This window comes from bacterium, from assembly GCA_018812485.1.
Lineage (GTDB): Bacteria > JAHJDO01 > JAHJDO01 > JAHJDO01 > JAHJDO01 > JAHJDO01.
In genome coordinates this window covers 1-40676 of sequence record JAHJDO010000135.1, presented here as the reverse complement: position 1 = coordinate 40676, position 40676 = coordinate 1, and the positions used below count along the sequence as shown (strand labels likewise).

The 40676-nt window shown below is 36.5% G+C and carries 40 protein-coding genes and 1 tRNA gene; 13 read left to right on the top strand and 28 right to left on the bottom strand.

Going from position 1 to position 40676, the window contains the following annotated elements:
* Positions 1 to 200 precede the first annotated feature (200 nt).
* Genes KKC91_11715 through KKC91_11625 form a run of 19 tightly spaced genes read right to left on the bottom strand, consistent with a single transcriptional unit; the run spans position 201 to position 22612 of the window.
* On the bottom strand, positions 201 to 1319 hold the full coding sequence (locus KKC91_11715; GenBank protein ID MBU0479219.1) for an undecaprenyl/decaprenyl-phosphate alpha-N-acetylglucosaminyl 1-phosphate transferase: 1119 nt from the start codon (positions 1317 to 1319) through the stop codon (positions 201 to 203).
* Positions 1316 to 2356 (bottom strand): DegT/DnrJ/EryC1/StrS aminotransferase family protein, encoded by a 1041-nt coding sequence (locus KKC91_11710; GenBank protein ID MBU0479218.1) that lies wholly within the window; start codon positions 2354 to 2356, stop codon positions 1316 to 1318. Before KKC91_11710 ends, KKC91_11715 begins: the two co-directional genes overlap by 4 nt.
* Positions 2353 to 2967 carry a PIG-L family deacetylase gene (locus KKC91_11705; GenBank protein MBU0479217.1) on the bottom strand — a complete coding sequence of 205 codons (615 nt, stop codon included), beginning with the start codon at positions 2965 to 2967 and terminating at the stop codon, positions 2353 to 2355. The genes KKC91_11710 and KKC91_11705 overlap by 4 nt, the downstream gene beginning before the upstream one ends.
* Positions 2964 to 3650, bottom strand: a complete 687-nt coding sequence (locus tag KKC91_11700) for a WbqC family protein (protein ID MBU0479216.1) — start codon at positions 3648 to 3650, stop codon at positions 2964 to 2966. The genes KKC91_11705 and KKC91_11700 overlap by 4 nt, the downstream gene beginning before the upstream one ends.
* Positions 3647 to 5149 carry a hypothetical protein gene (locus KKC91_11695; GenBank protein ID MBU0479215.1) on the bottom strand — a complete coding sequence of 501 codons (1503 nt, stop codon included), beginning with the start codon at positions 5147 to 5149 and terminating at the stop codon, positions 3647 to 3649. Before KKC91_11695 ends, KKC91_11700 begins: the two co-directional genes overlap by 4 nt.
* Positions 5121 to 6233 carry a glycosyltransferase family 4 protein gene (locus tag KKC91_11690; GenBank protein MBU0479214.1) on the bottom strand — a complete coding sequence of 371 codons (1113 nt, stop codon included), beginning with the start codon at positions 6231 to 6233 and terminating at the stop codon, positions 5121 to 5123. Before KKC91_11690 ends, KKC91_11695 begins: the two co-directional genes overlap by 29 nt.
* A 16-nt stretch (positions 6234 to 6249) precedes the next feature.
* Positions 6250 to 7401, bottom strand: a complete 1152-nt coding sequence (locus KKC91_11685) for a glycosyltransferase family 4 protein (protein ID MBU0479213.1) — start codon at positions 7399 to 7401, stop codon at positions 6250 to 6252.
* A complete protein-coding gene (locus tag KKC91_11680) occupies positions 7394 to 8503 on the bottom strand; it encodes a glycosyltransferase family 4 protein (protein MBU0479212.1) in 1110 nt (369 codons plus the stop codon). Before KKC91_11680 ends, KKC91_11685 begins: the two co-directional genes overlap by 8 nt.
* Entirely contained in the window at positions 8487 to 9593 is a 1107-nt protein-coding gene (locus tag KKC91_11675; GenBank protein MBU0479211.1) for a glycosyltransferase, read from the bottom strand. The genes KKC91_11680 and KKC91_11675 overlap by 17 nt, the downstream gene beginning before the upstream one ends.
* A gap of 15 nt (positions 9594 to 9608) precedes the next feature.
* Positions 9609 to 11927, bottom strand: coding sequence for a glycosyltransferase (locus KKC91_11670; protein MBU0479210.1), 2319 nt, complete (start codon positions 11925 to 11927; stop codon positions 9609 to 9611).
* Positions 11924 to 13105, bottom strand: coding sequence for a glycosyltransferase family 4 protein (locus KKC91_11665; GenBank protein ID MBU0479209.1), 1182 nt, complete (start codon positions 13103 to 13105; stop codon positions 11924 to 11926). Before KKC91_11665 ends, KKC91_11670 begins: the two co-directional genes overlap by 4 nt.
* A 6-nt stretch (positions 13106 to 13111) precedes the next feature.
* A complete protein-coding gene (locus tag KKC91_11660) occupies positions 13112 to 13912 on the bottom strand; it encodes a methyltransferase domain-containing protein (GenBank protein MBU0479208.1) in 801 nt (266 codons plus the stop codon).
* Positions 13905 to 14705, bottom strand: coding sequence for a hypothetical protein (locus KKC91_11655; protein ID MBU0479207.1), 801 nt, complete (start codon positions 14703 to 14705; stop codon positions 13905 to 13907). Before KKC91_11655 ends, KKC91_11660 begins: the two co-directional genes overlap by 8 nt.
* An 18-nt stretch (positions 14706 to 14723) precedes the next feature.
* On the bottom strand, positions 14724 to 15533 hold the full coding sequence (locus KKC91_11650; protein MBU0479206.1) for a class I SAM-dependent methyltransferase: 810 nt from the start codon (positions 15531 to 15533) through the stop codon (positions 14724 to 14726).
* Between the two features lie 38 nt (positions 15534 to 15571).
* Positions 15572 to 16870 (bottom strand): glycosyltransferase, encoded by a 1299-nt coding sequence (locus tag KKC91_11645; GenBank protein MBU0479205.1) that lies wholly within the window; start codon positions 16868 to 16870, stop codon positions 15572 to 15574.
* Positions 16857 to 18329 (bottom strand): lipopolysaccharide biosynthesis protein, encoded by a 1473-nt coding sequence (locus KKC91_11640; GenBank protein MBU0479204.1) that lies wholly within the window; start codon positions 18327 to 18329, stop codon positions 16857 to 16859. Before KKC91_11640 ends, KKC91_11645 begins: the two co-directional genes overlap by 14 nt.
* A complete protein-coding gene (locus KKC91_11635; protein MBU0479203.1) occupies positions 18319 to 19674 on the bottom strand; it encodes an O-antigen ligase family protein in 1356 nt (451 codons plus the stop codon). The genes KKC91_11640 and KKC91_11635 overlap by 11 nt, the downstream gene beginning before the upstream one ends.
* Positions 19674 to 21641, bottom strand: a complete 1968-nt coding sequence (locus KKC91_11630) for a polysaccharide biosynthesis tyrosine autokinase (GenBank protein ID MBU0479202.1) — start codon at positions 21639 to 21641, stop codon at positions 19674 to 19676. The genes KKC91_11635 and KKC91_11630 overlap by 1 nt, the downstream gene beginning before the upstream one ends.
* Before the next feature lie 8 nt (positions 21642 to 21649).
* Positions 21650 to 22612, bottom strand: a complete 963-nt coding sequence (locus tag KKC91_11625) for a polysaccharide biosynthesis/export family protein (GenBank protein MBU0479201.1) — start codon at positions 22610 to 22612, stop codon at positions 21650 to 21652.
* Positions 22613 to 22699: 87 nt separating this feature from the next.
* Here KKC91_11625 and KKC91_11620 point away from each other — a divergent pair, with 87 nt between their 5' ends.
* Together KKC91_11620 and KKC91_11615 are read left to right on the top strand one after the other, a co-directional pair.
* Positions 22700 to 23353: an ABC transporter ATP-binding protein gene (locus KKC91_11620; GenBank protein ID MBU0479200.1), complete on the top strand. Its 654-nt coding sequence runs from the start codon at positions 22700 to 22702 to the stop codon at positions 23351 to 23353.
* Positions 23346 to 24158, top strand: a complete 813-nt coding sequence (locus KKC91_11615) for an ABC transporter permease (protein MBU0479199.1) — start codon at positions 23346 to 23348, stop codon at positions 24156 to 24158. The genes KKC91_11620 and KKC91_11615 overlap by 8 nt, the downstream gene beginning before the upstream one ends.
* Here KKC91_11615 and KKC91_11610 read toward each other — a convergent pair.
* The 7 genes from KKC91_11610 to KKC91_11580 form a co-directional block, all read right to left on the bottom strand.
* Positions 24132 to 25130 (bottom strand): hypothetical protein, encoded by a 999-nt coding sequence (locus KKC91_11610; GenBank protein ID MBU0479198.1) that lies wholly within the window; start codon positions 25128 to 25130, stop codon positions 24132 to 24134. The two genes, KKC91_11615 and KKC91_11610, sit on opposite strands and share 27 nt — an antisense overlap.
* A 77-nt stretch (positions 25131 to 25207) precedes the next feature.
* Positions 25208 to 26281 (bottom strand): radical SAM protein, encoded by a 1074-nt coding sequence (locus tag KKC91_11605; GenBank protein ID MBU0479197.1) that lies wholly within the window; start codon positions 26279 to 26281, stop codon positions 25208 to 25210.
* Between the two features lie 2 nt (positions 26282 to 26283).
* Positions 26284 to 26559, bottom strand: coding sequence for a PqqD family protein (locus KKC91_11600; GenBank protein MBU0479196.1), 276 nt, complete (start codon positions 26557 to 26559; stop codon positions 26284 to 26286).
* A gap of 9 nt (positions 26560 to 26568) precedes the next feature.
* Complete coding sequence (locus tag KKC91_11595) at positions 26569 to 27423, bottom strand: nucleotidyltransferase family protein (protein MBU0479195.1); 855 nt, start codon at positions 27421 to 27423, stop codon at positions 26569 to 26571.
* Positions 27383 to 27853: a lasso peptide biosynthesis B2 protein gene (locus tag KKC91_11590; protein MBU0479194.1), complete on the bottom strand. Its 471-nt coding sequence runs from the start codon at positions 27851 to 27853 to the stop codon at positions 27383 to 27385. The genes KKC91_11595 and KKC91_11590 overlap by 41 nt, the downstream gene beginning before the upstream one ends.
* On the bottom strand, positions 27840 to 28820 hold the full coding sequence (locus tag KKC91_11585; protein ID MBU0479193.1) for an HD-GYP domain-containing protein: 981 nt from the start codon (positions 28818 to 28820) through the stop codon (positions 27840 to 27842). The genes KKC91_11590 and KKC91_11585 overlap by 14 nt, the downstream gene beginning before the upstream one ends.
* A gap of 6 nt (positions 28821 to 28826) precedes the next feature.
* Positions 28827 to 29630, bottom strand: a complete 804-nt coding sequence (locus tag KKC91_11580; protein MBU0479192.1) for an AAA family ATPase — start codon at positions 29628 to 29630, stop codon at positions 28827 to 28829.
* 153 nt (positions 29631 to 29783) lie between these two features.
* Between KKC91_11580 and KKC91_11575 the strand changes: the two genes are divergently transcribed.
* The 11 genes from KKC91_11575 to KKC91_11525 all read left to right on the top strand — a co-directional run bounded on the left by KKC91_11575 (position 29784) and on the right by KKC91_11525 (position 38771).
* Positions 29784 to 30719: a zinc-ribbon domain-containing protein gene (locus KKC91_11575; protein MBU0479191.1), complete on the top strand. Its 936-nt coding sequence runs from the start codon at positions 29784 to 29786 to the stop codon at positions 30717 to 30719.
* Positions 30720 to 30761: 42 nt separating this feature from the next.
* Positions 30762 to 31298 carry a CDP-alcohol phosphatidyltransferase family protein gene (locus KKC91_11570; protein ID MBU0479190.1) on the top strand — a complete coding sequence of 179 codons (537 nt, stop codon included), beginning with the start codon at positions 30762 to 30764 and terminating at the stop codon, positions 31296 to 31298.
* Positions 31279 to 32601: a ribosome biogenesis GTPase Der gene (gene der / locus KKC91_11565; GenBank protein MBU0479189.1), complete on the top strand. Its 1323-nt coding sequence runs from the start codon at positions 31279 to 31281 to the stop codon at positions 32599 to 32601. Before KKC91_11570 ends, der begins: the two co-directional genes overlap by 20 nt.
* Complete coding sequence (plsY, locus tag KKC91_11560) at positions 32598 to 33233, top strand: glycerol-3-phosphate 1-O-acyltransferase PlsY (protein ID MBU0479188.1); 636 nt, start codon at positions 32598 to 32600, stop codon at positions 33231 to 33233. Before der ends, plsY begins: the two co-directional genes overlap by 4 nt.
* Positions 33234 to 33378: 145 nt before the next feature.
* Positions 33379 to 33618 carry a CopG family transcriptional regulator gene (locus KKC91_11555; protein MBU0479187.1) on the top strand — a complete coding sequence of 80 codons (240 nt, stop codon included), beginning with the start codon at positions 33379 to 33381 and terminating at the stop codon, positions 33616 to 33618.
* The gene (locus KKC91_11550; protein ID MBU0479186.1) at positions 33611 to 33895 is read left to right on the top strand and encodes a type II toxin-antitoxin system RelE/ParE family toxin; all 285 of its coding nucleotides are present in this window, start codon (positions 33611 to 33613) and stop codon (positions 33893 to 33895) included. The genes KKC91_11555 and KKC91_11550 overlap by 8 nt, the downstream gene beginning before the upstream one ends.
* Positions 33896 to 33989: 94 nt before the next feature.
* Positions 33990 to 34985, top strand: coding sequence for an NAD(P)H-dependent glycerol-3-phosphate dehydrogenase (locus tag KKC91_11545; protein ID MBU0479185.1), 996 nt, complete (start codon positions 33990 to 33992; stop codon positions 34983 to 34985).
* Between the two features lie 5 nt (positions 34986 to 34990).
* Positions 34991 to 35332: a MerR family transcriptional regulator gene (locus KKC91_11540; GenBank protein MBU0479184.1), complete on the top strand. Its 342-nt coding sequence runs from the start codon at positions 34991 to 34993 to the stop codon at positions 35330 to 35332.
* A 5-nt stretch (positions 35333 to 35337) separates the two neighbouring features.
* Positions 35338 to 35414, top strand: a tRNA-Pro gene (locus KKC91_11535).
* A gap of 18 nt (positions 35415 to 35432) precedes the next feature.
* Positions 35433 to 38102 carry a preprotein translocase subunit SecA gene (gene secA / locus KKC91_11530; GenBank protein ID MBU0479183.1) on the top strand — a complete coding sequence of 890 codons (2670 nt, stop codon included), beginning with the start codon at positions 35433 to 35435 and terminating at the stop codon, positions 38100 to 38102.
* Positions 38103 to 38105: 3 nt separating this feature from the next.
* A complete protein-coding gene (locus KKC91_11525; protein MBU0479182.1) occupies positions 38106 to 38771 on the top strand; it encodes a uracil-DNA glycosylase in 666 nt (221 codons plus the stop codon).
* Here the strand turns inward: KKC91_11525 and KKC91_11520 are convergent, their stop codons facing one another.
* Both KKC91_11520 and proS read right to left on the bottom strand, forming a co-directional pair.
* Positions 38772 to 39167, bottom strand: a complete 396-nt coding sequence (locus KKC91_11520) for a PilZ domain-containing protein (GenBank protein ID MBU0479181.1) — start codon at positions 39165 to 39167, stop codon at positions 38772 to 38774.
* 31 nt (positions 39168 to 39198) lie between these two features.
* On the bottom strand, positions 39199 to 40452 hold the full coding sequence (gene proS, locus KKC91_11515; GenBank protein ID MBU0479180.1) for a proline--tRNA ligase: 1254 nt from the start codon (positions 40450 to 40452) through the stop codon (positions 39199 to 39201).
* Positions 40453 to 40676: the final 224 nt, after the last annotated feature.

Sequence of the window (40676 nt, the reverse complement as noted above, 5' to 3'; positions counted from 1 at the left end):
TGATGAGAAAACTGGCATATCTGAAATCAGGTGCTGGTATGACAATAGGCTTATTGGTGTTCAAACAGCTAAAAATGAAGACCTAAATATTGTGCACTTTTAAACTTTAAACTGTGCACTTTTAAATTTTAGCTAACATTAGGTAATTTGCGTTAAATTTATCAAATAGGGCGCTATCATTTCGATGTTACAGCAGAATGTTATGAAGCTTTCTTCTTGCCTAACTTCATAAGTATTGCTATTAGCGCAAATATTAATACAGCTTGCAGAAGTAGCAGGCAGGCATTGAGCTTATCAGCATTTCTTAAAACTAGCGTAGCTATTCCAAGAATGAAGCTTATTAAATATATCATCAAAACTGTCTGCTTTTCAGAAAGACCCAGATTTAACAATCTATGGTGCAGGTGATCCTGACCTGTATATTCAATCCATTCTCTAAAATTTTTTACTTTACCTGATGCTATCCTGGATACTGTAATATAAATCATGTCAAAGATTAAAACGCTTAATATAAGTACTGGAATTCCAAGTGCAACCAGTATATTTTTTTCAGCCCACCAACCCATTACCGCAAAACTTGCCAGTAAAAACCCAAGTAACGTACTACCTGAATCTCCCAAAAAAATACTAGCGGGTTTAAAATTATAAAATAAGAAACCTATGCATGCGCCAATTAAAGCAATAGCCATATAGCTTAAATAATGCTGGCCTGTGCCTAATGCGATTATAAAGAACATAAAAGAGCTTATCACTGTAATTCCTGCCGCAAGCCCGTCCATACCGTCAAGAAAATTCAGTGCATTTATTATTCCAATAATCCAGAATATTGTAAGCAATATATTTCCTATATGACCCATATTTGTATGTGAAAATGTGTTTAAAATGACTCCATATTTTATTAGAATCATGACTGCTATAAGCTGTCCTATCAGCCTTATTGAAGCTTTGAGCCCTTTAATATCATCTATCACTCCCATTATAAAAATGATGCTGCCCCCAATAACAACTCCCTTGAGTGCTAGTGAGAAATGGAAATTAAGTATTATTGATATTATCAGTGCTGTATATATCGCAAGTCCACCAAGCCGCGGAACAGGTTTTTTATGAATCTTCCTTTCATCTGGAATATCCATAGCACCTATTTTAGTTGCTATAATCCCTACAAGTGGGGTAACAATGTAGGAGATCAATAAAGCAACAGCCAAAATAAAAAACCATGATAGCTTTAGTGCTGTCAGGTAGTTTTTAGAATATAGAATTAAAACAAGGAAGATGCCGTTAATTAAAAGTAGATATCTTTTGTTTCTGAGGAATTTCACTTTGTATACTTTAATATATTATTTAAGATAACTTTAACGTTTTCGTTAGAAAGAGATGGGTATATCGGGATTGAAACAGCTTGTCTCCATGCCTTCTCAGAATTCGGGAATCCACCTAATTTCAGATACCTGTGAATAGGTCTATAAACAGGTTTGCAGCAGACAACATTGTTTTTTAACATGTTTTTTATGAATTTTCTGCTTCCCTGTCTTATTCTAATAACATATCTGTAAAAAACATGTGTACAGTTCTTTTTTACTGCGGGAAGGATTATATCCTTTCCTGAAAGGTTTCCAGTGTATTGTTTTTCTATTTGCTGTCTTCTTTTTATAAAATTTGTCAGGTTGGATAGCTGTTTTATTCCTATCCCTGCATGTAAATCGGTCATTTTGTAGTTATATCTTGTAGCATAATTGGATTTTTCGTCATAATCTCTCAGATCTCTTACCTTTTTGGCAAGTATGGAGGAATTGGTTAAAACCATGCCTCCTTCACCTGTGGTCATCATTTTTGTTGCATAAAAAGAAAAAATCGACAATAGTCCAAAACTCCCGGTTTTTTTGTTATTATATATTGCTCCAATGCTATGTGCACAATCTTCAATTACAGGTGGCCCTAAATTCAAGATAGGAGCTAAATCTACGGGATGACCAAACATATGAGGAACAATTATAGCTTTGGTTTTTCTGGTTAGTTTTTTCTTAATCTCACTTACGGATATATTGTAATCTTCAATGTCTATGTCAGCAAGAACTGCCTTTGCACCCGTATAATGTATCGCATTCAAAAGTGCAGTACATGTAAAGGAAGGAATTATGACTTCATTATTATTCTTTATATCAAGAGATAGTAAAGCCAGATGCAGAGCAGAAGTTCCGCAATTTAGGGCAACTGCGTATTTAGTACCGATAAATGAAGCTGTTTTTTTCTCAAACTGCTGAACTAAGGTTCCCTGAGCAATGTCACCGGAGGCAATAGTTTCTGCCATGATTTTAACTTCTTCTACACCTAACGTGGGTTTTGAATGAGCTATCATATATCTTTTAAATATCTGAATGCTTTAAATCCTTCAGCGTATTTAACCTTACCTTGAAATCCCCTGTAATTTGCCATGGCCTTTACGCTTTCCAGCATATCAAGCCCAGTAGAATATACCTTTGTTACTTGAGATTTGTGTATATTGAGCAGTTCCACCTTTTTTGATAGAACGTTTCCAATGTCAACAAATATATCCGGTTCAAAATCATAGGATGTATAATCTTCATAAAAGAGAACTCTTTTTATGTATCTTGTTGATGCTAGTGCGCAATTAGCGAGCATTCTATGGTCTTGATGAGTATCCTTTGAATGGTTAACATACACTTCATCAGGATTTACTTTTTTTATTACTTCATCAATATATGTAACAATCTTTCTTTCTGACGGCAGAGCAGTGTCCTTGAAACCTGCTAAGAATAGTTTTTTAACCTTTAGCATTTTAGCAGCAAGTTCCTGCTCTTTTTTTCTTATATTTAATTTTGCTCCTACTTCCCCTCCTGTAAGAATCAGCAGAAAGATATCATGTTTTTGTTTAGAATATTTAAGCAAAGTTCCTCCACAGCCATATTCAATATCGTCAGGATGCGCTCCCATTGCTAGAATTTTCATAGATTGTCTCCTTTAGTAAGTGTTTTAAATTCATCACCTCCGCAATTAAATAATAAATCTACAGCTGCCATATTACTCTCAAATCCATCATATGCCTGAAGATAATGAGGATGAACAAATTCTTGAAATATCACGCTTATATTGCAATCTTTAAACTTTCCCAATTCTAAATATGCCTTTCCGCCCTGCCCGCTAAGATATGTATCCGCTCCAACTTGTTTGCACACTTCAATAAGTTTGTCTGTCGCTTTTTTATCAACATTCAAATTGGAAGAATACACTAGTTTTGTATTAATGCTAAATTGGGACAATAAATAATGTATTATTTTCATATTGATGTCAATTAGGTATTCCCAGTTCTCTTCATAAAGTTTTTCAAAAAACCCCCAGTATTTATCAAAATACTTGGCTTTAGAATAATTAAGTTTTAATGAATTATAATGTTTTTTTCTCCAATCAACTGTGTTGTTTATTTTAACATCCATGATCTGCTGACCAAAGTCATGCATAACAGGAACAGTGAGCCATTGGCTCCCTTGAGCCGTTCTGATTTTGTTTCTATTCTGCCATTCATTTTTTTTAAATTGGGTATCGTCAAGCACCACAAAAATATCTGATTTAGCAATTTTGTCGAAATAACCAAGCCATGGCATAAATTGAGGCTGGTGAATTGTGCAGATCAATATTTATCTCCTTGCAGTTTTTTAACAAATACAGGATTTGACATTATAATATTCGGGTATTTTCCTCTTATATCAAGCCTGTAATATGACATTTTTGTATCTGACATATCAGATATTATATGCTTCATAGGAGTTTTTGCTTGAATTTTTTTTAATAGCTTTCCATTCTTTACCAGATTAATCGTAATTTCCCTTTCTTTCCCGTCAGAACAACTTAGGCTGATTAATATATTAATTCTCTTTTGCGCCGTTGCCGTTTGCCCCATTGAATAAGATACATTGTCTTCATTTACGATTCTAAAATCTTCCAGAATTAAAAAATAATCTTTGCATCTATATAATGCATACATAGCTCCGTTTTTTAAAGCACTTAAGATTGCATCTTTTTTTCTTTTGCAGTTAGGTAAAACCGTTTGCACTGAATTAAGCTGCTTTCCTGATTCATTTCCATGAAAATCAATCTCTCCAATCGCCCACACTGGATTTTCTCTCTTGTCATTGCAATATTCAGCCAAAGCTTTATCCCATACGCCACCTATCCCTCCAACCTTTCTATACCCCTCATACAGTATCCCGAATCCTGTGTAGCTATTGCTCTTCAGGAGGTCGTTCGGATAAGGATTTGTTCTTATTCTTACCCCCTTAACTGCTTTATTTGAACTAGCTTCTGGCGCTGACCAAAAACACAAGAGATTATTTTTATTCGCATAGTCTATCAGGTTCTGATAGGGGATAATGCCGATATCTCTATGATAAATGTCATATTTTCTCCATAGACTCATTGTGTTATTAAAAGAAAATATAACCCCAAAGACGATAAGAACTGCCCCTATTTTTTTATAAGGTTGCTTCTTTATTCTTAATGTCTGAAGTTCTAATTTCAACTCTTTGTCCTTTTTTACAGCGTAGACCTTAATTCCAATAATAATAAATACAATCGGCCAGAGTAGATTCAGCAATTTCAAGATATTTGGGGAAAAGACATTATTTGAAGCAACGGGAAGATTTTCAATCTCTTTTTTATTTTTATACCCTATTACTAAAATTTGTTTCTGCCAGTCATTAATAGTTAAATCTTTCTTAAATATATTTCCTGTCCAGTAGTAGAACGGGGTAACTTCACTTCCTGGAATTACTATAATATCTTGATTTTTCTTATTTATTTCATCTATCCCGCCTAAATACTTATCTGCGCCATATTTGATAATACTGTTTAAAGTTATTGGCAGTCTTAGAAAATTTTGAAATGGAGAAATACCGTATTCTGCTTTTATAAGCGCATGGTCTGTTAGAATCAAGGCATCTAAGTCCTGAGTTCTAGCAATTTTGGCTAATTCTACAATCGTATATTTGCCGTTACTTGCTACTGAATGTATATGAATAGCCGTCCGAAGCTGTTTTGTCTCTTCAGAATAAAGAGACTGTGTAGAGAGAAGCACAAACAGTAAAACTGACAATACAGATGAGATTTTACAATTTTTTATTAACAAGTTCTTCATAAAGATTCTCTATTTGTTCTATCATACTATTAATCCCAAAATTTTTAACAGCTTTTTTCTTGCCTTCCTGTCCCATTTGAGCTGCAATCTCCGGATTTTTCATGAGATAGGTAATAGCATTGGCAAGCGCTTCGGGACTTTTTGAAGGAATCAGAATCCCTGTTATTTTATCATCAACAACATCAGGAATACCTCCGACCTTACTGGCAATTACAGGTTTTTCTGCAGCCATTGCTTCTGCAATTGCCCTCCCCATTCCCTCGTTCAACGATGGCATTACAAAGATATCCAGTACACTCAATAATTCAGGAACATCTTTTCTTTGCCCAAGAAATACTACATTCTTTTCTATGCCCGATTCTATAGCTTGCTCTTCCAATTTTCTCCTTAAAGGACCATCCCCAATTATGAGTAATTTCAGATTTTGTGATTCCATTAATTTCATTGCCTCTAAAAGATATCTGTGCCCTTTAACAGTAACTAATCTTGCAACAACTCCTATTATAATGTCATTTTGTGCAATATTCAGAACGTCTTTATTCTCCCTCGCGTTTGCAAATTCTTCTACCTCCACTCCACTGCAAATAGATGCGTATTTATTTCTTTTGCCTATCTTTTGCTGTAAATGCTGATCTATGCCCTTTGGTGTCAGGGTTATAATTCTATCTGTGATATGTGCGCTGATTCTTTCAGCAATAACAAAAAGTTTGGTCATGAAGTAACCGAAATATCCTGAAAACACGTTTCCATGAGGCGTATGTATTATTATAGGAACTCTCGCAAACTTGGCTGCCCATCTTCCGAGAATACCTGCTTTGGATGTATGTGTGTGGACTATATGAGGCGTGGTTTGCTTAATAATTTTATATAGTTTTAGAAAAGCTGATAAATCCCTGAAAAACTTGATATCTCTGGACAATTGAGGAATGATAATAAAATCATCGTCAGGTTTCACATCTCTTACAGACCCACAGACAAGTTTTGATTCAAACTTAGCTTTGTTTGTTTTTCTAACAGTAAGAAGAGTATTTTGGGCAGATCCGCCTTTGTCCATGCGAGTGATGATATGGAGAACTTTTATCATTTTAATTTTTTACAACCTATACAAATTCTTTTAAGGCATCCGCGTTTTTTCGACAGGTAAATTCTCTCTCGATTCTTAATCTGCCTTTCTCACCAAGGACTCTGGCATATTCAGCATTGGTTAGAAGATTAATTAAATTATTTGCGATTTCTAAAGAATTTTCTGGATTGATTAAGAAGCCTGTTTCTCCATCAACTATTGCTTCAACTGCCCCCCCTGATCTACCCCCGATAACTGGTTTTCCACAAGCACTTGCTTCCAAAAAAACTATTCCGAAACCTTCTACATCTCCTCTTTCTTTGATTTCTCTATTTGCCATAATAAAAACATCGCAAGCATTATAATATTTTGCTATCTCTTTATCCGTGGCCTCCCCTGTAAGTATTACCTTGTTTTCCAGTCTTAATTTCCTAATTATCTTTTTTAACTCATTTAAATATGGACCACCCCCAACTATTAAATAAACTGCATTTGGTGCTTTTACCAACACCTTTGGGAAAGCCTTAATCACAAAATCATGTCCTTTCCTTTTCACTAATCGCGCTATTGTTAAAATTACCTTTTTGTCCTGCAGACCATATTTCTTTATTATTCCTTCCGGGCTAATATCAGGATTGAACTTATCTAAATTAACACATGGCAGAATCTTCGCGATTTTTTTTGGTTTAATACCTCTTTCTATAAGTTTGGTTTTTGTAAAATCGCTTATACTTATAATCTTATACGCATTCTTTAAAACGATAGACATTAATTTGTCTATTAGTTTATATTTTTGGAATTCAAGAATATCTGCAGCAAACGTATAAACAATATAAGGTTTTTTAACCATAAATTTTAAGATTAGCCCGATGATACCTGTTGAGAGAACATGGCCACAATGAATGATATTAATTTTTCTTTTTTGAATTAAGATTAGAGAAAAAAATAAAGGGAGAATAATCTTAAATATTCGCCCAAATAAAGGAATATTAAAAAGATACCTTTTTCTAATGATTTCAAAATTCTGTTTTTTATCAAACCTCTCACAGCCGCTCACTTTAGGAGCTAAAACAACAATCTTTTGAGAGGGGAGATTCTTCCATAGATTATAGAAATAAGTAGCTTGCCCACCCAGTATGGGCGGAAAATCATTGACGATGAACAGGGATTTACCAGACAAATTAACCATTCCTGCCTACTTCGTTAAGAACATCCAGTATCTTACAAGCCATTTTTTCTACTGAAAACTTTTTAGCTCTTTCTGTGCCCTTTGCTATCAAGTTATTTCGTAATGTCTCATTCGACAAAACTTTCTCCATCGCTTTTGACAACTGGTTTATATCATTAGGATCTACTAATACTGCGGCATCACCTGTTACTTCAGGAATAGAGGTAACATTAGAAGCAACAACGGGTGTTTTACAAGCCATGGCTTCAAGAACAGGAAGCCCAAATCCTTCATGCAAAGAAGGCATTACAAAAACTTCTGCACCATGGTAAAGAGCAGGTAGATCATTATCATGAATAAATCCAGGAAATAATACTTTCTCCTTGATGCCAAGTTTGTTTGCTGAATCTTTCAGTACCTCAAGATATTTATTTCCCTTGCCGGCTATGACAAGCTCATACTCATTTTTTATTCCATTCGGAAGCATTTTGTATGCTTTTATAAGTCCGAGCAAATTTTTGGAAGGTTTCAATGCTCCAACCCAAAATATGAACTTACTCTTTATTCTATAGTTTTGCTCTACTCTATTTACAGTTTCTTCTGATACTGGATCAAAAAAAATATTGTTTACCGCTGGGTATACAATCTTCAGTTTATCTTTGTCTATCCGCAGGACATTCAGCAGGTCCTGCTTGGAATGTTCCGATAAGGTAATAACATTTTTAGCAAATTTCGCACATAATCTTCCCCAAAATTTGTAATAAAATCCGGCTAAAGCCGTCCCCTGAGTCCTGAGTGGTGTTAAGTCATGTATTGCTGTTACAAAATTACAGGGAGAAAACAGAGGTGCCTTGAAGTAAGGAGAAAAAAACACTTCGACTTTTTGTCTGGAAATGGCAACAGGAAGCTTAACCTGGTCCCAAAAGAATGTTATTTTCTCAGGAATAATCTTAAATTTCAGACTGCTTGCTCCGAAACTGCAGTCAGTCTTTTGATTTCCAAAAAGGATATATTCATTGACAGTATCATTCAAAGAAACATAATTCAAAAATCCTAAAAGAATTCTGCCTATGCCTGTCTTTTTCCCTGTTTCAAGTTCTCTTATATCAATCCCTATACGCATACTCTACCTTCAGTACTTCCAAATATATTTTTTCTATTTTTCTTATATTCTCCTCAATGTCAAAAAGTTTTACAGCCCGTTCTCTTCCTCTTCTCCCCATCTCTTTTCTTTTTTTCTTATCTCTTATAAGTTCAAATAGCGCATCTTTCAACAAGGACGGATTATGGAACGGTATAAGAATACCTGTGACCTCATTTTTTATTGTTTCAGAATTCCCCCCAACATCTGTTGTGATTACAGGCTTTCCCGTCCCCATTGCCTCTAATATACTTCGGCAAAGTCCTTCATTAGATGTGAATAAAGCAAAAATATCAATAGCAGCCATTATTTCTGGAATATCCTCACGAAATCCTGTGAATATCACATTGTTTGTAATTCCAAGTTTTTGACACAATTTTTTTAATTTTTCTATATACTCAGGATTCCCGCCTCCAACAATTACAAATTTAATTTTTGGATAAGCTTTGAGAATATCAGGAACAGTATGTAACAACTCTTTTTGTCCTTTCTCCGAGCTAACGCGCCCCATTGTTCCTATTAAAAGATCATTAGCGCTGAATTCCTCTCTTATCTTACTGCCGTCTATATCGGGATTGAATTCATTCAAATCTATCGCATTATAGATTATCTTCACCTTTCCACCGTTTTTAAATCTTTCTGCGCTTGCCTTTGACACTGTGATTATTTTAGTGGATAAAATGTAAATCAATTTATCTAGTCTGCTTTTATCACTTACTCTGGCATGATATACAAGAGGTCTGCCAATAATCTTGGCTGCAATTCCCCCATATATAGCCCCTCGTGGTGAGTCAGTATAGATCAGATTAATTTTCTCTGTCCAAATAAGCTTCGCAATTTTAGGAACAGTGATTATGAGGTTCAATGGATTTAACTTACCCATTTTTAGACACTTCGTTGATATACCCAGTTTTGCAGCTCTATCAAGAAATGAGCCCTGAGACGGAGCAACCACAACAGGATCAAAGCAGTCCCTGTTTATCCGCTCAAGTATATAAAGCAGGCCTTTTTGCCCGCCTCCCACAAATTTACCGAAATGTGATATGTAAAGTATTTTGAATTGCTTTCTCATACGATATATGAAATTTTATCCTGTTAGTTTTTCAATTTCTTTCATAACACACATTGGTGTGAGTTTTTGCATGCAGACATTTTCACCTATTTCACAGTTGTCTCTGCGGTAATATAAGATACAGGGCCAGCATGGCATATTCTCTCTAACCGCCAGTACTTTATCTGATCTCGGCAGACAAGTATCAGGATCAGTTGGCCCGAATAAGACAATACAAGGAACATTTACAGATCCAGCAACATGAGCGATACCTGAATCATTTCCTACAAAAAACAAGGATTTTCTAATAATATATCCAATATTTTTCAGATTCAGGTTGCTGCAAATTATCACTGTCTTGCTTTCTGTTTTTTGTCTTATTTCCTCCAGAAGCTTACTATCTGCATAGGCTCCTACTAGGATTGTCTGTATGTTTTTTTCACTAAATAAGATGTCTATTAATGCTGAAAAGCAATGAGCTGGCCATCTCTTGGGAGACCACTTTGCTCCCGGATGCATTACAGCATAATTTTTTTCACTTAATGCGTGTTTTTGCAGGAACTCATCTCCAGCCTTTTCATCCTCTGGGTTTATAAAAAACTGCTCATTTTTATCTTTAGTTTTACATCCTAAATATTCAACCAGTTTTAGATGGTCTTCAATTATGTGTTTTTCGGTTGTTGAGACAGTAGCAGAGTAAAATAGAGACGTATTCTCCTGAAAAATACCCCGCTTTAATTCTCTGAGAGGTCCGACACTCAAAGAGGCTTTCACTAATCCTGCTAACAAAACAAAGCCGAATGTGCCTCCATAAGATAGGCATAAATCATAATTGCTATTTTTTAAGTTATTAATTGTCTGTATGTTCTCTGAAAGCTTTCTCACATTAAGAGGAAAAAACCTCCAGAAATCGGCATTGCAGGAATATATATTGTCTACATCGGGGTTGTCTTTCAGAATTTCTGCGGTGTGAGGTAAAGTCAATATATCAATTTGAGCTTTTGGAAAATTTTCTCTCAGGGTTCTTAGAGCCGGAGTGGTCATCAATACATCACCTATGGAATTAATCTGAATATTCAGTATCTTTGCAGGTTTAATCTCCCTAAAGTTCACATGTTGGTTGATTTCTTTTTTCTTGCCCATGACCACATGATTCCAAAAAAGATACTCCATACTCTCAATAATTATTTTCAGTACATACCGTATCTTTTCTGATAATTTTCTTGAACTTTCCCCGTATACCCGCATTGTCCTATATGCTATATCATCCCAATTGAAATGTTTTTTAGTGTCAATTATATTTCGTATCAGTTTCTCCTTTAGAATATTATTACTGGACAACATCTTTATAGCTTTAGCCAGTTCCTTCGGTGAATTCGCCTTAACAAGTACTACATTCTCATTGTGTCTGAAATATGGAGATTGTACGCGAGGATATGTGCTTATTATAGGCAAGTGGTGAACAATGCCTGCCATAAGACTTCCACGTCTTGTGCAGATTCCATCTCTGTAAGGCACTACATAAATATCCGAGGCGAACAAAAATTGGGAAACACTCTCAGGAGAAGAATTCTCTACCATGAAAACTTTCTTTTCCAGACTTAATTTTTGAATTAGTGTGTTTAATTTTTTCCTGTAGTTTTTATCTTCATCCCTCAAACTGCCTATTAAAAAGAGGTAATAAATCTCATCCCGATTTAATATGCTCAATGCCTCGAGTAGGTCTTCAAGCCCTTTCCCCGGATTCGGGAAACCGAAAGTCGATAAAATAACAGCATCTTTTTTAATACTAAAACGCATACGAATCTCAGTTTTTGTCTCCTCTCTGCATATCCTGGCCGGAATTATATTTGAACCAATTTCTACTTGTTTAAGCTTTTTCCTGAATAGTGGCAAACGTCTTAAAAATAGATAAGTAAGCTCTTCATTTGTGCTGATAACTCTTTCACTGAAGAGAGACAGTAAAAATGCATTGACTTTCGATATCCATCTGCCACCCACCAATGTATGAAATGTAGTGATAAATCGCGTCTTTGGACTCATAATCTTTAAAACAAGAGGCAGAAATTTAAAGCTTATGCCGAATCCATAACTTTCAGGCGTATATTGCATATGCAGAATGTCAAATTTCTCTCTTTTTGCTATTTTTGAAATTTCAAGTAACTCGCTGAGACCCCAGTTGATACTCCCAACTTTAAAAACTTTGGGGTCGTTTCCTGCATATCTCTCTGATGCTATTACGGACACGTTAAATCCTGACCTTCTCAGTTTCTCAACCAAAATACGTGTATAATCCGCAATCCCGCCCGGCTTATAATTGGGCGGATAATTAGAAAAAATCATGCAAATTTTCATAGCTTCTCAAAAAGATTTAATAGTTTGTGTATGTGAATCTTGGGAGAGAAATTTTCACCAACTAACTTATTGGCGTTTTTCCCCATTTCTTCTGCCATTTTGCTGTCTTTTAACAAGAGATCTATTTTTCTCGCCATTTCAACTTTATCATAAGGGTTAATTAAAAAACCTGTTTTCCCATGTTTTAACCAGTCAGATATTCCCCCAACATCAAAAGCAACAGCTGGCCTGCCATAAAGAGCTGCTTCGATACCTACTATACCAAAAGGTTCAGGCCAAATAGAAGGGATAACTAAAAAAGAGGCTTTTTTATAAAAATCTGCCATTTTCTCGCTATGAACCCATCCGTGAAAACGAACTTTTTCTTTTAGACCCAATTTATTGATTTTTTCTTGGCACTCTTTTCTTAACGGGCCGTCTCCCACTACATCCAGAAAAATTTTTTCTTTTAGAAGCTTCAATACATAAAACAGGTATTCTAACCCTTTTCCATTGGCGATACGCCCTGCAAAAAGAATCCTTCTTGAACCGTTGTATTTGCTGGAAATATTGCTGGATAATGATTCTGCAAAATATGGCAAAATCTCTATTTTATGCGGCAAAACTCCATTTATCTCCAATATGTTTTTCATATATTTTGAAGCCACTAATATGCGCTTTAATTTTTCAAAAGACTTCAGACTTCTTCTTGTTCCTGCATAAGCCCTAAAAGATTTTACAGGATGCCTTGGCATGCATCTTCTTGTATGCGCACGCAAGGTGCATAGAGGTGATGCAGGATGAAAACACGTTTCCATAGGGTTATGCAATAATCTTTTTCCGTCGGGACATGTAGACTTACATCCATGCACATACCTTACTGTTGGAACTTGCTGGGAGAAGATATCTACAACTTTAAGATTCTCAATATTGTGCAGGTATATAACATCTGGTTTTATATCATTGATGGTCCGGCGCAGAGTTAATTTTATTTCCTTCTTCAAACAAAGTGGATTATTCCAGATATCGGGCAGATTAAATGTCTTTGTATATTTTCTAAAAGAAGATTCAATAAGCTTGTCGCCATAGATAAAGTATATGTTATGGCCTTCTGCAATTAATCTTTCAGAAAGAGTATTTAAGTAGTGTTCAACTCCTCCGACTTCATCTATATATTGATTTACAAAAAGGATATTCATAATAGACTATATGCTTTCATTTGCCGACTTACGGTAAACATAAACTAAATTTTTCATAAAAAAGTGTCCTGACTTATCCTCTAATCGTTCCCACATAGCGTCCCAAAACTCAGATACTTTGCCGTACCCGGGACTTTTTCGCAGTAACGGTATTTTCCCGATCTTGTGATTTAACGTTCGTAGTACAAATATCAGCTCAAACGGAGAACGCCAGTAATCATACCCGAACCTTTCAAGTATATCCAGCCCCAGATATTTCCCATAACGAGCCAACTGGCGACTGGAAAATTCGGTCTCATGCCCCCATTCCCACCGTCCAATGTGGGACATCAGGTGCTTATGCATGGTATACGCTGTATATTTCTGGGGTACATTGAGTATCAATACCCCTCCCGTTTTTAACACCCTTACCTGCTCTTTAAGCGCGCGGACATCCCGCACAAGGTGCTCTATAACTCCCTGGCTGAAAACCAGATCAAACATCTCATCATGATATCCCAGAGACATCGCATCTCCTCGGGAAAGACGTACCTTGCAGGAGAACCGCTCTTCTACCTTTTCAGCAATCTTTAGAGCGTCTTCGGATATATCCACGCCATATATTTCCATCCCCGTCTCGGTGGAAACTATATATGAGTCAATAGCGGTACCACAACCTACCTCAAGAGCTTTTGCGCCTGAGCCGCGGGAAAGATACTTAGATATAACGCCGATATACTTGTTTCTCGCAGAGCGATGAGATATTATCTGTTCTTCAATATTCACATCCTGCCATTTATCCCATACACTATCGAAACTCTTACTCATTATCCCTTATTTTTCTCCGCATGGTCGGCGGCTCAAGATAAAACCACTTCATTCCATCAGGACGCGCTTCGTACAAACTTTGCAAGAAAAATTTCTTTGGGACATAGGAAACAATCCCCGATAATTTTAAAGGAAAATCTGTAAAAACTCTTGACCTGGCCATTATTTCAGTAATCCTATGACTATTCTGAAAACGTTTGTATATTCTCTTGGTAATGCCAGGACACACAAAATCGTGCAACTCAACCAGAATGTAAGATTTGTTGAGAACGGGTATCTTGAGAGGATCTAAAAGAATATCTTCCGCACCTTCTGTATCCATTACAACCAGAATCGCCCTACCTTCTTCGCAAATAGACAAACAACTTGATAAACTCTCATGATCACACAATCCATTGATTCTTATCCTGTCGTTAACGCCATTTATTTTCGCCATTTGCTGGATCAAATTCTGTCCAACCATTTTCACTTCGAACGCTACGATGTTAGCAAAAGGCTGCCGTACGGCAAAGCCAACAGCATAATACCCTTCACCTGCTCCTACATTTACAATCAAGTTAAAATGCTTCCTGCATAGTTTTTCTACAAGCTCATGTAGTTCCTTTTCATATGTGCCAAGAATCTTCGGGTAATACACAATATCCGAACTCGAAGTTACGTATTTCATACCTGCAAAAGGTCCCGAAAATATTTGTCTGCCCGTAACTCTCTCAATGTAGTGATTCACTAACATAGAGGGATGAAAATTAACAGGAATAACCTTCTTCAAAAGTTTCTTAACAAAATTAATCATACTCGCAAAATTTTCATTTTAAGTTTTCTCACCAAGAACAAAGATATAACCCCGAAAAGACGATATGATCTTCAATATCAGAATATACAATATATGTATTGGTAAATTCTTTCTGGGTTTTAGATTAAGTTTTTCTGAAGAAACGAATCTAGACTCAAGTACTCTAAATCCCGCCCGCTGTATGAGAGAGGTTATCTCCTCTATTGTATACACACGTATGTGGTTCATCTTGTCTGTGATATGAACCAGATTTGAATCATCATCAGGAAAAGGTTCAGAGATATTCTTTCCTCGAACCAGATGCTCTATATTTCTCAATGATGCTATATTCGGCGTTGTTAAAAGTATTAACCCTTTTGGCTTTAACACTCGTTTTATTTCTAGAAGCGCTTTCAGAGGCGAAAGACGCATATGTTCAATTACCTCACTGAAGATTACAATATCAAAACTCTCATTTGGAACCGGACAAGATTTTTTAGACAATTCTCCCTGAATTAGTGGTATTTGGTGTCTATGCAGTAATTTGCAATAAGCATTTATATTCTCTTCAACTTCCATCCCTGTAATATCGAATCCCCAGATTTCTTTTAAAATGATATCGTGAAAGCCGTATGCGATACCAATATCAAGAATCTTTTTATTCTTTTCTCTTTCTGCAATACATTTCACAATTTCCCGAAAGCGAAGATTATCCCGATTAAGATATCGCAGTATACTTTCTGCAGTAACCAATTCATCATGACAGGCATATACACTTTCTTTCCACTCTTCTTTTATCTCGCGGATAATCTGTTTCGCAATATCGTCAATCTTGAACATTTCACTCATATCCGATTCCTTTCAATTAAGGAAAACTCTCACCTATTTTATGTGTTATCTTTTTTTACGTCAACTCGGTATTTCCCTTCAGGTTGTTGAACAACACTGTTTAAAATTTCAGACAATTTCTGTGTTAACTTTCTACGGTTAAATTCCTCTATTAGCTCAGTGTTAGTATTGACAGTCAGATTTCCACGTAACTGAAACTCTTTCCACTTTTCTTCCAACCAGACCGCTACATGCTCAGAAGTATTCAGCATAGTCCCTGCTCGAGTCCTCTTCAATGTAGCTCCTATAACTCCCTTATCATCAGGAGTAGCCAGTATCTGTTTACCGCAGGCCAGATATTCAAAAAATTTCGTTGGATACCAGCCATTATCATCACTGAGAAACAACAGAAGAACATCAGATAGTGTCATATATCTTACTGCCTCGGATTTCTTAGCATTAAGAACGACATGGATATATTTCCCAATCACTTTATATTTACTGCACAGTTTCTTTTCAATTCCATGACATTCATTGAAAGGAGGAACTAATACTAACCTGCAAATTTCAGGAGACGGCTTATTGTTCAAGAGAAATTTCTGAAATCCCTTCAAAAATACGTCCAGCTTTTGAACAAAATGGAAGCTTCCCACATATGAAAGTGTGAAAATATGTCCTTTAGTGTTGTCCTTATCTGTGACAGTAAAATCTTCAGGATCAAAACCATTAGGTATCGTATAAACTTTCTTATTAAGAAGCCTGCTCAACTGAGATGACCATGTTTCGGATGCATGAATAGCGCAAGATGCTGTTTTGCAAATTCTTTTTTCAATCAATCTATGGATTTTGTCACGGATGAGCCATATTTTTCTATGCCTGATGGAAGTATCCTGAGTCCATGGGTCTCTGTAATCTGCTATCCACGGAATACCCGTTGCTTTGCTCAAATCACTTGCTATCCAGTGAGCTGTCCATGGAGAAGTGCTCAGGATCAGTGAAATAGGATACTTCTTAATAATAGACAATCCTGCTTCATAAGCATAATTATGCCATCCTCTTTGGCTGTCCGGATGAAATATGAAATTAAGAAGAAAAAAATTAATGAACTTTTTGAAAAAGCCTGCTCTTTTACTCAAACTAACTGCTTTTCGGAAACATTGCTTATAAGGAGTTCTGTATATAACGGTACCTGTGGAACGCTCCTGAACATTACTGCTGTCCCATGTTCTTGTTAACACAACGCATTGCCATCCAAATTCAGAAAGATATTTTACCCATGAATATGTGGGATAAGGAGACGAACTGGGTGATGGCGGGTAATGATAAGAAATTATTAAAATTTTTTTAGATTTTTTCATTTTTTATGTAATTCAATGATTCTTTCATAAGAGGATATATGCCATAATTCAGAAATTTATCCAGTAAGTAAGCAACTCCCAGATAAACTAAAATACTGACAAAAATTACGGCAAAAAATTCGATTATCCCTATTGAGATAAATGTTTTCAAGAACGATACCAGCAAGAATATAACTATTGTGTTTACTAGAGGGAAACCTATTGCTCTGGCAAAGTCTCTAATTCTACAACCTGTTATTTTTATTACCATGAAGCTGAACCCTATAGTTGATACAAGGATACTGATAAAAACCGCGATGGAAGTACCCAGTATGTTCCAATGCATAATAAAGGGGTATATTACGGCGCTCAAGACAACAAGTTGTGCTATATTCCATTTTGTCTCTATTCCAGGTTTTCCCACACCCCAGAATACAGGAGCTGTTGTGGCTGACATTGATCGCAATAATCCAAAAAATGATAATACCTGCATTGCAGGAACCATGGGCATCCACTTGCTTCCCAGAAATATTCTCGTGAAATCAGGAGCCAGTATGAATATTCCGCAGGCTAAAGGAAAGGAAACAAATGCAGTAAACTGTAGCACTTTTAGATACCCTTCCCTTAATTTAGAAATATCGTGCTGTAATTTTGAGTATGCCGGAAATGTCACGCGGGAAATCACATGTGTTATTTCTGTAGCGGTAAGGTTAGACAACCGGTATGCCATAGCGTACAATCCAAGCGCTCCTATACCAAGAAGTCTTCCTGTTAAAATATCATCTCCCTGAGTAATTAGAAATACAACAACAGTGGATATTAAAATCCATTTGCCAAAGCCAAAAAGTTCTTTTAGCTTTTCCAGTTCAAATCTGAACTTTGGTCTATAAGGATGGAGTATATATGAAAGGAAAAGGCTCGTTACTGCTCCGGCGAGAGTGCCATAAATTATAGCCCACACGTTTCTCAGAATAAATGCCAAACTTATACCTACCACAAGACTGGCTATAGTGCTACCCAGATTATAGATAAACAATTTCTTGAACTGGAGATCTTTCTCGAAATAGGTGGTCCCTATATTACTAAACCCAGTTAGAACCAGCGTAATTGTCATAACACGCAAAACAGGTATTGCAGCTGTGGTTTTAAAAAAGCCCGCAATAAAAGGCGCTCCGAAGAAGAGAAGAGCAGCCAGAATTATCCCGCGAATTACCAGTACGCACCATGCCGTATCAAGATATTCTGTAACGCACCCTTTTTTCTGCACAATAGCCTGACCGAATCCAATGCCGGAAAAAGACCCCAGCAAAGAAATAGATATTTCCGCTATTCCAACCATTCCGAAATCTGATGGAAGCAAAAGTCTTGCCAATATGATTGTCCGAACAAGCTTAAGCCCCCGCGAAACGAGGTTAAGACCAAACACCCATGCCCCGCCTCTTACTACTTTTCTGGTAAGCCCTTCATGTTCAGGCTGCAATGTTCTCTCCTTTCAGATAAGGGAGTGCCATAACCATTCCTGCCACAAACCAGAAAGGTTCCATGATTCTAATAATTATAAATGTGTTTGCTCCGAGCGCATGAGCACTAAGGCACACAGCTCCTGCCAGAAATCCAAGACACAGTCCTTTATATAAAGGCTCAGATTGCTGTTTTAAATTTCTCAGGGCGTTCTTGATTGCGGCAATAATTATCCATATAAGACCTATAAGTCCTAATATCCCGGATTCAATAAGCGTTTTAAAGTATTGTCCGTCGATAAATGCATATCCTGTAGTACCATATCCTAGAATAGGATGATTTTTCCAGTCTTCTATTCCTGTTTTCCAGCTTATAATTCTTGCAGATGTGGAAGGACCAAGAGTTATATTCCCTATCTTTACCTGGGCTTCTCTTTGCGGTTTGAATGTATATTCTATGCGTTTTTTTACTTCTTTAGGAACAAAAAATAATCCGAGCAGGACAATAACGATAAAAACAAGAACTAATTTACTTTTTACTTTTCCAAACCAGATAATAGAAAAATACATAGGAAATAGAGCCACATATGATGCCCTTGAAAGAGTAAAGAGAAAAGGCGGTACAATTGAGGCAATTAAGGCTAACAATGAATATTTTATACGCTTGCTCTTTATATAAACAAGCAATCCAAGAGTTAACGCCATTATGAAAATCATATATCCGCCCAATGTATTTGGCTCTCCCACCTCTCCTTCAAAAGGAGCGGAGACTCTTCCTGTTCCTATCTGGCTCATTCCATAAATTGAGACTAAAAAGCAAGTAATAAATAGCGCTGTTAAATACATTTTAATCTGTTTTTTGGAATTTATTGTATTTACAACCATAAAATATAGAAGAAAATATTCAATATATTTGAGCACAAAAAATGTTCCCTTTAATACGTCGACTCTGCCTGTAATGATGCCTATAGATGTTGAGAGAACACATATAAGAGAGTAGAAGGCTATAGGTTTATTCAGGGGAGTCTTTGCAAAGACTCCTAGTTTATTGTTTATAGCTATCCGCCCAAGCCACGCAAATGTTATTACAGCAAGCAGGATATCCTCTACTCTGATCGTTATGTCTCTTCCTCCTGCTGTTCCAGCGCCCAGCTCAGGAGAAAGAAGCATAGAAAATATCAGAAGAAAGAGGGCGTAATCTATGCGAATTAAGGCAAGAATCAGGACACTTACGCCAACTACCAGAAGCAGCGGCATGTAAGTTGACGTAGTGGCTACAAGCTTGCCCAGTATTAGGCTAAGAAAAATAAAAACCATCGGCAGTATCCATGCTACTCTGGCTGAAAGAGGAGTTTTTAATGGCATTATGAGGGATTGGTCTTTTCCTCTTCCGGAATAGAGGTGTAATAGCGGTACTTATAGTAACTAGATATATCTATTTCCATGTCTATCTTTATATCGTTGAGAATTATACCCAGTACTTTCGCTTCTGCTTTTTCAAGATGGCTCTTAGCTCTTATAACTGCATGGCGTGAGGTTCTCCCAACCTGGTATATTAATATTACGCCATCCACCAATTTACTTATTATTACAGCATCAGTAACAGGAAGAATGGGGGGAGTATCATAAAGCACAATGTCAAATTCTTTTTTCGATTCATTTATAAAGGTTTTCATGTTTTCTGACTGCAACAGCTCTGCAGGATTAGATGGGATTATCCCGGCAGTTAAGATATGAAGATTCTCAATCCCCGGCGTCTTAAGTGTTGCGTCAAATCCCAGTTTTCCCAGCAGGATATCGGTTGATGTCTGTACAGCATCTCTCCAGTTAATCTGTCCTATGAGATAATTTGTAAGACCCGGTTCCCTGTTTATTCCAAACATGTGTTGCAGTATTGGTCTTCTAAGATCTGCTTCTACCAAAAGAACTCTCTTTCCCATTTGAGCTAATACGACTCCAACATTTGACAGCATTGTTGTTTTTCCTTCATGCAATCCGGAACTGGTAAAAAGAAGAGTTTTACAAACTTTCGTTGTCTTTAAAGTCCCTAAATTCGTTCTAATAATACGAAACGCCTCAGATACTGGGCTTTTAGGTTCAAAATGGGTTATAAGCTTCTTATAGTATGGCTCTTTCCCTTTGTCTTTAACAAATAATTTTCTCCAGAATCTTAGCTTTCCTTCAGAAGATTCGACGTGAGGAACAACCCCTATTACAGAGACCTTAAGAAACTCCTCCATATCGTCAATTGTACTGATGGAGGTATCCAACGCTTCTGAGACAAATGCAAATATCAGCCCAAGAATTACTCCTATGGTAGCTCCTATCATAACATTTGTTCCCTTCTTTGGACTTGTGGGCCTTCTAGGTAAAGGAGCAGGTTCGACAATTGCTATTTCCTTTGCCTTTTCTGCTTCCATTATTCTTGCTTCTTCAAATTTGTTCTTAAACATTGAATAAATAGTTTCGTTAATTGTGATATCTCTGTTTAATTGGGCTAACTCAATTTCTTTTTCCGAAGCGTCTTTCTTTTTTGAGAGAAGTTTTCTTCTTTCGATATCAATATCGTTACGGATTTTTTGAATTTTCCCCTTAATAAGTTCAACAGGTGGGTATTTCTCAGTGTACTCAGTTAAAAGAGTTGAAAGTTGAACTTCCAGCTCAACCGCTTTTTTCTCAAGTTCAACAACCTTAGTTAGCTGGTTTGAATAGTCTATATTCTCTTTTTTCTTAGTATCAAACATCGGATTTTTACTGCGAAATTCATAGAGGCTTCTTTCGCTTTCAATTAAAGCCCTCTGATAGTTTTTAAGTTGCGCCTCAATAAATTTTTTGACATTTTGAGCCTCTTTTATTTTTGAAAGGTGGTGTTCTAGCACGTATACCTCAGCTATTTTATTCGCCAGTGTTTGGGCTTTTTCTCCATTGTCAGAGGATACAGAAATTTTTATTTGATTAGTATCGCCGATAACTTCTGTTTTTACATCATTCTTCAAGTTTCTTATTATTGCTTCCTTTTCTACAGGGGAAGTATCCTTCTTTACTAATCCGACCTGCTGAGCTACTTTTCCCAACACATTGAAGCTTGTAATATTCGCGCATTCGGACTCCATCGTATCTCCGGGGGAATATGTAACAATATCCGTAAGTATTGTGGCGATTGCTTTTCTTTTTTCCACCTTGATTATAGATGATGTTTTGTAAATAGGCGTTTGCATATTTGTGTAAAAAATCGTGGCTATTACGGTTAATAAAACAAATAGTACTATGCGGATTTTTCTTCTGTTTATAATACGCCAGTAATCATGAATGTCCATTTCATATGCTGGCATGTTTTCTCCTATTTAACTGTTCTTAAGGTGGCAGTTGTAGCCAATGCATTGGTAAAGGCGGCTAATTGCAAACTTGGAAGAATTTGTCTGATAAAATAATTTATGCTTCCAATCGTTGACCTGGGAACGTATATTATATCTCCCGGTTCAAGAAGGATATTATACTTAATAGATCCTTTTTTAAATATTTTTCTGATCGCTACAGAGATGACCTCTGGTTTCTCAAAACTGCCTCTTACAACTTTTGTGCTTCTTATAGTCGCGCTTTCTGTAAAGCTTCCAGCTTCTGTGATAGCCTCCATAAGTCTCATTTCTGCATAATAAGGAACAACTCTTGGACTTTTAACTTCTCCCATAACAAAAACTTTATCTATAATAATTGGAGGAATAAATAATCTATCTCCACTTTCCACATAAATGCTTTGTTCTAGTTTCGGCTTTAATACATAATTATTCAAATCAATTGTGGTTACCTCACCATTCTGCTTTATCAGTTTTATATGCTTTATATCTGCATTTTTGGTATGACCTCCTACTGACATAAAAAACTCCAGAAACTCTGTTTTACCCTTCAATGTATATACACCAGGTCCGCTTATTCCTGCTCCTGCAGCTGTGCTACCTACCTCGCCAAGCACAATAATCTTCTGGCTCTTATATTCTTTTATCGAAAGTGTGACGATAGGATGCAGAACATATTTTAAAAATATCTTCTTTACCTCACTCTCAACCTGTCCAATTGTCATTCCCGCAACATGTATAACTGCCAGAGGAGCTATTGTTATGTCTCCTTTTCTGCTGACTGTTACATCCCTGCTCAGATCATCGTGCCCCCAAACAGTTATAGACAGTTCATCCCCGGGACCAACAACATAGTCCAGTGAAGTATTCTCCTTGGAAGAGATGCTTGAATTAATACAACATAACAGGGAAAAAAATAACACAATGATTAATACTTTGTGCTTCTGCATATTGCCCACACCTTCTCTAATAACTTGATAATATCAAATTTCTACTATAAAATCAAAACCAATAACCTTAAATTATACGAACGCAACATGAAACATGCCATAAAAATAATAGATTTAACAAAGATATTTCGCTCGAATGGAAGAAGCGTCAGAGCCCTAAGTAATATTAATCTTTCCATAGAAAGCGGGCAAATTGTTGGATTGGTTGGCACTAATGGAGCAGGAAAGACTACGTTATTAAAGATCATTGCTGGGTTGTTGATCCCGGATAGCGGTGCCGTAAAAATAAATGAAGATATTTATCCTGACCTCAGAATTGGGTGGCTGCCTGCTGATTCCAGATGTTTGCACTGGAGATTAACGGGGTTGCAGAACCTTACTTTTTTTGGAAGGTTCTATGGAATGGGCGAAAAAAATATTACAGAAAGGGCAAACTATTTAATGTCCAAATTTGGATTAGAAAACAGCAGAGATACTCTGGCAGGGTTATATTCGTCAGGAATGCGGCAGAAGCTGAATATCATTCGTTCAATATTGCATGGGCCTCAAATATTGCTCTTTGACGAGCCTTTTATATCTATGGATGAAGATGGAATTGAATTGGTGAACAGATTAATGCAGGATTATTCCAGGAAGAATAACAGATTAGCATTCATCGCAACTGCAAAGGAAAGGGAGATTAAAAATATTGTTGGCAGAGTTATGTATATGGAAAAAGGCAAAATTGTAAATAATGTTTAGATTCCTAAAAATTACAAAGGCATTGATAGTAAGAGAATTTCTTATTGATAAGAGCTACAAGTGCTCTTTCATATTCAGTCAGCTTAATATAATTTTCACAATTATGCTTTTCTTTTTTATATCAAAGTTAATAGGCCAGAGCGGAACCAGTTTTGTAAAAGGCTGTGCGGATAATTATTTCTCTTTTGTATTAATAGGCATTGCTTCATCAAGTATTGTCTGGGCTGGACTTCAGACAATTCCTGACTATATTCGCAACGAGCAGCTTACAGGCACCCTGGAAGTTGTTCTTGTATCGCCGGTAAAACCTACAAGCATTGCTTATGCAATAGCAATAAACACAATGATATATTCTTTCTTCATGTTTCTATTATACGTGATTATAGGCATTATTTTCTTTGGAATAAAACTTAATATAAATTTCCCATCATTGTTTATTGTTCTGTTAACGACAGCCGTCTATTCAACAGGGTTTGGACTCATGGGAGGAGGATTTATATTAATATTTAAAAATTGGAATCCAATTTCATGGATTATAACGAACGTTTTCAGACTGCTTGGCGGCGTCTATTTCCCTATAGCAGTCCTTCCAAAATGGTTACATAAAGTTTCGGATTTTCTTCCTATTACACATTCTCTTAATGCGGCAAGGAAATCCATGTTTTACGGACAGTCAATTCTTGATATGAAAGAAGAGCTAATCATTCTTCTGATTTTTTCTATATTGATATGCGGAACAGGACATATCTTTTTCAACTGGTGTCTGAAGAAAGCTAAACTAAAGGGGCTTCTCGCTTCTTACTAAACCTAGAATTGCTTCAACAGATTTATCTATATTTTCTCCAAGGGCTAATCTATAGGATCTAACGCTATCAGCAAGTTCAGCCAATATCTTAAAAACAACAGCGGATTCAGTAATAAAAGATGTTGAAACAGACCCAATAAGGCAGTCTAAAGATTCTTTTTTGGTTATCTTTTTAGCAAAAGTTTCTTTGCCGCAGGCTTTATGCAGAAATATAATCAGACTTGGCTTGCATCTGCTTATAGCAGAGTCGCAGTACAATGAGTTTATCCTGAAGATCTTTTTATATTTATCAAGTTTATTTTTTTGTTTTGCAAATGGTCTAGTCGTTGTGAAAAAACTGCAGGCATCCTCTTGCAAAGAAACTGGTTCAGGAAAGGAAAGCATTTCAGCTTTATTGTTATTAAGATGAATGATAGACTTATCATCAGAAAGGAATTTACATCCTCTTTCCACTAATCCCACAGATAAAGTGCTTTTGCCCGCTCCCGCTTCACCTGCCAAAATAATGCCTTTCCCGCCATAACAAAGACTTGCTGAATGAATAAAAACCATACCACTATAGCTTAAAATAAGATTAAGGATATTAAACAGGATTATATTTGTAAAATAGAATTCTGTAAGCCCTTTGAATTTCTTTATCCAGACTGCGATACTTTTGCTTGTCAAATTAATTTGCGCAACAGCATAAAAAAAGTCAAACCATAATAAATTGCCATTTTCGTAAATGATGGGAATTGATTTTGACCTGGCTTTTTTTGATGTCTCAGGAGGGAAGAGGGGAAAACTTCCTTTTATTTCGTTAATATGGATATGCCATTGGAGATTTTTGTTTCTTTTCTCGGCAAAATAGATGTAATCTTTTGTCCATTTTATATACTTTTCCCTATTTGAGGAAATTTCAAAACGGACACCGTGTATATCAAACACAGATCTATTAACAACAACCCTGTTTTGGATTATTCCTGTTAGCAAGCAGCGGAGTTTGGCATACTGACGGACACTGATTCTTATTCGTTTTTGAGGCAGTTATAGCCATCTTTGTTATGTCTTTAAGCTGCCCGTACTTTGTGAGTCTGGGTTTTTCGTAGGTTTTCTTCATTTTTTGCTTCCTCCTTGATTTTTGTTATTCTACACAATTCTTTGGGCACAGTTTTAAAATTTCCGTGTTCAATATGTGAGAGTCCCGGACATCTGAGACATTCATTATTCAGATCGCAGCTTGAGCATTCAGGAATATCCTTTATGGACATTGCTCTGATATCCTTAAAAACACTTGAGTTTTGCCAAATATCTTTGAATCGTTCTTTATTGATATTCCCTGCCTCTATTTTAAATGCAATACATGGATAAATTTTGCCATCGGGCGAGATAGCGAATATAGATCTTGCCGCTGCGCATGTGTCAAATTTCCTGTAGTGGATTTGTTCAGATGAAAATGAGGTTCTGTCATTTTTATTCATTGCGGTAAAAAAATCATATAGATTCCTGTTGTTTAATCTTAGCTTTAAAGGCGCAGTACTTCCATCATCCTTTGGGAAAATCATAGTGTCAAAAATATATTCTAATTTCATGTCCTCACATAATTTTTTAATATGGATTATCTCTTTAAAATTATCCTTCATAACAGTTGTTTTAATTATGGGCTTGATTCCGTTTCTTCTTAATAAAGTAATCCCATTTATTGTTCTTTCAAAAGAACCTGGTTTTCCTGTAATTTTCTCATGTATGGAAGCCCTTGCGCCATATAAACTAATTTGAATGTCATAGACTGAAAGCTCCTTGAGCTTTTTCGCTGTTTTTTTATCCATTAATACGGCGTTTGTAAAAAGAGATACTGCAAAGTCATTATCTCTTGCATATTTTATTACATCAAAAATGTCTTCTCTAAGCAGCGGTTCTCCACCAGTTATTGTAAGCTCAAGACATCCGCAGGATTTAATTTGTTCCAGTATATTTTTAATTTCATCAAATGTGAGTTCTTTTGCCTTATCCTGACATATGTAGCAGTGTTTACAATTTAAATTGCACTTTGATGTAATTTCAAACACACAGCAGAAAGGAATTAATCTCATCCTCAAACGCTTCGTCAATAACCCCTTATCTATTTCTATAATATTTTTCATTTTCATTTCTCTGCCGATTCCAGAATTAATCCTTGCTTTTTTAAACTGGAAATCAATTCTTCAACATCTCTTTCAGCCTCTTTCGCAGTTACCTCATATGAACTTGTTATTAAAGCCACAAGGGCTTTAATTTCGGATTTTTTTATCATCTTATTCCAGATTTTGGTTCCAATTTTATCAAGTGAAAAATAAGTATCGGTTTTTAGATCCAGAATAACAGTCTCTCCATCTAAATCTCTCCATGCGACTTTGCTTTCATTTATACAATATTTCTTCACTTATCACCTTTATAATATAACTTTATCATTGCAACATCTTGTTTTCAAGATGTATATCGGAAGATATAGAAATGATTTCAATCTATCTTTTATCTCAGGCATAACGGAAAAATAAAGCAATATACGCAAGTGTCTTATGGATAGTCCTCTCGATATTCTGTCTAATAACCAGTTATGCCAAAATGGAAATTTGTAAGAAGCAGCTTTCTTCATTATAGGTTTCGGTATCAAATACCCGCTATCCATTGAGATAACTTTTAAAGCGTGATACACGCAGGGAATACATCCCCACGCTTGAGCGGTTTTTACGAGGAGAAGCCAATCTATAGTCTTTTCTTTTTTAATTAATAGTTTAATGTCGTTAATCCATTTTCTAGAAACATGAAATTCTTTTATCATATGCATGGACAGATAGATTATCATATGCTCAGGACACATTAAATTAAACTTTAAACTGTCAACAGACATCCGTTGCGTCTTTTCCCATATATCATCCAGTCTTATGCCAAATGCATATTTTTGCAGCGGATTTAAATAGTTGATCAGGGTCCAATGAATTTCCACGGGTAAATTACTTCTTTTATAATAAGTAATATGGGTTGCCTTGTTCGATGTTTCATATATGTATCCATTCTCTTTCAGTATTTTTCCAGTATCACGAATTTTTTTTTTATCTACAAGCACATCAATATCTGTTAACACACGTTCTGATATATAATTGGGATACTGTAAAATCAGAGCAATGCCTTTTAATAGTATCACATCTATATCATATAAATTCAGAAGCTTTATTATTTTTTTTATGTCTTCTAATGCTCTGAGATTATGAGCAGTGATATTGATGGTGTTTTGGGGCATATTCATAAGTTTTAATATAATTTTCAGTCTCCTGTGGAATTGATTCCGCATAATAATTACCGTTACATGTAAGCCAGGCATGTCCCATTAAATCTGTTTTTTTAAAGCAAGACGAAACGCGCTTAATCCCAATATTCAACTTTACTTTTATACCTGCTTTATTTAAAAACCTGTATAAAATAATACTCCTGTTAAGACAGGTTTTTTTATAAAATAGGAAGCTGCGAGTTAATATATAATCCGTATATTTAACAATTTTATCTCCTGAATAATTTCTGTTGTTTTCACCTTTAACGTTTAAAAAATACATTAATTTTTGTACTTTCAGGAATTTAATTAAAAAAGGCAAGATCATCGCGAAAAGAGATATCTTCAGAAAGAGAAATACATCTCGAAATGACAGAAAATTATCTCTAATTTTCTTAAGAAGACGCATCTAGAAGGGTCTCTTTTATGTAGAAAAAATGCTGCTTTGAAAGGTCAATTTCTTTAGAAGGAGAGACTGCTTTGCCATTTTTATCTTCAAACACGCTTACCACAGGTCTTGATGGAGAGTTGCTACTAATCCTAATTACCTTAGCTTTATCCTCTGTATTAAGTAATACGTTATAGCCTATAGGATAGAACGTAATCTGTTCAAGAAGCGCTTTCAAGATTTTTCTGTTGAATCTTCCTCCAGAAATTTCAACAATGTTTTTAATGGCTTCGTACGGAGATAGATGCTCTTTGTATGGTCTGGGATGGGTCATTGCTTCAAAGGTGTCGGCCAAGCCGACAATCTGCTCGAGTTCAGTTATGTCGCCATTTTTTATTTTATTGGGATATCCTGTACCGTCAATTCTTTCATGTGACGAATATATGGTTTTCCTGACTGTTGGAGAAAAACCTTTTGACTGCTTAAGGATTTTTACGCCGTACCATGGATGTTTCCTTATCTCGTCAAGCTGTTCAATGGTTAACTCCTTACAGGAATTAAAAATTTCATTATCTATTTTCACCATTCCTATGTCATGAAGCAGTCCGATTATTCCTAATTCAATAAGTTGCTCATTGGTATAATTTAACCCGAGTCCCATATTTATACATATAAAAGCTACATTAACAGAATGTATAGAGGGATAGTTACTATCCATGTATGTTTCGGCAAGGTTGGTGAATACCTCATGATTGTGCCTGACTTCTTTTACTGTTTTTGTAATAATATCTCTGACCTCTTTCTCATTAATAACCTTGTTTTGCTTAAGGTCATTCCAAAGACTTTTCATAAATTCTAACAGGTTATAATAAAGTTTTAAATGTTCATCCTGTTTTTTAGAATCAGGTTGCTTATTAGAAAACTTCAAAGAATTTTTGTCAGATTCTGGAGAATCATCTTTTCTTACTAAATCGGATATTCTTACCATGTCAACTCACTTACTCAAATCATCGATTATTTTCATAATGGTTGTTTTGTCAATGGCGTCAATTTTTTTATTAAACCCTATAAATAATGCCAGATCACAGATATTGTTAATCACTCTTGGAATTCCTTTTGAATATGAATAAATTGACGGAAAACATTCTTTCAAAAAAATATCAGAACTTGTTCCAGCAATAGTTAATCTATGCTTTATATAATTAGATATTTCTTTTTCAGATAGCCCTGTTAGATGATAGCTGATTGATATTCTTTGCTTAAATTGAGGAATTTTTGATACTTTTGCTTTTAATTCAGGCTGTCCCATCAAAATAAGGGTTAAAAGAAATTGATCATTTAACTGAAAGTTCAGCAGCAACCTGATCTCTTCAAACATTCTTGTGTCTTCTATCAGTTGAGCCTCATCGATAATTATAATTGTACCCTTATTCAACTCGTAATTTTTATATAAGAGGTCATTGAAAGCATGAACATTGTCAATCTTTATGTTCTTATTAATATTCTCGGCACCCAGCTGATAGAGAATTTCGGGAACAAGTTGTTCTGGCGGAAAGTTAGGGTTAGTAATCAGCGCAATTTCATATTTGTCTTCTGTAAGGTTGTTTATTATGGTTCTGCTTAATAAGGTTTTGCCTGCGCCGTATTCGCCCGTAAGAAGGGCTCCACCCTTCTTATTGGTTACTGCATACATGAGTCTTGTGAAGGCTTCTTCATATTCCTCGGAGTGGTATAAAAACAGGGGGTCAGGAGTATTCTCAAAAGGTTTCTTCTGAAGTCTCCAGTATTCTTTATACAAGATTTACCTTTAAACTTATATACTGGGATTATATAGAAATAAGTATTGAAAGTCTAGGCAAATGAGAATGTCCCGTTTTGGCTTGACAAAAATCATGATGCAATGCTATATATAACTTGCAATATTAATAGTTAAAAAAGGAGGAATTTTGGTATGAAGTGTGTAGCGAAGCCGTTAGCTGTTGTCTTGGCTTTATTATTTGTTGCTGTCTTGTTTTCAAGCTCTGTATGTGCGGAAAAGGTGCGTGTAGCTGTAAGTAAATTCACTGCAAAAGATGCTCCAGGAACTGATTATTGGAGGAAATCTGAGTTAAACATGGGAACTGGAATGGCTGATATGCTGGAAAGCGCATTAACAGAGACCGGGCAGTTTTCCGTTATGAGCAGAATGGATTTAGGAGATATAATCTCCGAGCAGGATCTTGGGGCAAGCGGGAGAGTAAGCAAAAAAACAAAGGCGAAAATTGGAAATATTAAAGGAGCGCAGATAATTCTTAATGGAGTGATTACAGTATTTGAATATTCACAGAAAGGCATGGGTGGGGGAGTAAGCTTTGGCGGATATTCTATTGGTGGAGATACTAAAACTGCAATAGTTGCTGGAATAATAAAGGTTGTAAATGCTGAGACCTCAGAAATGCAGACACTCAGGTTTAGTGGAGAAGCAAAAAGAAGGGGGCTAAGCTTAGGAGCTGCTATACCTTTACCCGGAGCAAAGAGCCTGGGAGTAAGTTTTGGCGGTTTTAAGAAGACCCCAATGGGAGAGGCAACGCAGAAAGCAATTGATGATATCGTTGTGAAGGTTCAGGCACATTGTCAGAATTTGCTGGATGCAGGAACTGTGATGGTTAGTTGTCCTAAATGCGGGACTCAGGTCAAGGAAGGAACAAAATTCTGTCCTAGTTGCGGCGAAGAAATTCCGCAGGCTGCTCTTGAAGAGTGTCCATATTGTAACGCTGAAGTATCTCCTGGCACTGTATTCTGTCCGGAATGCGGGAAGAAAATTCAGGGCGTAACATGTTCGAAATGTGGCGTATCTCTTAAGCCGGGAGCTAAGTTTTGCCCAAAATGCGGGACAAAGGTTCAGTAGTCTAACCTTCTGTTATTTCTTATTGTTATAAAGATTTTATTCATGAATACGGCAAATTTTTTGACTGTTTTTAGGATATTACTGGTGCCTGTCTTTGCTATTTTTCTACACAAAGGAACACCAGAAACTAGACTCATAGCTCTAGGCATATTTTTTATTGCTGGTATAACAGATGCCATAGACGGCTTAATTGCCCGCAAGAGAGATCAAGTGTCCAAATTCGGTAAACACATTGATCCAATAGCAGATAAGATACTTCTTATAACAGCTTTTATAATGCTAATGATGGATGGGAGCATTCCTGTTTTTCTTACAATCGTAGTCGTTGCGCGTGATGTAATTATCATATCCGGTTTTTTAATACTTTACGTTGTTTTAGGAGGTCTTGAGCCCAAGCCCTCAAAAGTTAGCAAATGTACTACCTTTTTGCAAATTTTCACGATCATTTATGCTTTGTTAAATATAAAAGTTCCTTCAATAAGTTTCATTGTATGGACAACAATGGTTTTTACAGTGATATCAGGAATTAATTATACTATACATGGAGTAAAGCTATTAAATGGAGACAGAAAAGCGTAACCCCATTGTTGCAATTCTAGGTCGTCCCAATGTTGGCAAATCAACGCTTTTCAACAGGATAATTGGACAAAGAAAAAGTATAGTAGACTCTTTTTCCGGTCTAACACGGGACAGAATCTATGGAACTGGTCTATGGGGAGGCAAAAGCTTTGAGATTATAGATACTGGAGGTCTGAATTTCGAGAGTTTGGATAATATATCTGCGCAGGTTAGAGCACAAGTTGATGTAGCTATTGTTCAGGCAGATTTTATAATTTTCATGGTTGATGCCAAGACAGGTGTTCTTCCAGTAGATAAAGAGATTATAGATAAAATTCGAAGGACAGATAAAAAATATATTGTAGTTGTTAATAAGGTAGACACTGAAGCGAAGACTAATGATATTTATGATTTCTATCAGTTTGGAACTGATGAACTTTTGCCAATTTCAGCATCTCATGGTTTAAATATTAATACTTTATTAGACAAGGTAACAGAGGATTTTTCTGATAGAGAAAATGCAGTATCATCCGATGAGATAAGAATAGCTATTGTTGGGGGTCCAAATGTTGGAAAGTCTTCCTATGTAAATGCAATACTCGGCGATGAAAGACTTATAGTAGACAAGGAGCCAGGTACAACAAGGGATGCTGTAGATAGCTTTCTAAAGTACAAAAACGCAAGTTTTGTATTAGTTGACACAGCAGGTATTAGAGCGAGAAACAAACTAAAGACAGACGTTGAAAGATATAGTGTAATAAGAGCGCAAAAAGCTATACAACTATCCGATGTAGCGATCTTAATTATAGATATAACGAAAGGGCCAACGCGGGAGGATAAAAAAATAGCCTCTTTTATCTGTGAACAGGGAAAGGGAATAATAATAGCAATTAATAAGGCAGATCTATCAAAAAAGCTGGGTATTGATAAGGGAATATGGCTCGAACAGTTTAAAGCTAACTTAAAGTTTCTTAATTTTGCATCAGTGATTTTTATATCCGCATTGAAAAAAGAAAAGATATTTACGGTCATGGACATGGCCTTTAATGTACATAAATGTTATACGGAACGCATAAGTACTGCAGTGCTTAACAAGATGTTAGAAGATGCGAAAAAACGCAGGCCGTTCTCTTCTACATCCAGCAAGCAGTTGAAAATAAAATATATAACTCAAGTATCAACCTGCCCGCCTACATTTGCTTTGTTTGTTAATAATAGAAATTTGATTATGGAAGACTATCTAAACTATCTGAAAAATAATCTGTATGATAATTTCGGGTTTGAAGGTGTTCCAATAAGGTTTAAAATAAAGGAAACAACATGACAATTATATTGAAAATCCTGGCAATGATTGCAGTAAGTTATCTCTTGGGGGCAATTCCAACAGGTTTTATAATTGGGAAATTAATAAAAAAAATTGATATTAGAGAGTTTGGAAGTGGGAATGTAGGAGCAGCTAATGCATTTAGAGTGCTTGGGATTATTCCCGGAATTATAACACTGATTATTGATATTGCCAAAGGCCTGATTTGCGCAAGTATAATAGCCGCATATTTTCATAGAGGTTGTTCAGATCAGTTGTGTAATTTGTTTCAAATAATAGCGGGAACAAGTTCAATAATAGGTCATAACTGGACTATATTTTTGGATTTTAAAGGAGGAAAAGGAGTTGCAACAAGCACAGGTGTATTTCTCGCTATAGCACCAATTCCTATACTGTTATGCGTCGCAGTATGGGGAATATGCGCTTTAATCACAAGATATGTCTCGCTCTCCTCTATAGTAGCTGCAATAAGTCTGCCTATTTTCATAGGTGTTTTTAATTTCAGGATTGAGAATCTTGTTTTTGGAATAATTGCAGCAGTGTTTGTTGTTATAAGACACAAAAGCAACATAAAAAGACTTTTGCATGGAACGGAAAACAGGATTGGGAAGAAAGGAAAAACATCCCCCTAGTTTCACCTGCGGCAAAACTATTCCCTCTTTGAAGGGGGACTCAGGGGGATGTGAAATTAAATCACGAAGATTTCCATTGCATTCATATGTATTCTTTTGTATTCTATATATAAACAATAGCTAAGATTATCCAGGAGGGTAAACAATGTCTAAAACTGTAACATTGAGACTTGATGACAAGATATACCAGAGATTTCGAGGCATGGCAATCAATGACAATCGGCCGCTTTCAAACTTTATTGAGACCGCTGCTCTGCGCTTCGTGGAAGAACACGAGTACGTGGATGAATTCGAAATGGCGGAAATCAAAGATAACGCAAGCTTGAACCTCAGTATTAAAAACGGTCTTTGTGATGCAAAAGCCAGACGAGGTTGCTTTGTCTGATTTTCGGATATTTGAAACCGACGAGTTTGCAAAGCAGTTTAAGAAGCTATCGTCGCACGATGCTGTTTTTTTGCGCAAGAAACTTGATAGCTATGTCTATCCCCAAATCAAGACAAAGCCTTTCTGGGGGAATAACATCAAGAAGCTTCAGGGGTATTCCCCCGATACTTGGCGATACAGAATCGGCAAGTTCAGACTCTTCTACATTATAGATAAGAATGAACGGATAGTTTTCATCCTTACTGTTGATGATCGAAAGAATGCCTACAAGAAGTGACAGAGATTGCTTCAGGATTTCATCCTTCGCAATGACTTATGAAAACTAAAAATTCTTGCATAACGTACGGTGCTTTGTTAGTATTTAGTCTATTATGAATAATAAAAAAATCTGTGTGCTTGGAGCTGGCGGATGGGGAACAACATTAGCTATTCATCTTTATAAAAAGGGGTTAGAGGTTTCTTTATGGGAAGCATTTCCTGATTATGCAGAGGTTCTCCTTAAACAGAGAAAGAATCCAAAGTTTCTGCCAGAAATAGACATACCTGCTGAAATTTATATAACATCCAAAATAGATGAAGCCATATCAGAGGCTTCTTTAGTAGTTTATGCTGTGCCTTCCCATGTGATGAGAAAGGTCGCAAAAAGTTCTCATGTTCCAGAAGGAGTTGTAAAACTGAGTGTTGCAAAAGGCATTGAGAATAAAACATTAAAAAGGATGTCAGAGATAATCGCAGAAGAGACAGATAATACCAATATTATTGTTCTGTCAGGCCCATCTCATGCAGAAGAGGTGGCAAGGGGAATCCCTACTACAGTTGTGGTTTCCGGGAAAGATATGGATGTTGCGAAACATGTTCAAACAATTTTTATGGCTCGCGATTTTAGAGTATATACAAATTCTGATGTAATTGGCGTTGAATTAGGCGGTGCGCTGAAAAACATAATAGCTATAGCTGCTGGGATTTCTGATGGCCTTGGTTTTGGAGATAATACAAAGTCTGCCTTGCTTACCAGAGGATTGGCAGAGATCAGAAGGCTTGGTGCAAAAATGGGAGCAAACCCCCACACCTTTTCCGGTTTGAGTGGTATAGGTGATTTAATTACAACTTGCACAAGTAAACACAGCAGAAACAGGTTTGTAGGCGAGCAGATTGCAAAGGGAAGGACACTTAGCCAAATCCTTGATTCAATGTCAATGGTATCAGAAGGTGTAAAAACAACTCAGTCAGCATACTTTCTTTCAAAAAAACATAGTGTAGATATGCCAATAACAACTGAAATTTACGAAGTGCTTTTTAATAATAAAGATCCGCGAAAAGCAGTTATGGATTTAATGACAAGAGATGCAAAATCAGAAATAGAATAAGAAATATGGAAATCAATATACCTGATAAACTCTTTTTCTCAATAGGCGAGGTAAGCAGACTCACGAAAGTGGAGTCGTATGTGCTGCGTGACTGGGAAGGAGAATTTAAGCAGTTAAAACCTCAAAAGGACGGCGATGGTAAAAGGAGTTATACTAAAAAAGATATAGAGCTTATACTGCAAATAAAAAAGCTTCTGTGGGAAGATTTATATACAAGAGATGGCGCAAAGAAACAACTTGAAGCACCAAAGAACGGCTTAAAGAAGTCACATGACCATGAACTAGTTAATATAATAAAAGATATCAATAAAGAGCTTACTGATATACGAGCTATTTTAAATAGGTAATCAATCGGGGCGTGGCGCAGCTTGGTAGCGCGCTTGAATGGGGTTCAAGAGGTCGCTGGTTCGAATCCAGTCGCCCCGACCAAATTAACAGGAATAAAAGATGTTCAGCTATATTCTTCGTAAGATTTTTGGCACAAAGAATGACCGTGAGCTTAAAAAGCTATGGAAATATGTAGGCGCTGTAAACCAGTTCTGGGAGGGATATCAGAGTCTTTCTGATTCCGAGCTGCAGGCTAAAACTGATGAGTTTAGAGAGCGGCTGAAAAAGGGCGAAACTGAAGATGATATTCTTTCAGAAGCATTTGCAGTAGTAAAAGAATCGGCAAAACGTGTCTTTTCCAACCCAGAGATTGCAGAGAAACTTTTTGGAGACCCGAACCAGCGGAGGTTTGGGTCTCACTTTGATGTGCAGCTTATAGGAGGAGTAGTACTTCACGAGGGAAAGATTGTGGAGATGTCAACGGGAGAAGGAAAAACACTTGTTGCAACACTATCTGCATATCTCAATGCGCTTTCAGGCAAGGGAGTCCATATAGTAACAGTGAATGACTTTCTGGCAAAAAGAGATGCAGCCTGGATGGGAGAGGTATATAAGTTTCTGGGATTGTCTGTAGGTTTCATTCAGCACGATATGAATCCGCAGGAAAGGCAAATTGCCTATGGAGCTGATATTACTTATGGAACAAATAATGAATTCGGGTTTGACTATTTGAGAGATAATATGGCTACAAGAAAGGAGGATAAGGTTCAAAGAGGACTCAACTATGCTGTTGTTGATGAGGTAGACAGTATTTTAATAGATGAGGCTCGCACCCCATTAATTATCTCCGGACCAGCTGAGGAATCGACGGATAAATACTATAAATTAGAACAAATTTTCTCCCGGCTTAAAGAAGGAATACGCAATGAAGAAACCAAGCAGGAAACAGGGGACTATATAAAGGATGAAAAGGCCCATACTACCTATCTTACTGAAGAAGGGGAAATGAAAGTAGCCAAACTACTGGGTTTAGAAGACCTTCACACTCTTGAGACCATGGAATATAAACATCATGCCGAACAAATGCTTAAGGCGCATTGCAATTTCCAGCGGGATAAGGACTATATGGTAAAAAATGGTCAGGTGGTTATTGTAGATGAGTTCACTGGCAGAATTATGCCCGGAAGGCGTTATTCGGATGGCTTGCATCAGGCGCTTGAGGCAAAAGAGGAAGTGAAGATAGAACAGGAGAGCCAAACACTTGCAACAGTAACATTTCAAAATTATTTCAGAATGTATAAGAAGCTGGCTGGAATGACCGGAACAGCAGAGACTGAAGCCGTGGAATTCCACAAGATCTATAATTTAGAGGTAGTTGTAATACCCCCAAACAAAGTCCTTAAGAGAACTAATTATCCGGATGTGATTTATAAAACAGAGAAGGAAAAATTCAAGGCTATAATACAGGAGATTAAAGAGCTTTACAAGCTTGGAAGACCTGTGCTTGTAGGTACCATATCTATAGAAAAGTCAGAAGTTTTAGATCAGATGCTTAAGAAAGAGGGGATTCCTCATGAGGTTTTAAATGCCAAATATCATGAACAGGAGGCAAAGATAATAGAAAGAGCAGGTCAGGAAAAATCTGTGACAATAGCAACAAACATGGCTGGCAGAGGAACTGATATTGTTTTGGGAGATGGCATAGCGAATCGCGGAGGATTGCATATATTAGGCACAGAACGCCATGAGGCAAGGCGTATAGATAACCAGCTTCGGGGACGGGCAGGCAGACAAGGAGATCCAGGCTCTTCAAGGTTTTACCTGTCTTTTGATGATGATCTTATGCGAATTTTTGGTTCTGACAGAATTAGGGGGCTTATGGAAAGAATGGGCATGCCTGATGGGCAGCCAATAGAACATAGAATGGTAACAAAAGCAATAGAAAATGCTCAAAAGAGAGTTGAAGGCCGCAATTTTGATATACGTAAAGACCTGCTCAAGTATGACGATGTAATGAATAAACAAAGAGAGGTAATTTACCAGCAAAGAGATATGGTGCTGGAAGGTAAAAAGTTGGAAGATTATGTATCTGATATGATAAATGAAATTGTAGAGAAAAAACTTTCTATTTACACCCCGGAAAACATTCATCCTGAAGAATGGGATTTGGACGGACTTTCAGCTTGGCTTAGACAGAGCGCAGGTATTTCTTTTAATAGGAATGAAGTAGACCCCGTTAAGATAGAATATCCGGATTTAAAAAAATCTTTAGTTAGCAGGATTAAGAAGGCTTATGAAGCTAAGAGGAGTGTAATTGTACCTCAGGCTGAGCAGGCAATAATGCTGCATGTAATAGATACAAAATGGAAGGACCTCCTCTATGCTATGGACACTCTTAGAGAAGGGATAGGTTATCAGGCTTACGGACAGAAGGATCCCCTTGTAGAATATAAGAGGGAAGGAGTCAATATGTTCTTTGCGATGGTTGAGAGCATAGAAGAGGAAATTATTGAGTATGTTTTAAAGATTCAGGTTGGAGATGAAGCAATTCATATGAAAGAAGTTTTTGATGCTTCGTCTCAACATCTTAGCCATGAACAGGCAAAGGATATGAGGCATCTCAGCCAGAGGCAAATGCCTCAGCGGCAGGAGATGCATACAAATCAACCTGAGGGAGAAGCAGCTCCAAGGGAGCCATACAAGAGAGAAGAGAAAAAGATAGGGCGTAATGAGCCCTGTCCATGTGGAAGTGGAAAGAAGTATAAGAAGTGTTGCGGAGCAAATGCGTAATTTATGAGCATGGATAAACAGTCTCTACAAGAAGAACTGTTGGGTGTCGTGAGGCTCACAAAACAGTATCTATGCGAACAGGGCATGGAAGTTAAGAATCCTACGCAGGAGGAGTGCGCAGGAGGGCTCTTAGACTTGAAGGAGAGAATAAAGGACTGTCAAAAGTGTCCACTTGCAAAAACAAGAACTCATCTGGTTTTTGGCGCTGGAGATGAGCATGCAAAGCTTATGTTTGTTGGCGAAGCACCTGGAAGAGATGAGGATTTACAAGGTGAGCCATTTGTGGGTAAAGCTGGACAGCTTTTAACAAAAATAATAAATTCAATAGGGCTTAAAAGAACGGATGTTTATATAGCTAATATTCTTAAGTGCAGGCCTCCGGGGAATAGGAATCCTGAGCCTTATGAAATCGCTGTGTGTCAGGAATATTTGTTGGAACAGATAAGCATAATAAAGCCAAAGATTATTTGTTCTTTAGGTAAGTTTGCTGCACAAACTCTTCTCAATAACCAACAGCCTATCTCTCAACTTAGAGGGAGATTCTTTGAATACAGGAATGCAAAATTAATTCCTACGTTTCATCCTGCTTACTTGTTATACAATCCAAACGAAAAAAAACTCGTCTGGCAGGATATGAAGAAGATTAAAGCAGAATATGAGAAAACGTAGCTATTTCTGATAGGTAGCTATAGGCCCTTTTCGTTCTAATCTGTTAATGTAATAGAACATGTTCATAGCCTCTTTAGCTTCTTGGGATATATTCAGGAATTTTGCTCCTATATCATATACGTCACTGCTGATTTTTTTGGAGTGAGTTACTTCTGCATTAACTGTAAAGAATTTTCCCAAATTCGGCATTTTTATTCTAAGTGAAAGTTTTATACCTTTCGGAATATCTTCGTCTGTTTCGAATTGTATGCCTCCTCCACTAAGATCTCGCGCAGTTGTTTTCTTAATTGTTTTTTCTCTTGCAGGATTATAGACTTTCTCATATTCTATAGGAATGGATATAGAAAATCTGACATCATGCCGCGATCTTTCAATTGGTATTTTTGGATTAGGCATAGTACGATAGCTCCTCTCTTATCTGGTTTAATTATACAAGACTTTGGACGTTTGTCAAATTCTCTAACAGATCATCTATATTTACCAGTTTATTTTCACCTGTATCTCTTTTATGGATTTCCACAACATTGTCTTTTGCTTTTTGAGCACTAATTGTAATTCTGACTGGTATTCCAATTAAATCTGCATCTTTAAATTTTATACCTGGCCGTTCGTCCCTATCATCAATAATGACCTCTATTTTCTTTGACAGCAAAATTTTATATATATTCTCTGCTATCTGCATTGTCTCGTTGTCATTAACATTTAAAGGCAAAACTTCTACCTGATATGGAGCTATTGATTTTGGCCATATTATCCCATGTTCATCGTTATTTTGTTCTATAACTGCTGCAATAATTCTGGATATTCCAATTCCATAACAACCCATAACAATTGTTTTTTCTTTGCCGTGTTTATCGAGGAATTTTGCTTCCATAGACTTGCTGTATTTAGTTCCAAGTTTAAATATATGTCCGAGTTCTATACCTCTGTTAGTTTTCATCTGCTTGGCACATTGGGGACATTTGTCTCCTTCGGCTTTTTCCATACTTGCGCTATATCCACAGGATTGACATATAACGATTGCATCTTCTCCTGCATCAGCTAATGCCATAAATTCATGAGATACATCCCCTCCCATAATGCCGGATTCCGCTTCAACAATTTGATATTTCAATGCGCATCTGTCAAATATTTTGCAATAAACATCATACATTTTCTTATAGTTTTTATTTAATCCCTCAATATCTCTATCAAAGCTGTATGCATCTTTCATGATAAATTCTCTGGCTCTGATAACTCCAAATCGCGGTCTTATTTCATCTCTGAACTTTGTTTGAATCTGATAGAGTGTGACAGGTAGCTGTCTGTATGATTTAACTTCTTTGCGAATAATATCTGTTACAATCTCTTCATGTGTTGGGCCAAGACCAAATTGTCTCTTGTGGCGGTCTTGAACCTTCATCATCTCCTTACCCATCTTATTCCATCTTCCACTTTCCTGCCATAGTTGCTCAGGTTGAAGAGTTGGCATCAGAAGTTCTAAAGCTCCAGAGGCGTCCATTTCTTCTCGAACGATATTTTCTATTTTGCGTAATACTTTAAGTCCTAGAGGCATAAAAATGTATATGCCTGCAGCGAGCTTTTTGATAAGCCCGGCGCGAAGCATTAATTTATGAGACGAAATTTCTGCCTCAGAAGGTGCCTGCCACAGAGTATTTATAAGAGATTCGGTCCAACGCATAATATTTTATACTTTTTTTATTTATACCTTTTTATTGCTATGAAGTATAATTTATCTATGCTGGGTTGTAAAGCGGATTAAAATTTTCCTTGATAGCATAGGAAATTATATCAATCTATCTAATTTCAAATTATGCTATGATTGGTAGTAGCTATGTTGAATGACAGTCCTATCTACTACAAAAACAGGCTCATCCAGATATTTCGAGATCATTGGGAAGGGTT

Excerpts from the sequence above, each read along its gene's own strand:
- proS (MBU0479180.1), bottom strand. The coding sequence starts at position 40,452 with ATGCGTTGGACCGAATCTCTTATAAATACTCTGTGGCAGGCACCTTCT.
- KKC91_11690 (MBU0479214.1), bottom strand. The coding sequence starts at position 6,233 with ATGATAAAAGTTCTCCATATCATCACTCGCATGGACAAAGGCGGATCT.
- KKC91_11645 (MBU0479205.1), bottom strand. The coding sequence starts at position 16,870 with ATGAAAAAATCTAAAAAAATTTTAATAATTTCTTATCATTACCCGCCA.
- KKC91_11520 (MBU0479181.1), bottom strand. The coding sequence starts at position 39,167 with ATGCCTAATCCAAAAATACCAATTGAAAGATCGCGGCATGATGTCAGA.
- KKC91_11680 (MBU0479212.1), bottom strand. The coding sequence starts at position 8,503 with ATGCGTATAGGGATTGATATAAGAGAACTTGAAACAGGGAAAAAGACA.
- KKC91_11525 (MBU0479182.1), top strand. The coding sequence starts at position 38,106 with ATGAGCATGGATAAACAGTCTCTACAAGAAGAACTGTTGGGTGTCGTG.
- KKC91_11685 (MBU0479213.1), bottom strand. The coding sequence starts at position 7,401 with ATGGTTAATTTGTCTGGTAAATCCCTGTTCATCGTCAATGATTTTCCG.
- KKC91_11590 (MBU0479194.1), bottom strand. The coding sequence starts at position 27,853 with ATGCGTCTTCTTAAGAAAATTAGAGATAATTTTCTGTCATTTCGAGAT.
- KKC91_11620 (MBU0479200.1), top strand. The coding sequence starts at position 22,700 with ATGAAACATGCCATAAAAATAATAGATTTAACAAAGATATTTCGCTCG.
- plsY (MBU0479188.1), top strand. The coding sequence starts at position 32,598 with ATGACAATTATATTGAAAATCCTGGCAATGATTGCAGTAAGTTATCTC.
- KKC91_11695 (MBU0479215.1), bottom strand. The coding sequence starts at position 5,149 with ATGAAGAACTTGTTAATAAAAAATTGTAAAATCTCATCTGTATTGTCA.
- KKC91_11635 (MBU0479203.1), bottom strand. The coding sequence starts at position 19,674 with ATGCCATTAAAAACTCCTCTTTCAGCCAGAGTAGCATGGATACTGCCG.
- KKC91_11555 (MBU0479187.1), top strand. The coding sequence starts at position 33,379 with ATGTCTAAAACTGTAACATTGAGACTTGATGACAAGATATACCAGAGA.
- KKC91_11630 (MBU0479202.1), bottom strand. The coding sequence starts at position 21,641 with ATGCCAGCATATGAAATGGACATTCATGATTACTGGCGTATTATAAAC.
- KKC91_11670 (MBU0479210.1), bottom strand. The coding sequence starts at position 11,927 with ATGAAAATTTGCATGATTTTTTCTAATTATCCGCCCAATTATAAGCCG.
- KKC91_11595 (MBU0479195.1), bottom strand. The coding sequence starts at position 27,423 with ATGAATATGCCCCAAAACACCATCAATATCACTGCTCATAATCTCAGA.
- KKC91_11655 (MBU0479207.1), bottom strand. The coding sequence starts at position 14,705 with ATGATTAATTTTGTTAAGAAACTTTTGAAGAAGGTTATTCCTGTTAAT.
- KKC91_11705 (MBU0479217.1), bottom strand. The coding sequence starts at position 2,967 with ATGAAAATTCTAGCAATGGGAGCGCATCCTGACGATATTGAATATGGC.
- KKC91_11540 (MBU0479184.1), top strand. The coding sequence starts at position 34,991 with ATGGAAATCAATATACCTGATAAACTCTTTTTCTCAATAGGCGAGGTA.
- secA (MBU0479183.1), top strand. The coding sequence starts at position 35,433 with ATGTTCAGCTATATTCTTCGTAAGATTTTTGGCACAAAGAATGACCGT.
- KKC91_11575 (MBU0479191.1), top strand. The coding sequence starts at position 29,784 with ATGAAGTGTGTAGCGAAGCCGTTAGCTGTTGTCTTGGCTTTATTATTT.
- KKC91_11585 (MBU0479193.1), bottom strand. The coding sequence starts at position 28,820 with ATGGTAAGAATATCCGATTTAGTAAGAAAAGATGATTCTCCAGAATCT.
- KKC91_11710 (MBU0479218.1), bottom strand. The coding sequence starts at position 2,356 with ATGATAGCTCATTCAAAACCCACGTTAGGTGTAGAAGAAGTTAAAATC.
- KKC91_11615 (MBU0479199.1), top strand. The coding sequence starts at position 23,346 with ATGTTTAGATTCCTAAAAATTACAAAGGCATTGATAGTAAGAGAATTT.
- KKC91_11605 (MBU0479197.1), bottom strand. The coding sequence starts at position 26,281 with ATGAAAAATATTATAGAAATAGATAAGGGGTTATTGACGAAGCGTTTG.
- KKC91_11660 (MBU0479208.1), bottom strand. The coding sequence starts at position 13,912 with ATGAGTAAGAGTTTCGATAGTGTATGGGATAAATGGCAGGATGTGAAT.
- KKC91_11625 (MBU0479201.1), bottom strand. The coding sequence starts at position 22,612 with ATGCAGAAGCACAAAGTATTAATCATTGTGTTATTTTTTTCCCTGTTA.
- KKC91_11570 (MBU0479190.1), top strand. The coding sequence starts at position 30,762 with ATGAATACGGCAAATTTTTTGACTGTTTTTAGGATATTACTGGTGCCT.
- KKC91_11545 (MBU0479185.1), top strand. The coding sequence starts at position 33,990 with ATGAATAATAAAAAAATCTGTGTGCTTGGAGCTGGCGGATGGGGAACA.
- KKC91_11665 (MBU0479209.1), bottom strand. The coding sequence starts at position 13,105 with ATGAATATCCTTTTTGTAAATCAATATATAGATGAAGTCGGAGGAGTT.
- KKC91_11675 (MBU0479211.1), bottom strand. The coding sequence starts at position 9,593 with ATGAGAAAGCAATTCAAAATACTTTACATATCACATTTCGGTAAATTT.
- KKC91_11650 (MBU0479206.1), bottom strand. The coding sequence starts at position 15,533 with ATGAGTGAAATGTTCAAGATTGACGATATTGCGAAACAGATTATCCGC.
- der (MBU0479189.1), top strand. The coding sequence starts at position 31,279 with ATGGAGACAGAAAAGCGTAACCCCATTGTTGCAATTCTAGGTCGTCCC.